Origin of the sequence: Pseudonocardia nematodicida, assembly GCF_040105385.1 — a bacterium.
GTDB lineage: Bacteria > Actinomycetota > Actinomycetes > Mycobacteriales > Pseudonocardiaceae > Pseudonocardia > Pseudonocardia nematodicida.
The window spans coordinates 1-56277 of sequence record NZ_JBEDNQ010000005.1; the positions used below are offsets into that span (position 1 = coordinate 1).

Annotated in this window: 52 protein-coding genes, 1 tRNA gene and 1 pseudogene (1 of these 54 only partly in view); 15 read left to right on the forward strand and 39 right to left on the reverse strand. The window is 73.5% G+C overall.

Going from position 1 to position 56277, the window contains the following annotated elements:
* Positions 1-196 precede the first annotated feature (196 nt).
* Together WIS52_RS12940 and WIS52_RS12945 are read right to left on the reverse strand one after the other, a co-directional pair.
* Positions 197-352 (reverse strand): hypothetical protein, encoded by a 156-nt coding sequence (locus tag WIS52_RS12940; protein WP_349298458.1) that lies wholly within the window; start codon positions 350-352, stop codon positions 197-199.
* A 122-nt stretch (positions 353-474) separates the two neighbouring features.
* Complete coding sequence (locus WIS52_RS12945) at positions 475-1674, reverse strand: ROK family transcriptional regulator (RefSeq protein ID WP_349298459.1); 1200 nt, start codon at positions 1672-1674, stop codon at positions 475-477.
* Positions 1675-1728: 54 nt separating this feature from the next.
* On the opposite strand from WIS52_RS12945, the gene WIS52_RS12950 reads away from it, so the two are divergent.
* Positions 1729-2985, forward strand: a complete 1257-nt coding sequence (locus tag WIS52_RS12950; RefSeq protein WP_349298460.1) for an MFS transporter — start codon at positions 1729-1731, stop codon at positions 2983-2985.
* 165 nt (positions 2986-3150) lie between these two features.
* Here WIS52_RS12950 and WIS52_RS12955 read toward each other — a convergent pair whose 3' ends face one another.
* The 6 genes and pseudogenes from WIS52_RS12955 to WIS52_RS12980 all read right to left on the reverse strand — a co-directional run bounded on the left by WIS52_RS12955 (position 3151) and on the right by WIS52_RS12980 (position 8128).
* Positions 3151-3570: a hypothetical protein gene (locus WIS52_RS12955; RefSeq protein WP_349298461.1), complete on the reverse strand. Its 420-nt coding sequence runs from the start codon at positions 3568-3570 to the stop codon at positions 3151-3153.
* Complete coding sequence (locus WIS52_RS12960) at positions 3563-4135, reverse strand: multicopper oxidase domain-containing protein (RefSeq protein ID WP_349298903.1); 573 nt, start codon at positions 4133-4135, stop codon at positions 3563-3565. Before WIS52_RS12960 ends, WIS52_RS12955 begins: the two co-directional genes overlap by 8 nt.
* Positions 4136-4631: 496 nt before the next feature.
* A pseudogene (locus WIS52_RS12965) lies at positions 4632-5105 on the reverse strand (multicopper oxidase domain-containing protein); the annotation flags it as partial.
* A 220-nt stretch (positions 5106-5325) separates the two neighbouring features.
* A complete protein-coding gene (locus WIS52_RS12970) occupies positions 5326-5997 on the reverse strand; it encodes a response regulator transcription factor (protein ID WP_349298462.1) in 672 nt (223 codons plus the stop codon).
* Positions 5994-7289 (reverse strand): sensor histidine kinase, encoded by a 1296-nt coding sequence (locus tag WIS52_RS12975; protein ID WP_349298463.1) that lies wholly within the window; start codon positions 7287-7289, stop codon positions 5994-5996. Before WIS52_RS12975 ends, WIS52_RS12970 begins: the two co-directional genes overlap by 4 nt.
* Before the next feature lie 35 nt (positions 7290-7324).
* The gene (locus tag WIS52_RS12980) at positions 7325-8128 is read right to left on the reverse strand and encodes a TrmH family RNA methyltransferase (RefSeq protein WP_349298464.1); all 804 of its coding nucleotides are present in this window, start codon (positions 8126-8128) and stop codon (positions 7325-7327) included.
* A 117-nt stretch (positions 8129-8245) separates the two neighbouring features.
* Here WIS52_RS12980 and WIS52_RS12985 point away from each other — a divergent pair, with 117 nt between their 5' ends.
* On the forward strand, positions 8246-9070 hold the full coding sequence (locus tag WIS52_RS12985) for a crotonase/enoyl-CoA hydratase family protein (protein WP_349298465.1): 825 nt from the start codon (positions 8246-8248) through the stop codon (positions 9068-9070).
* 9 nt (positions 9071-9079) lie between these two features.
* Here the strand turns inward: WIS52_RS12985 and WIS52_RS12990 are convergent, their stop codons facing one another.
* The 3 genes from WIS52_RS12990 to WIS52_RS13000 form a co-directional block, all read right to left on the reverse strand.
* Positions 9080-9904, reverse strand: coding sequence for an SAM-dependent methyltransferase (locus tag WIS52_RS12990; RefSeq protein ID WP_349298466.1), 825 nt, complete (start codon positions 9902-9904; stop codon positions 9080-9082).
* A 141-nt stretch (positions 9905-10045) separates the two neighbouring features.
* Positions 10046-10726 carry a hypothetical protein gene (locus WIS52_RS12995; protein ID WP_349298467.1) on the reverse strand — a complete coding sequence of 227 codons (681 nt, stop codon included), beginning with the start codon at positions 10724-10726 and terminating at the stop codon, positions 10046-10048.
* Between the two features lie 240 nt (positions 10727-10966).
* On the reverse strand, positions 10967-11806 hold the full coding sequence (locus WIS52_RS13000; RefSeq protein WP_349298468.1) for a SigB/SigF/SigG family RNA polymerase sigma factor: 840 nt from the start codon (positions 11804-11806) through the stop codon (positions 10967-10969).
* A 155-nt stretch (positions 11807-11961) separates the two neighbouring features.
* On the opposite strand from WIS52_RS13000, the gene WIS52_RS13005 reads away from it, so the two are divergent.
* On the forward strand, positions 11962-12402 hold the full coding sequence (locus tag WIS52_RS13005; protein WP_349298469.1) for an ATP-binding protein: 441 nt from the start codon (positions 11962-11964) through the stop codon (positions 12400-12402).
* A 10-nt stretch (positions 12403-12412) separates the two neighbouring features.
* Here WIS52_RS13005 and WIS52_RS13010 read toward each other — a convergent pair whose 3' ends face one another.
* Positions 12413-13519 (reverse strand): winged helix DNA-binding domain-containing protein, encoded by a 1107-nt coding sequence (locus WIS52_RS13010; RefSeq protein WP_349298470.1) that lies wholly within the window; start codon positions 13517-13519, stop codon positions 12413-12415.
* A gap of 163 nt (positions 13520-13682) precedes the next feature.
* Between WIS52_RS13010 and WIS52_RS13015 the strand changes: the two genes are divergently transcribed.
* A complete protein-coding gene (locus WIS52_RS13015; RefSeq protein WP_349298471.1) occupies positions 13683-14258 on the forward strand; it encodes a DUF6790 family protein in 576 nt (191 codons plus the stop codon).
* A gap of 75 nt (positions 14259-14333) precedes the next feature.
* Positions 14334-17033, forward strand: coding sequence for a helix-turn-helix transcriptional regulator (locus WIS52_RS13020; RefSeq protein WP_349298472.1), 2700 nt, complete (start codon positions 14334-14336; stop codon positions 17031-17033).
* Between the two features lie 5 nt (positions 17034-17038).
* Here WIS52_RS13020 and WIS52_RS13025 read toward each other — a convergent pair whose 3' ends face one another.
* The gene (locus tag WIS52_RS13025) at positions 17039-17740 is read right to left on the reverse strand and encodes a CPBP family intramembrane glutamic endopeptidase (protein ID WP_349298473.1); all 702 of its coding nucleotides are present in this window, start codon (positions 17738-17740) and stop codon (positions 17039-17041) included.
* A 241-nt stretch (positions 17741-17981) separates the two neighbouring features.
* Between WIS52_RS13025 and WIS52_RS13030 the strand changes: the two genes are divergently transcribed.
* The 5 genes from WIS52_RS13030 to WIS52_RS13050 are packed head-to-tail and all read left to right on the forward strand — an operon-like array spanning position 17982 to position 22626.
* Positions 17982-19211, forward strand: a complete 1230-nt coding sequence (locus tag WIS52_RS13030; RefSeq protein WP_349298474.1) for an ABC transporter substrate-binding protein — start codon at positions 17982-17984, stop codon at positions 19209-19211.
* Positions 19208-20098, forward strand: coding sequence for a branched-chain amino acid ABC transporter permease (locus WIS52_RS13035; protein WP_349298475.1), 891 nt, complete (start codon positions 19208-19210; stop codon positions 20096-20098). The genes WIS52_RS13030 and WIS52_RS13035 overlap by 4 nt, the downstream gene beginning before the upstream one ends.
* A 52-nt stretch (positions 20099-20150) precedes the next feature.
* Positions 20151-21161, forward strand: a complete 1011-nt coding sequence (locus WIS52_RS13040) for a branched-chain amino acid ABC transporter permease (protein WP_349298476.1) — start codon at positions 20151-20153, stop codon at positions 21159-21161.
* Positions 21158-21916 (forward strand): ABC transporter ATP-binding protein, encoded by a 759-nt coding sequence (locus tag WIS52_RS13045; protein ID WP_349298477.1) that lies wholly within the window; start codon positions 21158-21160, stop codon positions 21914-21916. Before WIS52_RS13040 ends, WIS52_RS13045 begins: the two co-directional genes overlap by 4 nt.
* Entirely contained in the window at positions 21913-22626 is a 714-nt protein-coding gene (locus WIS52_RS13050; RefSeq protein WP_349298478.1) for an ABC transporter ATP-binding protein, read from the forward strand. The genes WIS52_RS13045 and WIS52_RS13050 overlap by 4 nt, the downstream gene beginning before the upstream one ends.
* A gap of 15 nt (positions 22627-22641) precedes the next feature.
* On the opposite strand, the gene uxaC is transcribed toward WIS52_RS13050, so the two are convergent.
* Entirely contained in the window at positions 22642-24054 is a 1413-nt protein-coding gene (gene uxaC / locus WIS52_RS13055; protein ID WP_349298479.1) for a glucuronate isomerase, read from the reverse strand.
* A gap of 99 nt (positions 24055-24153) precedes the next feature.
* On the opposite strand from uxaC, the gene WIS52_RS13060 reads away from it, so the two are divergent.
* Entirely contained in the window at positions 24154-25425 is a 1272-nt protein-coding gene (locus WIS52_RS13060) for a lactate racemase domain-containing protein (protein ID WP_349298480.1), read from the forward strand.
* On the opposite strand, the gene WIS52_RS13065 is transcribed toward WIS52_RS13060, so the two are convergent.
* A complete protein-coding gene (locus WIS52_RS13065) occupies positions 25407-26402 on the reverse strand; it encodes a LacI family DNA-binding transcriptional regulator (protein ID WP_349298481.1) in 996 nt (331 codons plus the stop codon). The two genes, WIS52_RS13060 and WIS52_RS13065, sit on opposite strands and share 19 nt — an antisense overlap.
* A 271-nt stretch (positions 26403-26673) precedes the next feature.
* On the opposite strand from WIS52_RS13065, the gene larE reads away from it, so the two are divergent.
* Both larE and larB read left to right on the forward strand, forming a co-directional pair.
* Positions 26674-27540, forward strand: a complete 867-nt coding sequence (gene larE / locus WIS52_RS13070) for an ATP-dependent sacrificial sulfur transferase LarE (protein WP_349298482.1) — start codon at positions 26674-26676, stop codon at positions 27538-27540.
* The gene (gene larB, locus WIS52_RS13075) at positions 27537-28205 is read left to right on the forward strand and encodes a nickel pincer cofactor biosynthesis protein LarB (protein WP_349298483.1); all 669 of its coding nucleotides are present in this window, start codon (positions 27537-27539) and stop codon (positions 28203-28205) included. The genes larE and larB overlap by 4 nt, the downstream gene beginning before the upstream one ends.
* A 51-nt stretch (positions 28206-28256) precedes the next feature.
* On the opposite strand, the gene larC is transcribed toward larB, so the two are convergent.
* From larC to WIS52_RS13090, 3 genes are all read right to left on the reverse strand, one after another.
* Positions 28257-29465, reverse strand: a complete 1209-nt coding sequence (larC, locus tag WIS52_RS13080; protein ID WP_349298484.1) for a nickel pincer cofactor biosynthesis protein LarC — start codon at positions 29463-29465, stop codon at positions 28257-28259.
* Between the two features lie 3 nt (positions 29466-29468).
* Positions 29469-30857: a mannitol dehydrogenase family protein gene (locus tag WIS52_RS13085; protein ID WP_349298485.1), complete on the reverse strand. Its 1389-nt coding sequence runs from the start codon at positions 30855-30857 to the stop codon at positions 29469-29471.
* Between the two features lie 292 nt (positions 30858-31149).
* The gene (locus tag WIS52_RS13090) at positions 31150-32148 is read right to left on the reverse strand and encodes a LacI family DNA-binding transcriptional regulator (protein WP_349298486.1); all 999 of its coding nucleotides are present in this window, start codon (positions 32146-32148) and stop codon (positions 31150-31152) included.
* A 137-nt stretch (positions 32149-32285) separates the two neighbouring features.
* Here WIS52_RS13090 and WIS52_RS13095 point away from each other — a divergent pair, with 137 nt between their 5' ends.
* Positions 32286-33896, forward strand: a complete 1611-nt coding sequence (locus tag WIS52_RS13095) for an ATP-binding protein (RefSeq protein WP_349298487.1) — start codon at positions 32286-32288, stop codon at positions 33894-33896.
* A gap of 317 nt (positions 33897-34213) precedes the next feature.
* Here the strand turns inward: WIS52_RS13095 and WIS52_RS13100 are convergent, their stop codons facing one another.
* From WIS52_RS13100 to WIS52_RS13140, 9 genes are all read right to left on the reverse strand, one after another.
* A complete protein-coding gene (locus WIS52_RS13100; RefSeq protein ID WP_349298488.1) occupies positions 34214-34720 on the reverse strand; it encodes a DoxX family protein in 507 nt (168 codons plus the stop codon).
* 1 nt (position 34721) lies between these two features.
* Complete coding sequence (locus tag WIS52_RS13105) at positions 34722-36068, reverse strand: MFS transporter (RefSeq protein WP_349298489.1); 1347 nt, start codon at positions 36066-36068, stop codon at positions 34722-34724.
* 68 nt (positions 36069-36136) lie between these two features.
* A complete protein-coding gene (locus WIS52_RS13110; RefSeq protein ID WP_349298490.1) occupies positions 36137-36475 on the reverse strand; it encodes a nuclear transport factor 2 family protein in 339 nt (112 codons plus the stop codon).
* A gap of 77 nt (positions 36476-36552) precedes the next feature.
* Positions 36553-37383, reverse strand: coding sequence for a mycofactocin-coupled SDR family oxidoreductase (locus tag WIS52_RS13115; RefSeq protein WP_349298491.1), 831 nt, complete (start codon positions 37381-37383; stop codon positions 36553-36555).
* A 62-nt stretch (positions 37384-37445) separates the two neighbouring features.
* A complete protein-coding gene (locus tag WIS52_RS13120; protein ID WP_349298492.1) occupies positions 37446-38072 on the reverse strand; it encodes a VOC family protein in 627 nt (208 codons plus the stop codon).
* Positions 38073-38109: 37 nt separating this feature from the next.
* Positions 38110-39696: an AMP-binding protein gene (locus WIS52_RS13125; protein WP_349298493.1), complete on the reverse strand. Its 1587-nt coding sequence runs from the start codon at positions 39694-39696 to the stop codon at positions 38110-38112.
* The gene (locus WIS52_RS13130; protein WP_349298494.1) at positions 39696-40862 is read right to left on the reverse strand and encodes an acetyl-CoA C-acetyltransferase; all 1167 of its coding nucleotides are present in this window, start codon (positions 40860-40862) and stop codon (positions 39696-39698) included. The genes WIS52_RS13125 and WIS52_RS13130 overlap by 1 nt, the downstream gene beginning before the upstream one ends.
* Positions 40863-40897: 35 nt before the next feature.
* Positions 40898-41758 (reverse strand): fumarylacetoacetate hydrolase family protein, encoded by an 861-nt coding sequence (locus WIS52_RS13135; protein ID WP_349298495.1) that lies wholly within the window; start codon positions 41756-41758, stop codon positions 40898-40900.
* Positions 41759-41835: 77 nt separating this feature from the next.
* Entirely contained in the window at positions 41836-43617 is a 1782-nt protein-coding gene (locus tag WIS52_RS13140) for an FAD-dependent monooxygenase (RefSeq protein ID WP_349298496.1), read from the reverse strand.
* A gap of 196 nt (positions 43618-43813) precedes the next feature.
* On the opposite strand from WIS52_RS13140, the gene WIS52_RS13145 reads away from it, so the two are divergent.
* Positions 43814-44515, forward strand: a complete 702-nt coding sequence (locus WIS52_RS13145; RefSeq protein ID WP_349298497.1) for a GntR family transcriptional regulator — start codon at positions 43814-43816, stop codon at positions 44513-44515.
* On the opposite strand, the gene WIS52_RS13150 is transcribed toward WIS52_RS13145, so the two are convergent.
* The 12 genes from WIS52_RS13150 to WIS52_RS13205 form a co-directional block, all read right to left on the reverse strand.
* Positions 44503-45108, reverse strand: coding sequence for a TetR/AcrR family transcriptional regulator (locus WIS52_RS13150; protein ID WP_349298498.1), 606 nt, complete (start codon positions 45106-45108; stop codon positions 44503-44505). The two genes, WIS52_RS13145 and WIS52_RS13150, sit on opposite strands and share 13 nt — an antisense overlap.
* Before the next feature lie 58 nt (positions 45109-45166).
* Complete coding sequence (locus tag WIS52_RS13155) at positions 45167-46540, reverse strand: phenylacetate--CoA ligase family protein (RefSeq protein ID WP_349298499.1); 1374 nt, start codon at positions 46538-46540, stop codon at positions 45167-45169.
* Positions 46541-46556: 16 nt separating this feature from the next.
* Positions 46557-48497, reverse strand: coding sequence for a thiamine pyrophosphate-binding protein (locus WIS52_RS13160; protein ID WP_349298500.1), 1941 nt, complete (start codon positions 48495-48497; stop codon positions 46557-46559).
* A 143-nt stretch (positions 48498-48640) separates the two neighbouring features.
* Positions 48641-49903 carry an ABC transporter substrate-binding protein gene (locus WIS52_RS13165; RefSeq protein WP_349298501.1) on the reverse strand — a complete coding sequence of 421 codons (1263 nt, stop codon included), beginning with the start codon at positions 49901-49903 and terminating at the stop codon, positions 48641-48643.
* A 64-nt stretch (positions 49904-49967) separates the two neighbouring features.
* Complete coding sequence (locus tag WIS52_RS13170) at positions 49968-51233, reverse strand: ABC transporter substrate-binding protein (RefSeq protein WP_349298502.1); 1266 nt, start codon at positions 51231-51233, stop codon at positions 49968-49970.
* Entirely contained in the window at positions 51233-52351 is a 1119-nt protein-coding gene (locus WIS52_RS13175) for a branched-chain amino acid ABC transporter permease (protein WP_349298503.1), read from the reverse strand. The genes WIS52_RS13170 and WIS52_RS13175 overlap by 1 nt, the downstream gene beginning before the upstream one ends.
* The gene (locus WIS52_RS13180; protein ID WP_349298504.1) at positions 52344-53222 is read right to left on the reverse strand and encodes a branched-chain amino acid ABC transporter permease; all 879 of its coding nucleotides are present in this window, start codon (positions 53220-53222) and stop codon (positions 52344-52346) included. Before WIS52_RS13180 ends, WIS52_RS13175 begins: the two co-directional genes overlap by 8 nt.
* The gene (locus tag WIS52_RS13185) at positions 53219-54094 is read right to left on the reverse strand and encodes an ABC transporter ATP-binding protein (RefSeq protein ID WP_349298505.1); all 876 of its coding nucleotides are present in this window, start codon (positions 54092-54094) and stop codon (positions 53219-53221) included. Before WIS52_RS13185 ends, WIS52_RS13180 begins: the two co-directional genes overlap by 4 nt.
* The gene (locus tag WIS52_RS13190; RefSeq protein WP_349298506.1) at positions 54082-54891 is read right to left on the reverse strand and encodes an ABC transporter ATP-binding protein; all 810 of its coding nucleotides are present in this window, start codon (positions 54889-54891) and stop codon (positions 54082-54084) included. The genes WIS52_RS13185 and WIS52_RS13190 overlap by 13 nt, the downstream gene beginning before the upstream one ends.
* A gap of 282 nt (positions 54892-55173) precedes the next feature.
* The gene (locus tag WIS52_RS31700) at positions 55174-55608 is read right to left on the reverse strand and encodes a Mu transposase domain-containing protein (protein ID WP_379611421.1); all 435 of its coding nucleotides are present in this window, start codon (positions 55606-55608) and stop codon (positions 55174-55176) included.
* 441 nt (positions 55609-56049) lie between these two features.
* Positions 56050-56122: transfer RNA gene (locus tag WIS52_RS13200), tRNA-Ala, on the reverse strand.
* A 71-nt stretch (positions 56123-56193) separates the two neighbouring features.
* Positions 56194-56277 carry the 3' end of a TrmB family transcriptional regulator gene (locus WIS52_RS13205; RefSeq protein WP_349298507.1) on the reverse strand. It continues 798 nt past the right edge of the window, so 84 of the gene's 882 nt are visible here — the last part of the coding sequence; its start codon lies off the right edge, out of view — the gene reads right to left on this strand; its stop codon occupies positions 56194-56196.

Consider the following 56277-nt stretch of genomic DNA (forward strand, 5'->3'; position numbering starts at 1 on the left):
TTGGTCAGCTCGACGACCCGGGCGAGCTCGCCGGACAGGCCGGCGGACGGGGCGGGCGCGGCCGGCCGGGGACCCGTCGTGGACCGGTCGTCGGCGGGGGGCCCCCCCCCCCCCCCCCCCCCCCCCCTCTCGACACCCGGCCGGCCGGTCGCGTCAGAGCCGGCGGATCATCGCCCCGCCGGCGCTACCGGCCTGGTCAGAACCAGACTTTCCGTCCTCCGACCGGACGCCCGATGCGCCCCAGGACCAGCAGCACGAGACCGACGACGATCAGGATGCCGCCGATCGTGTACAGAATGTTGATGCCGGCCAGCCAGCCGATGAGCAGCAGGATCAGTCCGAGAATGATCATGATTGAATCTCCCCTCCACGAATGTGGGAGGAAAGTACCGCCGAGTCGATCGCGGCGCAGCGTGTGGAACGATTCTGAACGCCCGATCGTGACATTCATCGGGATATGACCGTTGCGGCGTGTCAGGTTCGCGTCGCGGCGTCGCGGGCCGCCAGACCGGCCGGCGACGTGGCGTGGTCGAGGGCGATCGCCGCGGCGCCCCGCAGGACGCCGTCGGCGCCGTGCTCGTCGTCCCGCACCGGCGGCGGCACGGCACGGCGGAACGCCATCAGCCCGGCGTCGCAGGCGTGCGCGAAGCCCTCCGGCGCACTCGCACGCAGGGCGGGCCCGAGCCCGGCGAGCACGACGACCTCCGGGTCGTGCGCGTTGACCAGGCCGGCGACCCCGCGTGCCAGCGCGGCCGCGGCGGAGGCGACGGCGCCGGCCGCGGCGGTGTCGCCCCCGGCGGCCCGGTCCAGGACGTCCCGGGCGTGCGTGTACGGGTCGTCGGGCTCCGGCTCGCCGAGCATCCGGGCCAGCGCCCGGCCGTCGACCGAGGTGGTCCAGCACCCGCGGGCCCCGCAGGCGCACTCCGCGTCCGGAGCTCCGAACGGGAGGTGCCCGAACTCACCGGCCGCGCCGCGGGACCCCGCCTGGGCCCGCCCGTGCAGCAGCAGCGCGCCGCCGATGCCGACCTCCACGGTCAGGAACAGCGCGGTACCGGCGCCGGCGGCGGCCCCGTCCCGGGCCTCGGCCACACCGGCCAGCGTCGCGTCGTTGCCGACCAGGACCGGCAGCCCCTGCCCGGACCCGATCCGGCGGACGTCCAGCGGGCTCCAGCCCTGCCCGCCGCCCTGCGCGAGATGCTCGTCGAGCACGGTGGCCGCGACCCCGATCCCGGCCGCGACGACCGGTCCCGGGTGTGCCGCGACCAGCTCGGCGACGACGGCGTCCAGCTCCCGCACGACGGCGTCCGGGTCCCGGCGGGCGTGCCGGCCGGCACGGACGGCGACCGGGACCCCGTCCAACCCGGCCACCCCGGCGCGCCAGCCCTCGAACCGGACGTCGAGGGCGACCACCACCGGCCCCCCGGGCGACGGGACGACGCGGGTGGTCGGCCGGCCCCGGCCCCCGCACGGCGCGCGCTCCTCGGCCACCCAGCCCAGCTCGCGCAGCCGGGCGGTGATCTCGGTGGCCGACCCGCTGGCCAGCCGCAGGGCCCTGGCCAGCTCGACCCGGGTCCGGCCGGGCTCACGACGGACCTCGGCGAGCAGCTCCGCGGTCGCCCGCCACCGGTCGGTCTCGGCCCGTCCGGGGGGCTCGTCGAGTGACGTGCCGGACATCGGCGCCGAGGGATTTGACACCTCCGACCTGCTGCTCATTATCCTCGCCTCACGATGAAAAAGTTCGCTGACCGACTCCCGCACTCTGCCACCCGCTCAGCGACGAGCTCGACCACCCACGAACGGACCACCCGCGGCCCCGGCCCGGCGCTCTTCGCGATGGCGCTCGGCGGGCTCGCCATCGGCACCACCGAGTTCGCCTCGATGGGGCTCCTCCCGGCCTTCGCCGCCGACCTCGGGGCGTCGGTCCCCGAGGCCGGCACGGCCATCAGCGCCTACGCGCTCGGCGTCGTCGTCGGCGCGCCGGCCCTGGCCGTGCTCGGCGCCCGCTGGCCGCGCAAGCGGCTGATCCTCGCCCTGGCCGCGGCCCTCGCACTCGCCAACCTCGCCTCGGCGTTCGCCCCGACCTTCGGCGCGTTCGTCGCGACCCGGTTCCTCGCCGGGCTACCGCACGGCGCCTACTTCGGCACCGCCTCGGTACTCGCGGCCTCACTGGTCCCGCGCGAGCGGCGACCCCGCGCGATCGCGACGGTGATGAGCGGCCTGATGATCGCCAACGTGGTCGGTGTCCCGGGCGCGACCTGGCTCGGCCAGTCCGCGGGATGGCCGGCCGCCTACGTCGCGGTCGCGGCGATCTCGCTGGTCACGATGGCCGCCGTCTGGTGGCTGGTGCCCGACGTCCGGTCCGAGCAGCGGGGCTCGATCGTCGGCGAGCTCTCGGCGCTGCGCCGCGGCCAGGTGTGGATCACGATGGCGGTGATCGCGACCGGGTTCGGCGGGTCGTTCGCCGTCTACAGCTACATCACCCCGGTGCTGACCGAGGTGTCCGGGCTGGCCGAGTCCGCGGTGCCGCTCGCGCTGGCCGTGTTCGGCATCGGCATGACGCTGGGCAACCAGGTCGGCGGCAGGCTCGCCGAGATCGCCCCGGTCCGGACGATCGCGGCCGGCCTCGGCTCGGCGACGGTGGCGATGGCGGTGTTCGCGCTGACGGCGGCGTCGGCGGTCACCGCGCTGGTCGCGCTGTTCGCGCTGGCCTTCACCACCACGGCGACGACGCCGGCGCTCGCCACCCGGCTGATGGACGCCGGACGGGAGGGCCCGACGCTGGGCGCGGCCCTGCACCACGCCGCGTTCAACGTCTCGAACGCGATCGGCGCGGCGCTGGGCGGCGTGGTGCTGGCCGCGGGGTGGGGCTGGACCGCACCGGCCGCGGTCGCGACCGTGCTGCCGCTGATGGGCCTGGCCGCGCTCGCCGTGGCCGTCCGGATGGAGCGCACCGAGCACCGCCGGGACCTGGCCCTCGCCGCCTGAGCGCCGGACCCGGGACCACCCCGCGCGGTGAGCCCCGGCCCGCCGACGCACCCCGTGCCTGGTCTCGCACCCCGGCGCCGGTCTCGCACCGACTACAGCCGGTGCGCCGTCCCCGTCCGGGGTGCGAGGTCCGCGACGACCCGGGATCCGCGCCGGGGGCGAGCGTCACCCGTGGCGGGCGGGGACCGACGCCTCGGCCACGCGGACCCGCCGGGCCGGGAGCAGCGCCCGCACCGTGACCGCGAGCTGGGCGGCGACGATCGTGACCCCGAGCGGGACGTGCACCGTCAGCAGCCCCAGGTGACCGATCGCCACCTGTGCGGTGTCGGCGACCACCAGCACGACGCTGACCACGATCGGCCAGACGGGCATCCGGCCCGGCCAGCTCGCCACGACGGCGAGGACCGCCTGCACCAGCGCGACCATGATCAGCGACCCGCCGAGCCCGCCGTGCCACTCCAGCGCCCCGACGGCGGCGTCGAGCAACCCGCCCGCCAGCCCGAGCTGGGCCAGCACCATCACCCCGTGCAGCACCGCCCACGCCCGGAACGGCGCCGCGGCCAGCACCCGCATCCCGTCAGCCACCGTGCGCTCCGTGGCCACCGTGCGCTCCGTGGCTGCCGTGCGCTCCGGCGGCGAGGGCGCGGGGCACGGACGACGGCGGTGTCCCCGGTGGCACGAGCACGAACTGGCCCATCATCCCCTGGTCCTCGTGGTACAGCAGGTGGCAGTGGTACATGAACGGCGTCGCCGGGTCGGCGTGCCTGCCGAACCGCAGCACGACCCGGACCGTGGTCCGCGGCGGGACGTACACGGTGTCGGACCAGACCCGCTCGGCCACCGGCACCGCCCGGCCGGCCGCCTCGACGACCTGACCGCGGGCGTCGTGCACGTGCAGGTTGTGCGGCCGGGGAGTGCACGTTGACCAGCTCCCAGATCTCGGTCGCCCCGGCCTCGACGACCTCGTCGACCCGGCCCATGTCCATCTCCCGGCCGTTGATCCGGTTGTTGACCAGCTCGAACCGCCGGGTGGCGGTCGCCGCCGCGGGGTCCGGCCCCGGCTCGTGCGGGAGCTCCGCGGGCAGCGGCGGCGCGGGCTCGAGGTCGGCGGCCGGGCGGATCTCGAGCACGTCGAGCGTGTCGTGGGCACCGATGGTGCGCTCGGTACCGGAGACCGCGCCGAGGTCCTGCGGGAGCGAGCGCAGCGTCACCGGTGTGCCGGGGTCGAGGTCGAGCAGCACCTCGGCCCGCTCTCCCGGCGTGAGCTGCACGCCGGGCACCGCCCTGGGCGCGGCGAGCAGCCCGGTGTCCCCCGCGACGAGGACCAGCGGACGCTCGTCGGAACGGGCGAAGCGGTAGCTGCGGGTCGGCGAGGCGTTGACCAGCCGCAGCCGGATCCGCGCCGTGGCCACGTCGAGGTACGGACGGACGGTGCCGTTGACCAGCAGGGTGTCCCCGACCAGGCCGTGCGCGGCACGGCGGGACCCGTCGAACCCGCCGTCGGCGGTGAAGGAACGGTCGGTGACGACGACGGGGACGTCGTCGACGCCGTACCGGTGCGGCAGCCCGGTCGTCGCCGGTCCGCCGGGGTCGTCGACGAGGAACAGGCCGTGCAGCCCGCGGTGCACGTGCCGCTCGGTGGCGCCGTGCGGGTGCGGGTGGTACCAGAGCGTGGCGGCCGGCTGCTCGATCGTCCACTCCGGACTCCAGGTGGCTCCCGGCACGATCGGGGAGTGCGGGCCGCCGTCGTGCACGGCGGGCAGCCGCATCCCGTGCCAGTGCGTGGTGCTGGTCTCCGGCAGCCGGTTGGTGACGTGCACCCGGACCCGCTCGCCGCGGACGGCGCGGATCGTGGGCCCGCCGAACGGGAGGCCGTAACCCCAGGTGGGCGTGTGCGTCCCGGGCAGGAAGGTGCTCGTCCCCGGGGCGGCGGTCAGGGTGAACACCCGCACCCCGGCGTCCGACACCGACGGTGCGAGCGGCGGGATCGCCAGCGACCGGGACGGCGCCGGCGGACGCGGTGCCGACGCCGGGACACCCGCGCACCCGCCGAGCAGCACCCCGCCCGTCGTGGCCGCGGCGGCGGCCAGGAAGCCGCGCCGGGTGAGCGTTCGGATCATGGGTAGCAGCGTCGCCGGGACCCCGGTGCCGGCGCGTCCCCACGATGACGTCACCCGCCGCTACGCGCGCCGACGTATCCCCCCGGGCACCGCATCGGGGTCCGGCCGCCGCACTCCCGGGGTCCGCCGCGCCGCCGTGACGACCACGCACCCCGTCGCACGACGTCGCACCGGCTGAAGTCGGTGCGGGATCCGCGCCGGGGTGCGGGATCCGCCGGGGTCAGGGGTACCGGGCCGGGACCAGGCCGGTCTCGTGGGCCAGCACCACCAGCTGCACCCGGTCCCGGGCGTCCAGTTTGGTCAGCAGCCGCCCGACGTGCGTGCGCGCCGTGGCCGGGCTGATCACCAGCTCGGACGCGATCTCACCGTTGGTGTACCCGCGCCCGACGAGGCCGAGCACCTCCCGCTCGCGCGCCGTCAGCACCGCCAGCCGGGCGTGCGCGGGGCCGGGCGGGACGGGCGGGCGGCGGGCGAACTCGGTGATCAACCGGCGGGTCACCGACGGTGCGAGCAGCGCCTCCCCGGCGTGTACGAGGTCGATCGCGCGCAGCAGCGACGCCGGGTCGGTGTCCTTGAGCAGGAAGCCGCTCGCCCCGGACCGCAGCGCCCGGTAGACGTACTCGTCGAGGTCGAAGGTGGTCAGCACGATCACCCGGGTGCCGGACAGCGCCGGGTCGGCGGTGATCGCCTCGAGCGCGTCGAGGCCGTCGGTACCGGGCATCCGGACGTCCATCAGCACGATGTCCGGCCGGTGTTCCCGGACCTGCCGGACGGCGTCGTCGCCGTCGCCGGCCTCCCCGGCCACCGCGTAGCCGTCCTCGGTCTCCAGCAGCACCCGCAGCCCGGTCCGGATCAGCGGCTGGTCGTCGACCAGCAGCACCCGCACGCTCACACCACACCCCCTCGACGCAGACGCTCACCGGACCCGGCCACGCTCGTGCGATCGCGTGAGCGTCGCGCGGAATCGTGCGCGTCCACGGGGAGATCGGGGGTGGTGGGGGTGGTCGCGTGGGGTGGGAGGGTGGCGGTGACCGTCCAGCCGGTGGTGCCGGGGCCGGCGGTGAGGTGACCGCCGAGGGCCAGGGTGCGTTCGGCGATCCCCCGCAGACCCTGGCCGTCCGGTCGGCCCCGCGTGCCGTCCCGCGGCGCCCCGGGGGAGGCCGGGGCCCGATCGCCGGCGCATGCGCCCGGTCCGTCGTCCGGCTCCCCCACCGGGGAGCGGCGCCGGCCGGGAGAGCCGTCGTCGGCCACCCGGATCCGCAGCAGGCCGCCGTCGCGGGCGAACGACACCGCCACCGCGGCGGCCCCGGGCGCGTGCCGGACGGTGTTGGTCACCGCCTCCCGGACGATCCCGAACGCGGTCCGGCCCACCTCCGGCGACAGCTCCCCGGCCGCGCCGGAGACGGTCACCTCGACGCCCGCGGCGCGCGCGGCCCGGACGACCTCGTCGAGCCGATCGATCCCCCCACCGGGGACCGGGTCGGGGTCCTCCGGAGACCGCAGCAGCGCCAGGGTGCCGCGCAGCTCGCGCAGGGCGTCGGTGCCGGCGTCCCGGATCCGCTCCAGCGCGGCCACCGCCTCCTCCGGCCGGCGCGCGGCGACGTGCGCCCCGACCCCGGCCTGCACCACGATCATCGACAGGCTGTGCGAGACGACGTCGTGCACGTCCCGGGCGATCCGCAGCCGCTCCTGCTCCACGCGGCGCGCCAGCCGTTCCTCGGCGCGCTCGGCGGACACCTCGGCCGACCGGCGCAGCGCCCCGACCGCCACCCCGGAGGCGACGGTGGCGACGATCCACGACCAGTGGTCCAGGTAGGACAGACCGTCCCGTTGCGCCGTGATCAGTGCCTCCGACCCGGTCCAGGCCACGACCACCGCGAGCCCGGCCACCACGGCCCGGCGCCACGAGACCCGGCTCGCCACCGTGTACACGGCCACGGCCACCAGCAGCGCGGCGGGGCCGTCCGGATGACCGAGCCAGTAGTAGAGGGCGGTGGGGACCATCACCGCGGCCAGCACCGGCACCGGATACCGCGACCGCCAGCACAGCAGCACCGCCGCGACACCGATCAGTGCCACACCCCACGGCAGCAGCGGGCGCGCGGCCGGGTCGGCGAGCAGCGCCCCCACGACCGCGGCCGCGGCCACCGCGAGGGCGACGAGGACGTCGCGCGGGTTCGGCATCGCTGCAGGCTACGCAGCGCGGCGGGGCCGGGGCGTCATCCCGCCGACGTACGCGAGCGCTGCCGGGTCGCCTCGTAGAGCGTCACCGCGGCGGCGATCGAGGCGTTCAGCGAGTTGACCGTGCCCCGCATCGGGATGACGACGGTCTCGTCGGCGGCGCCCAGCCACAGGCCGGTGACGCCGGTCGCCTCGGTCCCGATCACCACGGCGGTCGGGCCGGTCAGGTCGGCCCGGCCCAGCTCCGTCGTCCCGTCCGGGGTGGTGACGACGATCCGCACCCCGCGGGCCCGCAACCAGTCGCGCACCTGCGCCGACGACGCCGAGGCCACCGGCACCGCGAACACGGTGCCCTTCGAGGCGCGGACGACGTTCGGGTTGGCGAAGTCGGTGCCCGCCCGGTCCGCGGTCGCGGTGACCACGGCGTCCACCCCGCAGGCCTCGGCGGTGCGCAGCATCGCGCCGACGTTGCCGGGCTTCTCGACGCCCTCGGCGACCAGCACCAGCGCGTCCGGGCGCAGCTCCAGTACCTCGAGCGGCCGCCCCGGCGCGGGCGCGACGGCCAGCCAGCCGTCCGGCGACTCGCGGTAGGCGATCCGGGCGAACACGTCCCGGCTCACCGACGTCACCCGGGCCCCCGGCATCCGGTCCAGCAGCGCGGGGTCGCGCGCCAGGTCGGGCGCCCAGTACACCTCGGTGACCGCGACGCCGGCGTCGAGGGCCAGCGACAGCTCGTCGTGTCCCTCGATCACCGTGACCCCGGCGGCGTCCCGGTGCCGCCGGGTGCGCAGCCGGACCAGTGCCTTGACGCGGGGGTTGGCGGTGCTGGTCAGGTCGGGCATCCGGCGAGGGTAGGACGACGGCTGGTCCGCCCGGTCCGCCGGTGTCGCCATCCGCGGTTACCGCGCGGTAACCTCCGGCGCGGGAGACCGGCGGACGACCCGAGGGAGTGCACGCGGATGAGCCAGGACAGCGCGGTCGAGGACATCGTCGTCGAGGTGACCGGCGGGGTCGCCCGGGTGCGGCTGAACCGCCCGGCGGCGGCGAACGCGCTGCACGAGCCGATGTGGTTCGCGCTGCGCGACACGATGCGCGCCCTGGACGCCGACCCGGCCGTCCGGGTGGTCGTGATCAGCGGCAACGGCCGGCACTTCTGTTCCGGGATCGACGTCTCGATGCTCGCCGGGCTCGAGGCGACCGCCGCCGACCCCTCCCCCGGGCACGGCGCGGACCGGCTGCGCCGCACGATTCTCGACCTGCAGGACTGCCTGACCGCCGTCGAGCGCTGCCGGGTGCCGGTGATCGCCGCGGTGCAGGGGGCGTGCGTCGGCGCGGGCCTGGACCTCGCGGTGGCCTGCGACCTGCGCCACGCCACCGCCGACGCGTCGTTCGTGCTGAAGGAGGTCGACATGGGCCTGGCCGCCGACGTCGGCGTGCTGCAGCGGCTGCCGCGGATCGTCGGCGAGGGCGTCGCCCGGGAGCTGGCCTACACCTGCCGCCCGGTGTCCGGGAACGAGGCGGCGTCGCTGCGGCTGGTCAACGGGGTGCACCCGGACGCGGACGCACTCGAGGCCGCGGTGTCCGGGCTCGCCGCCGATCTCGCGGCGAAGTCACCGCTGGCGTTGCGGGGCACCAAGCACGCGATCACCTACGCCCGCGACCACTCGGTCGCCGACGGCCTGGAGCAGATCGCGACGTGGAACGCCGGTGCGCTGATCTCGGCAGACCTGCGCGAGGCCGTCGCGGCGTTCACCGAGAAGCGACCGGCCGTCCACCGCGACTAGCGCCCCGTCCTACGAGGACGAGGGCCGGATCCGCCCGACGAGCGCGTACATCCCGACCTCACGTCCGGGTTCGGCCGGGTCGTCGGGCCGCCAGCGGGTGACGTCGACCAGACCGGGCTCGATCAGGTCCAGCCGCGCGGTCAGCCGGCGCAGCGTGTCCCGGTCGCGGGAGGTCGCGGGCTGCGCGGACTCCTTCGTGAACCGTTCCAGCATCGCCATCTCCTCGCCGACGGCCGGGTCGTCCTGGTCAGTGCTGCCGTGCGAGATCACCAGCATGCTGCCCGGCCCGACGGCGTCGCAGTAGCGCGCGAGGAGCGCGGCCAGCAGGTCGTCGTCGGGCACGAAGTGCAGCACCGACGCCGCCAGCACCGCGGTCGGCTGCTGCGGGTCGAGCAGGCCGGCGACGCCGGGGGCGGCCAGCACCGCCTCCGGGTCGCACAGGTCGGCGGCGGTGATCGTGGCGCCCTCGACGCCGTCGAGCACCGAACGCGAGATCGACACCGCGACCGGTTCGATGTCGACGTAGGCGACCCGGGCGGCCGGGTCGTGGCGGTGCGCGATGGTGTGGACCGGCTCCGCGGTCGGGATGCCGGAACCGAGGTCGAGGAACTGCCGGCAGCCCAGTTCCAGACACGCTCGGACCGCGCGGTGCACGAACGAGCGGTTGGCGACCGCGGCGTCCCGGGCTCCGGGCAGCGCCTCCAGGATGCGGGCGGCGAAGGCGCGGTCGGCGGCGAAGTTGTGCGCTCCCCCGAGCATGTGGTCGTAGACCCGCGCGGGATTGGGGAGCGTCAGGTCCGGCTCGCAGGCCGGATCGGGAGCGGCGCCGTTCATGGCGTCACCCTCTCGCCCACCCCCTTTGCCGTGCAACCGTTCCACCACGCACACGACGACGGCGCCGCACCCCGTGCCGCCCGCCGCGGCGAACGCGGTGCGGCGGCGGAGGATGCGGCGCCGGGCCGTGGAGCGGTGGGATCAGGTGCGGACGCCGTCGGTGTGGTGCACCTCGACCGGCTGGTCGGCGGTCGCCTTGTGCTCGACGGCGTCGGCGATCCGCGCGGCCTGCTCCTCGGCCTCGCGGCGGCGCGCGGCCTGCTGCTCCGGGCTGGTCTCCGGGGTGCCGACCCCGCTGCCCGGGCGGCCCGCGACGACCTGCTTCTTCGCGAGCTTCGCGGCCTTGCGCTCGGCCTTCTCCGCCCGGTCGCGGGTGGCGACCTTCTCCTGGCGGGCGGCCTTGGCGTCCTTGGCCGCCTTCTTCTCGGCCTTCGCCGCCTTCTTCTGCTGCTTCCGCAGCTTCTCGGCCTCGACCTCGGCCTTCTTCTCCGCCTTGCGGGCGGCGCGGACGGCCTGCTCGGCCTCCTTCTCCTCGGCCTTGCGGGACTTCTTCTTCGAGTCCTTCGAGCCCGTGGAGTTCTTGGCGTTCTTCGAGTTCTTGGCGTTCTTCGAGTTCGTGGCGTCCTTCACGGACGTCGACCCCTTCCCGGCACCCTCGACGCTCTCGACGCCGGCGGCGCGCTCCACCCGCTGGGCGGCCTTCTCGGCGCGGTCGGCAGCGTCCTCGATCCGGGCGGCGGCGGCGTCGAGCACCTGCACGGCGGCTCCCCGGCCGGTCGCGGCCCCTGCCGCGGTCGCGGAGGCCTTCTTCTTGGTGGCCATGTACGGCCCTCCCCTTCTTCGCCCGGACCCGGCGCGCCGGTGCACCGGCCGAGCCCGGGAACGAGATCCCGGCCCCGGCCGGATCGGCGACGGCCCGATGTCCGCGCGGAACATGTCGACGTGGCACCGCCGGACGCCCGGTGAACGGACGGTGACGAGTGCGGAACACGGGAGGGTTCCCCGTCCGCCGATCGCGAAACGCCGCACACGTCACGTGTCCGGAGTGGACTCGCCGAGGGGTCAGCAGGCGTCCGAGGAGACACCGGACGGATCGGCCCGGCCGGCGCCGCCGCCGTCGGCGAGGTCCTCGCGCAGCGCACCGAGGGTGCGGGTCAGCAGCCGGGACACGTGCATCTGGGACAGCCCCACCTGGGTGGCGATCTGGGTCTGGGTCTGGTTGCCGAAGAAGCGCAGCATCAGGATGGTGCGTTCGCGCTCGGGCAGCCGGCGCAGCGCGGGGCGCAGCGACTCCCGCGCCTCGACGGCGTCGAGCCCGGCGTCGATGCCGCCGACGATCTCGCCGAGGGTGCTGTCGCTCTCGCCGACCATCTGGTCCAGCGAGTCGGACCGGTAGGACTCCTGCGCCTGCAGTCCCTCGATGACCTCGTCGCGGGTGATCCCGAGGTGCTCGGCCAGCTCGGAGACCCGCGGCGCGCGACCGAGCCGGGACGACAGCTCCTCCTGGGCCCGGGTCATCCGGGACTGGATGTCCTTCAGCCGTCGCGGCACCCGCATCGACCAGGTCCGGTCACGGAAGTAGCGGCGGACCTCCCCGGTGATCGTCGGGACGGCGTAGGCCAGGAACGGGATGCCGTGTGCGGGGTCGTACCGGTCGAGCGCGTTCAGCAGCCCGATCGCGCCGACCTGCTCCAGGTCGTCGACGGGCTCGCCACGGTGCCGGTAGCGGCCCGCGATGTGCCGCACGACGGGCGCGAACCCGGCCGCGAGCTCGTCGCGCAGCCGCGCCCGCTCCGGATCGTCCGGGTCGGTGGCGGCGAAATCGCGCAACGGCGCGTCGAGGTGCGCGTACTCGTCGCCCGCCCCCGGGTCCTCCCCGGTGTCGCGCGTCACCTCAGGCATGCCGCCACCCGGGCGGACGATGATCGACTCTCATCGCCTCCGACGGTAGGCCCACGTCTGCGCACCCGCATGTCGAACGGCACCGTAGGGGCGGAATCACGCATCGGTGTCACTCGGAATGAGTCGGGAACCGCCCGACGGGGTATCACCTGCGCATGTCCTCGCACCTTCACGTCGAGCTGCCCGCCGAACCGGGCGCAGCCGGGCGGTCCCGCCGGGAGACCGTGCGGTGGCTCGCCGCGCTCTGCGGGGGCGACGTCCCGTGCGCGACGGCCGACGACCTGGTGATCGCGGTCAACGAAGCGGTGTCGAACAGCATCGAGCACGCCTACGCCGCCCACCGGCCCGGCACCGTCACGCTGCACGCGGAGGTCGAGGGAGCCGGCGGCCCGGGGTGCACCAGCGTGCGGGTGCGGATGGTCGTCTCGGACCGCGGGGCCTGGCGCGAACCGCGCGCGGACAACGGGTTCCGTGGGCGCGGCCTCGGCATGATCCGGGCCTGTGCCGAGGACGTCACCGTCGAGCCTGGACCGGACGGCACGACCGTCACGTTCCACCGCACGCTGGGCGGCTGCCCGCTGGCCCGGGCCTCCTGAGCCGGAGACCTCAGCGCGGGGAGGCCGCGACCCGGACCCGCCGGCGCGCCCCGCCGGACAGGAAGGCGGCGAGCTCCCGCCCCTCCTCGGCGACGGCGGTCCGGTCGGCCCGGGTGAACCGGCGCAGCGGGTGGACGACCACGGTGCCGTCCTCGACGGTCCAGGTCGCACCGACCCGGCCGCCGAGCAGGACCGCACGTTCGCCCGCGACGGACAGGCCGCGGTGCGCGTCGTCGACGATCCGGCTGCGGTCGTCGTAGCCGAGGATCGCGTTGTCGAAGGCGGGCAGGAACCGGACCGGCGCCGGGGTGTCGGGGTCCGGCCGCGGTGCGTCGGGCAGGTCCAGCAGTTCGCGGTCGCGGTCGTCGGTGAACGCGACCAGCTCGTCACGGACGGCCGCCACCGCGGCGGGCAGCCCGGCGAGACCGCACCAGGCGCGCAGGTCGGCGGTGGCCGCCGGGCCGAACGCGGCCAGGTAGCGGCGGACGAGCTCGCGCCCGGCGGTATCGTCGCCGTCTGCGGCGACCGGGTCCGCCGGCCGTCCCAGCCACGACGCCAGCGGGACGTGCCGGGCACCGCCGGTCCGGCCCCACAGTCCGCGTGGCGGGATCTGGACCATCGGGACCAGTGCGGCGACGACCGCCTCGCCCAGCGCACGCGGACCGGGGTCGGGCCACCGCGCGGCGAGCGCGCGGCCGACCTCCGGCATCGTGCGGGGCTCGCCGTCGTCGGTCAGGGCCACGCCGGCCTCGGCGAGTGCACCGAGGTCGACGCCGTCGAGCTCCCGCCGGTAGACACCGGTCACCCGCTGCCGGAGCATCGCGCCGTGCCGGCCGCGCCAGGCCAGCGCGTCGCCCGCGGTGAGGAGGTGGACGGTGCGGCGCATCAGGTGCGTGCGCACCACCCGGCGTCCGGTCAGCAGCCCGGACAGCTCCTCCGGGTCGAACCCGCGCAGCCGCGACCACAGCCCGATGAAGGGTTCCTGCGGCTCCTGGGCCTGCAGCCCGCAGAGGTGCGCGACCGCGGCCTCGACCCCGGCGTCGGAGCGGTCGAGCAGGAGCTGACGGGCGAGGGAGGCGCGGCCCAGCGCGCGCTGCCCGAGCCGGGTCGGGGCCATCGGTGTCTCCGGAGGATCGGTGGTCGGTGGTGTCCGGAGATCCTCCCGCGGAACGCGGACGGGAACGGTCCGCGTTCCGCGGGGTACGCGGGTTGGCGGATGTTTAGACCCGACCGCGGTGTGACTGTCTCACAATGGATCGGTCGAATGCCCGGAGGCTCCCGTGATCGCCGCTGTCATCACCTCCGTGCTGGAGAACTTCACCGTCACGCTGTTCGTGGTCGGGCTGGTAGCGGCCGGTATCAGCATCGCCGTGCACCGCCGGGAGCGGACCGCGGCGACGGTCACCGGCGCGCTGCTCGACTGGTTCCTCTTCTTCAGCGTGGGCGTCAGCTTCGCCTACAACGCCGTGCTGCACAGCTTCTTCGGCGACTTCACCGCCTCGGTGATCGGCTGGCCGCAGAGCCCGTTCCAGCTCGAGGTCGCCTTCGCCAGCCTGGGCTTCGCGCTCGTCGGGTTCCTGGCGTTCCCGCGCCGGGCGCACATCGGGGTCAAGCTCGCCGCCGTCCTGGGCGTCACGCCGTTCCTGTGGGGTGCCGCGGGCGGGCACATCTACCAGCTCGTCGTCTTCGGCAACCACGCTCCGGGCAACTCCGGAGCGATCCTCTGGTCCGACCTCCTGCTGCCGGCGTTCGGCCTGATCGCGGTGTGGGCGCACCACTACACCACCACCCGGGTCGACCCGGTGGGCCGCCACGTGCGCACCCCCGCGGACCCGCGGGAGTCCGCGGTCAACTGACCACGCCGTTCCCGTCCGGGTGACGAGATGTCGACCACGACGCCGTGACCGGCGCGGACGCCTACCATCGCCGGGGTGGTCGCCGGTCCGTCGCGGGTGTGGTCGGGGGATCGCGTGCGGGCCGGGCAGGTGGCCGACCTGGTCGACCTCGTCGTCGCCGACGACCCCACCCGTCCGCGCGGGCTGATCCTGACCGGCGCCCCCGGTATCGGGAAGTCGACCACGCTGGAGGCCCTCGGACGCCGGCTGCTAGCCGGCGGGCGGGACACCCGCCGGGTCGGGACCGGCAGCGCCGCGCAGGTGCGGCCGTTCGCCGTCGTCACCGACCTGCTCGGCCTCGAGCCCGTGCATCCACCGCGGCCCGACAGCGGCGACCACATCGTCGCGGCCGCCGAACAGCTGTGCCGGGTGGCCCCGCTGGTGCTCTGCGTCGACGACGCCCACCGCTGCGACCCGGACTCGCTCGACGTGCTGGCGCGGCTGCACGACCTCACCGACGACCTGCCGCTCACGCTCGTCCTCGCACGGCGCGGCGTCGGGGACCGCACGGCGCTGTCCGCGCTGGGCCGGCGCCCGGGGATGTGCGAGATCGAGGTGCTCGGCCTGACCGGGAGCGCGGTCGACGAGCTCGTCCGCACCCGGTGCGGCGCACCACCGTCACCCGGCCTGCGCGCGCTGCTGCTCGGCGCGGACGGCAACCCGCTGCGCATCCGGGCCGTGCTCGACGACCTCGACCGCCGGGGCGCGCTGCAGGTGTGCGACGACGAGGTGCGCGCCGCCGACGGTGCCGTCACCGCCTCGGTGGAGGCCGGGCTGCGCGCCCAGCTCGCCTCCCTGGACGCACCGGCGCGCGACCTGGTCCGGATCCTCGCGGCCTGGGGCGGCCCGGCGGACGTCGCGACCCTGGCCGACGTGCAGGGCACCGGACCGGCCGCACCGATCGAGCCGGCACGGCTCGCCGTCGGCCTGGGCGTGCTGCGCTGGACCGCCGACGACCGCCTCGCGTTCTCCCACGACCTCTACCGCGACGTCGTGCTCGCCGACCTCGAGCCGCCGGTCGCGCGGGCGCTGCACGCGGCCTGCGCCGTGACGTCGCGACGGCAGGGCGCCGGGCCGCTCACCGTCGCCCGGCACACCGCCCGCGCGGCGGGCCCGGACGCGCCGGCCGCGCTGCTCGCCGCGGCGGCCGATCTGGAGCACGCCCCGTTGCACGCGGCGGACCTGCTCGCGGAGGCGGCCGGGCACGTCGACGACGACTCACCGCTGGCCGACGACGTCGCGGTCGAGCGGGCCGGCGCGCTGGCCATCACCGGCCAGGTCGAGGCCGCCGAGCGCGTCGCCCGCGAGCGGCTGGCCCGCTCCCGCACTCCCGGCGTGTGCACGGCGCTGCGCAGCATCGTGCTGTTCTGCCTGCTCAGCGACGCCCAGATCGACGCGGCACTGGACGAGATCGACCTCGGCCTCGCCCGGATCCGGAGCGGTCGGGCGCGGGCGGAGCTCGTCGATCTCCGCCGCTGGGTCCGGCTGCTCGGTGGCCGGGGAGTCGTGGAGGGGCCGCCCGCGCGGCCCGCGGAGACCGGCAGCGGGCTGATCAGCGACGCGATCGAGCTGTTCCTCACCGGCGACCCGGAACGTGGCCGGTGGCGCGCGACCGAGGCGACGCGGGTGCGGTCCCGGGACCGGTCGCGGCCCTGGCTGGACAGCCCGACCGCACCGGTCTGGCCCGCCTACCTCGCGCTGCACGCCGAGGGGCCGGTCCGCGCCCGGGAGCTGTCGCTGCGTACCCGGCGGGAGGCGCAGCAGACCGGCCGGCTCTGGCTGACGCCGTTCCACCAGTCGGTGTCCGCGGGGATCAACTTCCTGGCCGGGGCCTGGGACGACGCGCTGGCCGAGATCGTCTCCGCGCTGGAGGCCGCGGACGCCACCGGCACCGCGTGGACCTCGACGACGACCGCGACCCGGCTGCAGATCGCGGTGCACCGGGGCGAGCTGGACGAGGCGGCGACGATCCTGCGCCGCTGGCGCACCCGCGCCCTGCCCGAGCAGTTCGGGCTGCCGCACGTCACCCAGGCCGAGGTCGCGCTGCTCGAGGCCCGGGGCGAGCCGGAGCGGGCCGCCGAACTCGCCCGCCGGGCCTGGTGCGACGCCCTCGACAGCGGCCGCGTGATGTGGGCGCTGCTCGCCGGGCCGGACACGCTGCGGGTCGCGCGCGCCGCCGGGGACGCCGAGCTCGCCGCACGCGTCGTGCGCGACACCGCGGCCGTCCCGCTCGGCCGGGCCCGCGCCTCGGCACCGGCCGCCCGGCTGACCGCGGCGATGGCCGCCGGCGACCCCGACGAGGCCGCCGCGGCGGCCCGGGACTTCCACGGGTTCGGCCACGTGCCCGGCGCGACGGCGGGGTGGGAGGAGGCCGCCTGCCTGGCCGCCGCCCGCGGGGACGCCGCCACCGCCCGCGCACACGCCGAGCAGTGCGGCGCGCTCGCCGGCTCCGTCGGCGCGGTCACGGTCGAGCGGCGCCTCGCCGCCCGGCTCCGCGCGGCGGGCCTGCGCCAGGGCGTGCGCGGGAGCCGTCGGCGGCCCGCCTCGGGGTGGGAGAGCCTGACCCCGACCGAGCTGCGGATCGCCGAGCTCGTCGGGCAGGGGCTGACCAGCCCGCAGGTGGCCGCCCGGCTCTACATCTCGCCGCGCACGGTGCAGACCCACATCTCGCACATCCTGCGCAAGCTCGGGCTGCGGTCCCGGGTGGAGCTCGCCGCCCAGCTGTCACTGCGCTGACGCGCTCAGAGGGCCGCGGCCACCAGCAGGGCCATCGCCTGGGCCAGGGCGTTGTTCACCACGTGCACCGCCACACCGGGCCACACGGACCCGCTGCGCCGACGCATCTCCGCGGTCACCAGACCGACGATCAACGCGGTCACGAACACCGCGTTGATCCCGTGCATGAGCGCGAACACCACCGCGCTGCCGACCACGGCGACGACCGCGCCGTAGCGCATCAGCGCGGTGGTCACGACGCCCCGGAACGTCAGCTCCTCGCCGATCGGGGTGAGCACGGCGAGCAGCAGCAGCGACACCACCACCGACCAGACCCCGGCGCTGCCCGCGTCGGTGTAGGGCTGCTGGATGTTCTCCGGCTGCCACCCGGCCGCATAGATCACGACGCCCCACACCCGGCTCAGCAGGAAGGTCAGCACCCCGCCGGCGACGCCGAGCAGCATCCAGCGCACCGAGGTCCGCACCAGCCCGAACGGGGCGAGCGAGCGCACCCGTAGCCGCACCGCGGCCAGGAAACCGGCGATCCCCGCGACCCCGGACAGCGCGCTCAGCAGCAACCCGTGGACGACCGGGTCCAGGCCGAGCGGCCGCAGCAGGAACCCGACCCCGTACGCCACGACCGCCAGCACGGCCAGCGCGACGACGATCTCCGGCCAGCCCGGGGTCGTGACACCGGCTGCCCGGACGTTCCGCTGTGTGCCCGTCATCGCGCCGTCCTCCGTCATCGCGCCGACTCCGCCCTCCCGGCCGCTGCGGCCGGGAGGATCAGCTCACACCGTGCCGTTGCGGCACGGTCAAGCCCGGTCACCCGAAAGTGGTCGGAGCGAGCAGCGGAGGTCGGCCCCGGGTGGTTGACACCCTTTCGCGTCATTCGACAGGATCAGCGCCCTCCGACAATCCGTCGTAGTACGTCGGCCCCACCACATCGTTCGACGAGGAGCGATCCCGATGGCGGAGTACAAGGCCCACCACCTGTCCCGGCGCACCCTGCTCGGCCTGTTCGGTGCGGCCGCGGCCGCACCCGCGCTCGCGGCCTGCGGGAGCAGCGTCGGCGGCGGATCGTCCGGTACGGACGGCGGCGACGCCGACGGCCCGGTCAGCGTCGGGCTCGTGATCCCGCAGTCCGGCGTCTACGCCGCACTGGGCGTCGACATGCAGCGCGGCTGGGACCTCTGGCTCGCCCAGCACGACAACCGGATCGGCGGGCGCGAGGTCACCACGGTCGTCGCCGACGAGGGCGAGACCCCGCAGACCGGCGTCCCGGCGGTGCAGCGGGTCCTGCAGTCCGACCAGGTCGACGTCGTCGTCGGGCTGGTCAACTCGGCGACCGCACTGGGTGCCGCGCCGCTGATGAGCGAGGCGCGGAAGATCCTGGTCGTCGCCAACGCCGGCGCGGCGGACATCACGGGCGCATCGCGCACGCCCTACGTCTGGCGGACGTCGTTCCAGAACGCGCAGGTCGCCGCCGCGGCGGGCCCGTACCTGGCCGAGCAGGACATCCCGGGCGGGGTCTTCCTGATCGCGCCGGACTACGCGGCCGGGACCGAGGTGCGGGCCGGGTTCCGGGCCGCCTACGAGGCCGCCGGGGGCACGATCGCCGGCGAGGCGACGCCCCCGTTCGGCACCACGCAGGACTACCAGCCGTTCCTGTCCCAGATCCAGCAGTCCGGGGCGGGCGCGGTGTTCTGCTTCTTCGCCGGCGCCGAGGCGGTGCGGTTCGTGCAGCAGTACGCTCAGTTCGGGCTCAAGGACTCGGTCCCGCTCTACGGCTCGGGGTTCCTGACCGAGGGCGGGGTGCTGGCCGCCCAGGCCGAGGCCGCCGTCGGTGTCCGCACCTCGCTGTTCTACACCGACCAGCTCGACAACCCGGCCAACAGCGCGTTCGTCGACGCCTACCGCAGCGCCTACGACGACGCCCTCCCGACCTGCTACTCGGTGTCCACCTTCGACGCCGCGGCGGTGCTGGACCGGGCGGTCGCCGCGGCCGGCGCGCTGGACGGCGACGCGCTGGGCGAGGCGCTCGGCGGCATCGGCCCGATCCAGGACAGCCCGCGCGGGGAGTGGACCTTCGACGGCCAGAGCCCCCGGCAGACGATGTACCTGCGGACCGTCGAGGGCACCCCGCCCGAGCTCGGCAACGCCGTCACCGCCGACCTGGGCCCGCAGGCGCAGGTATGACCGGGTGGGTGGCCGCCAACCTGGTCAGCGTCCTCAACGGGCTGGCGATCGGCGCGCTGCTGTTCATCCTGGCGGTCGGGCTGTCCCTGGTCTTCGGGATGATGGACGTGCTCAACCTCGCGCACGGCGCGCTGTTCCTGGTCGGCGCCTACCTCGCCGCGGCGCTGGCCGCCGGCGGGGCGTCCTGGGGCACCTTCCTCGGCGCGCTGGGGCTCGCCGCGGTGATCGGGCTGGTGGCCGGCGGGGCGCTGTCGGCGATGACCGAGCCGCTGCGCCGGCGCTCGCACCTGGACCAGGCGCTGCTCACCCTCGGCGTCGCGCTGATCGTCGCCGAGGTGCTGCAGATCGTGTTCGGCAACGACCCGCTGGCCGTGCCCGCGCCGCCGGGCCTCGACGGTTCGACGTCGGTGCTCGGCGCCGCCTACCCCACCTACCGGCTGGTCCTGATCGGACTGGGCGCGGTCGTCGCGGTCGGGGTGTACCTGCTCGTCGAGCGCACGACGGTCGGGGCGCTGATCCGGGCGACCGTCGCCGACCGGGAGATGGTCGCGGCGGTCGGGGTCGACAACCGCCGGGTGAAGATCGCCGTCTTCGCTGCGGGGTCCCTGCTCGCCACGGTCGCCGGGGTGCTCGGCGGCCCGGTCTACGGGGCGAGCGTGGGGCTGGACTCGACGGTGCTGATCCTTGCGCTGGTGGTCGTCGTGATCGGCGGGCTCGGGTCGGTGAAGGGCGCACTGGTCGGCGCGCTGCTGATCGGGCAGGTCGAGTCGCTGGGCCGCGCGCTGCTGCCCGACCTGGCCTCGTTCGTGCTGTTCGGCGCGCTCGCGCTGGTCCTGGTCCTGCGGCCGCAGGGGCTGTTCGGGCACCGGTCGGGAGCGGCGGTATGACCGGGCGCGTGCCGGCGAGCGGCCTGATCCGGATGAGCGTCGGGGTGTCCCGATGACCGAGGTGTCCCGGCGCGTGCCGGCAGCTCCCCCGGCGGGGGCGGACGGGTCTCCCCCACCACGTCGCCTCCCGCGGCCCGGCCCGGCGATCGCCGTCGTCGTCGTGCTGGTGCTCGCCGCCGCGCCGCTGTTCCTCGCCCCCTACGCCACCACCACGCTGACCCGGATGCTGGTGTTCGGCCTGCTCGCCGTGAGCCTGGACCTGCTGGTCGGGATCACCGGGCTGCCCTCGCTCGGGCACGCGGCGTACTTCGGGGCGGGCGCCTACGCCGCCGGCTGGGTCTCGCTGCACGTCACCGCGGCGATCCCGGTGCCGCTGCTGGTCGGCGCCGCGGTCGGCGGGATCGCGGCCGCGCTCACCGGCTGGGTCGCGGTGCGCTCGGCCGGGGTGTACTTCCTCATGCTGACCCTGGCCATCGGCGAGGTCCTCGCCCAGCTCGCGCACAGCTGGCAGTCGGTCACCGGCGGCGCCGACGGCCTGGCGGGCATCCCCGCCCCCGCGCTCGGCGGCGAGCCGCTGGCGAACACCGGGTTCCTCTACTGGTACGTGCTGGCCGTCGGCCTGGTGATGTTCGCGGCGGTCTGGTTGCTGGCCCGGTCGCCGTTCGGCACGGCGCTGCGCGGCATCCGGGACAACGAGCCGCGGATGCGCGCGGTCGGCTACCCGACGACGCTCTACAAGTACGCGGCCTTCGTCGCCGCCGGCACCGTGGCCGGTGCCGCGGGGTCGCTGCTGGCCGCGCAGCAGCGGCTGGTCACCCCGGCCGACGTCGGTTTCACCACCGCCGCGCTCGTCCTGCTCGCCGTGGTGATCGGCGGCGCCGGATCGCTGTGGGGACCGGTGCTCGGCGCGGCGATCGTGGTGCTGGTCCGGGACGCGCTCGGCCCGGGCCTCGGCGGGCACGGCGAGCTGTTGCTCGGGATCGTGTTCGTGCTGGTCGTCTACCTGCTCCCGCGCGGTGCCGCGGGGATCGGGTCCCTCCGTGTCCGAAGGAGACGGTCATGAGCGCACTCTCCTGCCACGGTCTCGGCCGGTCCTTCGGGGCGTTGAAAGCCGTGTCCGGTGTGGACTTGAGCGTCGCCCCCGGCGCCCGGCACGCGCTGATCGGACCCAACGGGGCCGGCAAGTCCACGCTGTTCCGGCTGCTGACCGGCACGATGCGGCCGGACACCGGCACCGTGCACCTCGACGGGGACGACGTGACCGGGCTGTCGGAGGTGCGCCGCTGCCGGCGGGGCATGAGCCAGACGCTGCAGCACTCCAGCCTGTTCGGCTCCTTCACCGTGGCCGGCACCGTCGCGCTCGCGGTCCGCCGGCACACCGGCCGGGCCGTGCGGCCCTGGCCGCACCGGGAGCCCGACGTCACCGCGCGCACCGACGAGCTGCTGACCCGGCTCGGTCTGGCCGACCGCGCCGGGGAGCCGGTGCCCGCGCTCTCGCACGGCGAGCGCAAGCAGCTCGAGGTGGCGCTCGCGCTGGCGTGCTCCCCGGCGGTACTGCTGCTCGACGAGCCCGCGGCCGGGATGTCCCCTGCCGAGAGCGCCCGGCTGCTCACCCTGCTCACCGGCCTGCCGCCGGAGGTGACGGTGCTGTTCGTCGAGCACGACCTGGATCTCGTGTTCGACCTCGCCGACCGGGTCACCGTGCTGCACCTGGGCCGGGTCCTGCTGACCGGCACCCCGGACGAGGTCCGGGCGAGCGACGCCGTCCGCGAGGCCTACCTGGGCACCGCCCGACGCGAGGAGCTGTTCACCGGATGACCGCACTGGCGGTGCAGGACCTCGTCGCGGGCTACGACCGCAGCACCGTGCTCGACGGTGTCGACCTCTCGGTCGGCCCCGGCGGCGCGCTGGCCCTGCTCGGGCGTAACGGCGTCGGGAAGTCCACTCTGGTCATGACGCTGATGGGGCTGGTCGCACCCACCTCGGGACGAGTGCTGCTCGACGGCCGCGACGTCGCCGGCCTGCGCCCGGACCTGCTCGCCCGCGCCGGGGTCGCACTCGTCCCGCAGGGCCGGCGGATCTGGGCGCCGCTGACCGTCGCCGAGACCCTCGCACTGGCCGAGCGCGGCCGGGGTCGCGACCGGCACCGGCGCTGGACCGTCGACGCCGTGCTCGACCTGCTCCCCCGGCTGCGCGAGCGGCTCGGCCAGCAGGCCGGGCAGCTCTCCGGTGGCGAGCAGCAGATGCTGGCGATCGCCCGCGCGCTGCTGACCGGCCCGTCCGTGCTGCTGCTCGACGAGCCCTCCGACGGCCTCGCCCCGGCGCTGGTCGACACGATCGCCGAGCTGCTGACGACGCTGCGCGCGGAGGGTGTGGCGCTGCTGCTCGTCGAGCAGGACCTGCACCTCGCCTTCACCGTGTGCGACGAGATCGCGGTGATGGCGAAGGGCCGGATCGTGCATCACGTGTCCACACCGGACTTCCGCGCCGACCGGGTGACCGCGCACCGACTGCTCGGCGTGGCGTGAACGGCGACGCACCGATCAGAGCTTGAACACCCGCCGCGGGTTCTCGACCACCAGCGCGTGCAGCGTCTCGGCGGCCTCGTCCTCGGCGATCCGGTGGCGCACGACGAGCTCGGCGAGGTAGCCCGCGTCCAGCCGCCGGGACATGTCGTGCCGGGCCGGGATCGAGCAGTAGGCGCGGGTGTCGTCGATGAACCCGGAGCTGCGGGTGAACCCGGCGGTCTCGGTGACCGCCGAGCGCCAGCGTCCGATCGCCTCGGGCGCGTCCAGGAACCACCACGGCGCCCCGACGAACACCGACGGGTAGAAGCCGGCGAGCGGCGCGAGCTGGCGGGAGAACACCGTCTCGTCGGTGGTGAACGGGACCAGGTGGAACTCGGGCGTCGTCCCGAACCGGTCGAGCAGCGGGCGCAGCGCCTCGGTGAGCTCGATGCCGGTCGGGATGTCGGCCCCGCGGTCCGCGCCGTAGCGCTGGAAGGTCGGGCCGTGATGGTTGCGGCAGATGCCCGGGTGCAGCGTCATGACCAGCCCGTCCTCGACGGACATCCGGGCCATCATGAACAGCATGTGCCGGCGGAACGCGGTGGCCTCCTCGACCGTCGCCTCACCGCGCAGCGCCCGGTCGTAGATCCAGGCCGCCGCGGCCTCGTCCAGGGGATCGGTCCGGACGTCGGCGTGGCTGTGGTCGGCCGAGGTCGCACCGTGGTCGACGAAGTACTGCCGGCGGCGGCGCAGGGCCTCGAGGTAGCCGTCGTAGTGCCCGGTGTCGGTGTCGGCCGCGGCACCGAGCGCGGCGACCGCCTTCGTCCAGCCGAGGCCGGCCGGTTCGAGGTAGCGGTCCGGGCGGAAGGTGGGGATCACCCGGCCGTCGAAGGTCGGGTCGTCGCGCAGCGCCCGGTGGTGGCGCAGGTCGTCGACCGGGTCGTCGGTGGTGGCCAGCACCTCGATGCCGAACCGGCGGAACAGTGCCCGGGGCCGGAACTCCGGGGTGGCCAGCGCGCCGGCGATCCGGTCGAAGATCGCGTCGGCGGTGTCCGGGCCGGGCCGCTCGGTGACCCCGAAGATCTCGGTGAGCTCGGCCTCGAACCAGTACTGCACCGGCGTGCCGCGGTAGACCGGCCAGCGCTCGCAGAACGTCCGCCAGACCTTGCGGGAGGTGCCCTCGTCGAGCCCGTCGGGCGAGTCGACGCCGAGGTCGGCGAGCGACACGCCCGCCGAGTGCAGCAGCCGCGTGACGTAGTGGTCCGGGCTGATCAGCAGCGTGGTCGGGTCCGGGAACGGGATGTCCTCGGCGAGCAGCCGCGGGTCCACGTGACCGTGCGGGGAGATGATCGGCAGGTCCCGGACCGTGCCGTACAGCTCGCGGGCGACCGCGCGGGTGGCGGGGTCGGGCGGGAACAGGCGGTCGGAGTGCAGCTGCATCGCCGGCATGGCCGGGACGATCCGGCCGGACGGTGGGCGGCGGCAAGCTGTTGCCACCGCTTGCCGCGGAGCTTGCGCGCGCCCGCGCGATCGCCGACGGTGGCGCCCATGTCGAGCGCCACCGCCGTCCCGACGATCATCGGCTCCCCCGAGGAGGTCCTCGACCCCGGCGAGGTGCGCGCGTTCGTCGCCGACCACCTGGACCGGCTGCCGGTCGAGGGCCGCTCGGTGTGCGTGGTCGTCCCGGACGGCACGCGCAGCTGCCCGCTGCCCCTGCTGCTCGCCGAGGTGCACCGCGCACTCGCCGGGCGCGCGCGCAGCATCACCGTCCTCATCGCGCTCGGCACGCACCAGCCGATGAGCGGCGACCGGCTCGCCGCCCACCTCGGCTACGCCGACGGCGAGCTGGAGCGGACGTATCCGGGCGTCACCGTGCTCAACCACGAGTGGTGGGACCCCGCCACCCTGGTCTCGGTCGGCGTGATCCCCGGGGAGCGGGTCGCCGAGCTCTCCGAGGGCCGGCTGTCCGAGCCGGTGGACGTGCGGATCAACCGGCACGTCGTCGAGGCGGACCTGGCGCTCGTCGTCGGGCCGGTGTTCCCGCACGAGGTCGTCGGCTTCTCCGGCGGCGACAAGTACTTCTTCCCCGGCGTCGCCGGCCCGGAGATCATCGACCTGTCGCACTGGCTGGGCGCGCTGATCTCCAGCGTGGAGATCATCGGCACCCGGGGGATCACGCCGGTCCGCGCGGTCATCGAAGAGGCCGCGAGCATGATCCCGACCGAGCGCCGGGCGCTGTGCCTGGTCGTGCGCTCGGGCGCGGCCGACCTGCACGCGGTCTCCTTCGGCGACCCGCACACGGCGTGGGCCGCGGCCGCGGAGGTGTCGGCCGGGTCGCACGTGACCTATCTGGACCGTCCGGTGTCCCGGGTGGTCTCGGTGATGCCGGCGAAGTACTCCGACATCTGGACGGCGGCGAAGGGCTTCTACAAGCTCGAGCCGGTCGTCGCCGACGGCGGCGAGGTCGTGATCGTCGCCCCGCACATCAGCACGGTGTCCGAGTCCCACCCGGAGATCGAGGAGATCGGCTACCACTGCCGGGACTACTTCACCGCGCAGTGGGAGCGGTTCCGGCACCTGCCGTGGGGGGTGATCGCGCACTCGACGCACCTGCGCGGCGCCGGCACCTACGACGCCGAGCACGGCGAGCGGTGCCGGGTGCGGGTCACCCTGGCGACCGGGATCGGGCGGGAGAGGACCGAGTCGGTGAACCTGGGCTGGGCCGACCCCGCCGGGATCGACCTCGAGGCGGCCCGCGCGGACCCGGACACCCTGGTCGTCGACCCGGCCGGGGAGATCCTCTACCGGCTGCGGTCCTGAGCTCCCGCGGTCGACTCCCGGACGATCAGCCGCACCGGCAGGCGGACCGACCGGGTCGCCGTCCGCCCCGGAGCCGCCACCCGCTGCAGCAGGTTGCGCATCGCCGAGGCCCCCATCGTCGACAGTGGAGCCCCGACCGAGGTCAGCTGCGGGCTGACCAGCCGGGCGAGCTCGACGTTGTCGAACCCGGCGACCGCGACGTCACCGGGGACCGACACCCCGCGCCGCCCGAGAGCGTGCAGCACACCGACCGTGAGCAGGTCGTTGTAGGCGACGACGGCACTCGCGCTACTGTCCGCCACCGCACCGGCCAGCTCCGCCCCGCCCTCGATGGTCGGCACCGTCGAGGCGAACCGCACCAGCTCCACGCCGAGCTCCCGGCAGGTCAGTTCGATCCCGGCGCGCCGCTCCGCCTCGGCCGGTGAGGTCGCCGGCCCGGAGACGTAGCCGATCCGGCGGTGGCCCAGCCCGTGCAGGTGTTCGACGACCAGCCGGGCGCCACGCTCGTTGTCGAGCACGATGGACGGGACGTCGGGCAGCGCCCGGTTCAGCACGATCGTCGGACGGCGCCGGCCGACCGCGCCGACCTCGTCGTCGGTCAGCCGCGAGCTGGCGAGCAGCACGCCGTCCACCACCGGCAGCACGCGGCGCAGCACGGCCGCCTCGCGGTCCGCGGACTCCCGGGTGTCGCAGAGCAGCATCGTGTAGCCGGCCGCGGCCGCCTCCTCCTCGGCACCCCGGACGATCTCCGAGGAGTGCGGGTTGGTGATGTCCGACATGACCAGCGCGACCACCGACGGCGGCGCGGACGGCGCCGTCTCCCGCGACCGGGCGTAGCCGAGCTCCGCGGCGACCCGGCGGATCAGGTCGGCGGTGTGCGCGCTGACCCGTCCCGGACGCGACAGCGCCCGGGACACCGTCGACGGCGAGACCCCGGCGGCGCGGGCCACGTCGTAGATCGTCGGACGGGCGGTCACGCCGATGGAGCGTAGTCGCGCCGGCCCTCCGCGAGTCCCTGCGAGGGGCGCCCGAGAGCGGTTCGATCATCGGCCGGGAACGCTGCCGTACCCGTCGCGGGTGGAACGAGCGTGCCCCGGCGGCGGGCAACTACCGGCAACCGGTTGCCGCCGATCGCGCAGCGATGGTGTGAAGAGGCGGCACGACCGAGGTCCCGCGCGAGGGTGGGCGGGAGTGCACCGGGCGCCGGGGATGGACACTGGAGCCGAACCGATCGAGGAGGAGAGCGCGATGGTGGACGTCCGGGCCGAGGATGCCTGGCGCACGGCACTCGACAACGCCGACGGGGCCGCCGTCGACCGGGTGCTCGACGAGCTCGAACCGGTCGGCCGGCTCGGAGTGGCGCTGTCCGGCGGTGTCGACTCCTCGACCCTGCTCGGGCTCGCGGCCGCCGCGCTCGGGCCGGGTCGGGTGCTCGCGATCGTCGGAGTGTCGGCCAGCCTGGCCGCCGACGAGCGGGCGATGGCGCACCGGGTCGCGGGGGCCCTCGGGGTCGAGGTCGTCGAGGTCGTGACCGGCGAGCTGGAACGCCCCGACTACACCGCCAACGGCCCGGACCGCTGCTACGCCTGCCGGGACACCCTGTTCACCGCGATCGGCACCGAGGTGCTCGAGCGGTTCGGGCTCGACGCCCTGGCCTACGGCGAGAACCTCGACGACCGCGCCCGCCGGGACCGCCCCGGCGCCCGCGCCGCCACCGAGCACGGCGTGCTGCGCCCGCTCGCGACGGCCGGGCTGGACAAGTCCGCGGTGCGCCGGATCGCCCGGGCGATGGGCCTGCCGAACGCCGACAAGCCCGCCGCGCCGTGCCTGGCCTCCCGGATCCCGCACTTCGACCCGGTCACGGTGGAGAAGATGGAACAGATCGAGCGGGCCGAGCGCGCGCTGCGCGACCTCGGGTTCGACGACGTCCGGGTGCGCCACCACGGCGACGTCGCCCGGGTCGAACTGCCGGAGGACATGATCGCCGACGCGTTCGGTACCCACCGCGCGGGCGTGCTCGACGCCGTGCGGGGCGCGGGGTTCCGGTTCGTCGCCGTCGACCTCGCGGGTCTGCAGTCCGGGGCGTTCACCCTGCCCCTGGTGTCGGTGCGATGACCGCCGGGGAGGTGGGCGACTTCGCCCGGCTGGACCTGGGACGCGCACAGCGGCGCGGGCACGGCGAGGCGGTGTTCTGCGAGGGCAAGACGGCCGAGCAGGTGCGCGCCATCGCCGCCGAGCTCGTCGCGCGCGGGGCCCGCACGCTGTTCACCCGGGCCTCCCCCGAGCACGCCGCCGCGGTGCACTCGGTCGCCGCCGACGCCGTGTACGAGCCCGAGGCGCGGTTGCTGGCCTGGCCACCTGCCCCGCCGTCACCCACGGGCGGTGCCGTCGTGGTGCTCGCGGCCGGGACCTCGGACCTGCCGGTCGCGCGGGAGGCGTCGCTGACCGCCACCCACCTCGGGCGGCGCACCGAGCTGATCGCCGACGTCGGGGTCGCCGGGCTGCACCGGGTGCTCGGGCAGCTGGAGGTGCTCCGGGCCGCGCGGGCGATCGTCGTCGCGGCCGGGATGGACGGGGCGCTGCCGACCGTCGTCGCGGGGCTGGTGTCGGCGCCGGTCGTGGCGGTGCCGACGTCGGTCGGGTACGGGGCGTCGTTCGGTGGGGTGGCGGCGCTGCTGACGATGCTGAACGCGTGCGCCCCCGGGGTCGCCGTGGTGAACATCGACAACGGCTACGGCGCCGGGCACCTGGCCGCGCAGATCGCCGCGCCGCACGGGTGACCGGTCACCGCGGCGGCGCACCGGGTCGCGCGGTCCCTCGCCGCACGGTGCTCAGCGCTCGGACCGCACCGGGACCGGTTCGCCCGGGCGGAGGCCGGCGGACTCGGCGGCCGCGACCGCGGCCTCCAGCACCCGGCGCGCCGGGAGGCCGCGCTCGGCGGCCAGCGCCGCGACGTCGTCGAACTCCGGGGCGACGTGCACGATCCGCTCCCCCTCGGTGCCGAGCTTGATCCGGATCTGCGCGCCATCGATCGGGACCGGGACCCACGTCCGCCCCAGCGCGTGCCGGTGTACCGGCGTCTCGCGGACCCCCAGCGTGGACGTCGCCCGCAGGACGAAGGCGCGCAGCGGACCGGCCAGCTCCGGCGCGGCCAGGACGTGCAACGTGTGCGCCGGACGGCCCTTCTTCATCAGGATCGGGGTGAGCCAGGCGTCCGCCGCGCCCCGGTCGAGCAGCGCCGCCAGCACACCCGGCCACAACCGCGGATCCATGTCGTCCACATTGGTCTCGAGAACGGTCATATCCGTCCCCGCCGGGGCGTCCACCGGCTCGCCCACGACCACCCGGACCACGTTCGGCCGCCCCGAGGTGTCCCGGGAGCCGGCGCCGTAGCCGGTCGCCGCGACGGTCATCGGCGGCATCGTCGTGCAGCTAGCGGCGAGCCCGCGCAGCAGCGCCATCCCGGTGGGGGTGGCGAGCTCGCCGTCCCCGGAGCCGGAGACCTGCCAGCCCCGGCTCAGCTCCAGCACCGCGGGCACCGGCACCGGGATCTCGCCGTGCGCGCTGCGGACCCGGCCCGAGCCGAGCGCGACGGGTCCGGCGGTGATCGTGCTCAGGCCGAGGTCGGCGACCGCGGCGCAGGTGCCGACGACGTCGGCGATCGAGTCCCACGCCCCCACCTCGTGGAAGTGCACCTCGCCGGCCGGGACGCCGTGCACCCGCGCCTCCGCGTCGGCGAGCAGCCCGAACACCCGCAGCGCGGAGTCCCGGACGACGGGGGCCAGATCAGCGTCCACGATGGACTCGCGGATACCCGACCAGGACCGGTGCGAGTGGTCCTCGGCGGTGCTGCGCACGGTCGCCCGGGTGGCCCGCAGGCCGGCGCGCTGCACCGTGCCGACGTCGATCGCGACCTCATCGGGCAGCAGCGCCACAACCTGCCGGCGTACCGCGGCGGGGTCGGCTCCGGCGTCGAGCAGGGCGCCGAGCAGCATGTCGCCGGCCACTCCGGCGCTCGCGTCGATCCACGCCCCGCGCACCGCTCACCCCGTCCGTTCCGTCAGCTCCCCGGCCTCCCGCGCGACGGCGGTGACGACCGCCCCGTCGTCCGCCAGCTCGGGGTCGAGGACCCGCAGCACCCGCGCCGCGGCGTCGGTCATCGAACCACGCGCGGCGTCGGTGAGGGTGCCGGCCATCGGGTCGCTCGGAGTGCCGCCGCGCAGCGACAGCGTCCAGGCGGCGAGGATCCGCACCGCGGCCGCCGGGAGCCGGCCGGCCGCACGCTCGGCGCGCAGCACCGGCAGCACCCGGACCGGCAGCTTCTGCGAGCCGTCGGCGGCGATCTGGGCCAGCCGGTGCCGGATGGCGGGGTTGGCGAACCGGTTCACCAGCTCGTCGCGGTAGCGGGCGAGGTCGGCGCCGGGCAGCGGCACGTGCCGGCCGGCGAGGTCCCACCAGGCGTCGACCCAGGAGCGCACGACGGGGTCGGCGATCGCCTCGGCGACGACCTCGTGCCCGCGCAGCGGGCCGGCGTAGGCCAGCAGCGAGTGCGCGCCGTTGAGCATCAGCAGCTTGCGCCGCTCGTGCGCGGTCACGTCGGTGACCAGCTGCGCGCCGGCGTCCTCCCAGCGCGGCCGGCCGGCCCGGAAGTCGTCCTCGATCACCCACTCGCTGAACGGCTCGGTCACCACCGGGGACGCGTCGGCGGCACCGGTGATCGCCTGCACCTCGGCCAGGTCGGAGTCGTCGGTCCGCGGGGTGATCCGGTCGACCATCCCGGACGGGAACGAGACGGTGTCGGCGATCCAGGCGGCCAGGCCGGGGGCGACGGCCGCGGCGGCGTCCTGCACGACGCGCGCGGTCGCCGGGCCGTTGCCGTCGATGTTGTCGCAGGACAGCACGGTGCACGGACCGCCGCCGACGGCACGGCGGGCGGCCAGGCCGGCGACGAGCCGGGCGGGGACGGTCGTCACCGGAGCGCGCAACGCGCCCCGCAGGGCCTCCAGGTCGCGCGCGACGTCCGGGTCGTCGGTGTCGAGCCCGCCGCCGGTGCCGCGCCGGTAGCCGGCCTCGGTGACGGTCAGCGTCAGCACCCGGGTCTCCGGCCGGACCATCAGGTCGAGGAAGCTCACGTGGTCCGAGCCGGGCAGGCAGGCCGAGACGCTGGCGACGACCTCCGGGGCGGGACCGTCCGGGTGCCGGGTGAGCAGCGTGTAGAGACCCTGCTGGGCCTGCAGCGACGCGGCCAGCCCGGCGCTGCGCCCGCTGAAGGCGGCGATGCCCCACTCGTCGCGGTCCGGGGCGTGCTCGGTGTACCAGGCCTGGTGCGCGCGGAAGAAGTTCCCGAGTCCGATATGGACGATGCCGGTCGGGGCCGCGGCTCGCGCGCCGCCCGGTCCGCGAACCAGCCGCCTCGTCGTCTGCACGGTCACGCCGACTCCCCCTCGTGGACGATCTCGACGGCGCACCCACGCACCGTCCCGGACCGGATGTGCCGTTCCGGGGACCACCGTCATCCACAGCCACCGGGTCGGCAACGGGTTGCCGCGTCTTGCACCGGTCGTCGCGCCCGTCGCCGCCCGTCCGGGGCACGTCCACCGGGAGCAGCGTGCCGCCCCGGACACCGGCGTCGGAATACCGCACGACCGGGGACCCCGCTCCGGCGACCCGGCCGGCCCGCCGGCGGTCCCCGACGATCGTCGGCGTCGGCGGCGTCCGACCCGTTCACCGAGCCATACGGGCTCGCCGAGGGCCGGTCGACTCCCGGACCACCAGCTCGGCCGGCATCGGCACCGACGGCCCCGGCAGTGTCCCGGCCAGCAGCGACACGACGCTCTCCAGCGCCCGGCCGCCCATCTCCCGCAGCGGGCTGGCGATGGTGGTCAGGCCCGGCACGACCAGCCGGGCCAGCACGGTGTCGTCGAACCCGACGACACTGACGTCGCCGGGCACCGACAGCGACCCCGCCGCGAACCCGCGCATCGCGCCGACCGCGACCTGGTCGTTGAAGGTCACGACGGCCGTCGGCGGGCGCCCGGCCCGGCTCTCCACGGCGCGGGTGCCGCCCTCGACGGTGGGCACCGTCGGCCCGGTCCGGCGCAGGTGGACCCCGGCCGCGCGGGACGCCTCGAGCAGCGCCCGCCACCGCGCCCCGTCCGCCCAGGAGGCGGTCGGCCCGGCCAGGTACTCCGCCGCGTCGTGCCCGAGATCGCGCAGGTGGGTGACCGCCCGGGAGGCCGCGTCGGTGTAGTCGACCGACACGCTGACGACGTCGCGCACCACCCGGTTCAGCACGACCGTCGGCCGCTGTTTCGCGATCACCCGGATCGCCGAGTCCGGCATCCGGGAACTGGCGAGCACGACCGCGTCCACCGTGGATAGTGCGCGCTCGACCGAGGCCCGCTCCCGCTGCCCCGACTCCTGGGAGTCCGCGACCGCGATCGCCAGCCCCGCGCCGAACGCCACGTCCTCGGCACCGTGGATCAGCTCGAAGGCGAACGGGTTGGTGATGTCGGACGTGACGAGCAGGACGATCCCGGTCGTCGCCGACCCACCCGGGGCGCCGACGGCGAAGCTGCGGTAGCCGAGCTCCTCCGCGGCGCGGCGCACCCGCTCGGCCGTGGCCGTGCTGACCTGGCCGGGGCGGGCCAGGGCCCGCGACACCGTGGACGGAGCGACGCCGGCGGCGGCGGCGACGTCGTAGATCGTGGGCTTGGTGGTCATGATTCACCCCTCGTCGCGCCGTGGGAGAGATCAGCGAACGTGGACCCGGGCCCGGACCTCTATGCCGAAGTATGAAGCCCTTCTACTCTCGTCCGACGGCCCAGAACAAACTCTTCATACCATGGCATACTGGTGCCGTGATCCGCCTCCGCGACGAGTACACGGCCGGCGACTTCGCCGCCCTGATCGAGCGAGAGTCCGACGAGGTCGAGTTGAAGACCGGCACCAGCGCACCGCGACTCCAGGAGCCCATGGTCGCCTTCAGCAACACCGACGGCGGAGTCATCCTCATCGGGGTCTCGGACGACCGGACGGTCCAGGGGCGGCGGCTCGACCAGGGCACGGATGACAAGATCCACGAAGCCGCGATGTCCGTCCACCATCCCGGGCGATACTCCGTCAGGGAGATCAGGGTCGATGGCAAACCAGTCGTCGCCGTCCTCGTTCGCCGACGCGAAGAGGGGTTCGCACAGACGAGCGACGGAAGACTTCTCGTACGCCGAGGAGGGCGCAACGTCCCACTGATAGGTGACGCGGCATTTACCTTCATGGGGAGTCGCGCCCTGAAGAGATTCGAACGTGCAGACTCGGAAATACCCATCACGACTGCACGGCCGGACAGCCTGGAAGAACTCTGCAGGGTGTACACCTGGACATCGGAATCCGACCACCTGGCCGACAGGCTCCGGGAACGAGGGCTCGCAGTCGGCGAGAACCTGACCATTGCCGGAGCACTGATCACTACCAACCCTGCGGATACCCTGCACCTGAGCAAGGCCGTCGTCGAAGTTCGCCGTTACTCGGACGACGGCCCCGACTACGATCGTCGCGAGACCTTCGGCGGCCCCCTCCCGGACCAGGTCCGGGACGCGACCGAATTCGTCGTCAGCGAACTGGGCAGCGATCTGATCGTCGCAGGGGTTCACCGGTACGAGATCCCGAAGCTCCCGCTCGTGGTGCTGCGCGAGTCGATCGCCAACGCTGTCGCACACCGCAGCTATGAAGTCGACCGGATGGTCACGCTCGTCGAGCTGCGTGGCGATCGAGTCCAGGTGACATCCCCCGGCCGACTACCCGAACCCGTGACGATCGCCACAATTCGCGAGGCCCAGGCAGCCCGGAACCCGTGCATCATCGACGCCTTGCGGCGGTTTCGTCTGGCCGAGGACGCCGGCCGCGGGGTCGACGTGATCGAGGACGAGATGGAGCAAGCCCTGCTCGATCCTCCTGTCTTCACCGAAGAGGGCAACACCGTGTCTGTGGTCCTGCCGCTCAACGGACCGATCACCTCACGTGAGCGGGGCTGGCTGGCCGACCTCACTGCGGAGGGCTCGATCGAGAACCAGGACAGAATCCTTCTCGTCCATGCTGCGCGTGGGTACGAGCTCAATAACACCGTCGCCCGCAGTCTCCTCAAGACCGACGACAGCGGCTTCGCGCGGCGAGCACTGCACCGACTTCGCGATGCCGATCTACTGGAACAACACGGAGCGCGCGGGGGCGCGACGTACACCCTCAAAGGCGATATCGCACCTCCGGCGTCGTACCGGCTGAACCTCCGGCAACTGGGCAACCTGGTCGTCGACACCGCCCGGACGGAAGACCTTTCGAACGAGCGGGTCAGAGAGCTCACCGGCCTGGGGCGCCAGCAGGCCCTACAGCTTCTGCAGGGGCTCGTGCGTGAGGGTCGACTCACTCAGATCGGCCAACGTCGAGGCACCCGCTACTACGCCGATGGTGCGGACTGAGAGTCGGATACGGTCGCGCCGATCGCCCGCTACGCCGCGATGGAGACCGAGGTCCCGGCTCTGTGAAGAATGGGTGGAGCCGAGGGGATTCGAACCCTGCCCCCTTGACCGCCAGGATCGTTCGAACCGCGACACGACCCGGACCTGCGTGTCTGCGCAGGTCGACTGGTGCAGAACGCAGTGCAACGCAGCCCGATTCGGCCCACCACCGTCGACGTGCTCCAGGATCGCTCCGCACGATCAGATAAAGACTCTGCTCGTCCGGCCGGTGCAGCACAACAAGACCTCCCGCGGAGTCGGATCCGTCGGCTCGGCGATCAGGGGGTCATTGCGACACGTCGCCTGCGGTGGGCTCGGACCGCGACAGGGACCCCGGTGACCAGGCCCAGTCCTACCGCCGCCGCACCCGAGCCGACCCCGGAGAACCACGACCACCCGAGAACGGCGTCGAGGGACAGTGCACCGGGGCCGGTGAAGCCGAGCGTCGCGGCCGTCGCGCCGTAGAGGACGGGGACCTCTGAACCCCCTTGGGTCGCCCACAGCCCCATGGGCGCCAACGCCAGTGCAGCGACGAGCATCGTCCCCACGACGATCGCGACGGCGAGCGGCGTGCCGAGTCCGAGCACGAGCAGCACGGCACCGACCAGCTCGGCGGTGCCGGCCAACGCAGCCATCGGCACGCCGGGCCGGTGCCCCCACGAGTCGAACACCGCGCCGGTTCGGGCCAGACCGCCACCGCCGAACGCCCCGGCCAGTTTCTGCAGGGCGTGCCCCGCCAGCAGTGCACCGATCACGAGGCGCAGCAGGAGCAGGCCGACGTCCATGTCAGGCTCCCTTCCGTATCGGGGTGGGCACGCGCGGCGGTGCCGTCCCGGCGGAGCCGACCTGTCGCGGGATCAGCACCGTCAGCACGGCTGCGAGCACGCCGGCGCCGGCCAGGGCGAGGAAGCTGAGTCCTGGTGCGGCCCCCGCACCGATGAGCAGGCCGAGGATCAATGGCGCGGCGACCGAGCCCAGCCGGCCCACACCGAGGGTCCATCCCATGGCCGGCGCGGCCAGCGCGATGGGATAGGTCTTCGATACCAGCGCGAGGACGAACGCCTGGCTACCGACGGTCCCGATCCCGGTCAGGCCGATCAGCAGGTACATCGGCGCCAGGGGCGGATTCAGGCTCATCCCCAGGATGCAGAGGGCTCCGAGCATGAAGGTCCCGATCAGCACGCCTCTCGATCCGACCCGGTCGGCGATCAGCGCGACCAGCACCGTGCCGACGGCGGCGCCGAGGTTGAAGACGAGCAGGAAGGTGAGGGCGCCACCCAGCGAGAAGCCCGTCTGGCGCATGATCTGCGGAAGCCAGGTGTTGACGCCGTAGATCATGAACAGGCACAGGAAGCTGGTGACGAGGAAGCATGCCGTCGCCGCCGCCCGGCCCTCGGTGAACAGCGACAGTGCCGTCGCCGGTCGCCCCGCCGGCTCGGCGGCGGGATCGGCGGCGGTGGGCTGCGGGGGCAGACCGAATCGCCGGGCGACCGCGTCGGCCTCGACGTGGTCCCCGCGGCGGCGCAACACGCCGACGGACTCGGGAACGACGCGCAGCGCCAGCGGCACGACGATCAGCCCGGGAACCAGCGCGAGGGCGAACATAGGTCGCCAGCCGAACGTGGGAATGACCGAGATCCCGATCAGAGCGGCCGCGACGCCGCCGACCGGGAAGCCGCTGAACATGACCGCGTAGACGAGGTTGCGGTAGCGGGCGGGGAGGAACTCGGCCGTGATGGCGCTCGCCACCGGAAGCACTCCGCCGAGACCGAGACCGGCGAGGAAACGGAGCACGGCGAAGGTCAGCGGGTCCGCGACCAGTGCGCAGGCGGCGGTGAGGAGCGAGAACCAGACCACGCAGAGGATGAGCAGGCGCCGGCGCCCGACACGGTCGGCCAGGGATCCCCCCACGAGCGAGCCGAAGAACATGCCGATCAGCGGTACGGACCCGAGCAGTCCCGCGAGCCCGGGAGTCAGGCCCCAGGACTGTTCCTGCAGCAGTGACGGGAGAACGGCGCCGTACACCACGACGTCGTACCCGTCGGCGACGACGGCCGCCCAACAGGCCAACAGGACGAGCAGCCCCGCAGCTCTGTGCTGTGTGGCCGGAGCATGGGCATCGTGTGGGGACATCGTCGTCTCCTCGGACTGTGTGCGGTCAGCAGGTGGTCGAGTCGGTCCGGTGCGCACCGAGCCGGACTTCAGCTGGACGCCGCGACGACGGGGCCGGGATCCATGAAGATCAAGTACTCGTGCGCCTGTCCCTCGCGTATCCGGGTGCGGGTGACCACGGGCAGCGTCAGGCTGGTGCCGTCGTGCAGGGTGTAGGTGACATCGGCGTGGACCGCCGTCACCTCCCCCTCGAACCACATCTCGAGGACGGTGTGCCGCAGCCCGGTCACCCCGCCGAGGAACCCACCGACCCATTCCTGGATGTCGTGCCTGCCACGCACGATCTCGTTGTTCCCCAGCCGGAACACGCAGTCGTCGGCGAACAGGGAGAAGAAGCGTGCGATGTCGGTGTCAGCCGCCTCGAGCATGCTCGCCGTGACCTCGGCGGACGATGTGCCGGTAACAGACATTCTCGGCCCTTTCACGGGAGAGGAGGAACGGGGGGTCAGGCGGTCGTCTTCTGCAGTACGCCGAGGTCGACGGGGAGCGTCACGCCGGTGACGTGGCGGCCCTCCTCCGAGGCGAGCCACAACACGGCGTTGGAGATGTCGCGCGCCTCGACCCACGGGAACGGCAGCAAGTGCTGTCCCTTGTAGAGGGCACCGAACTCCTCCGAGTCGCGGACGCCGACGCCCGCCCAGGTCACCTCGTTCTGGATCATCGGCGTGTCCACGGTGGTCGGCGCCACGCAGTTCACCCGGATCCCGTGCGGCCCCAGCTCGTTCGCCAGCGAGAGCATGAGCCCGATCACGGCGTGCTTCGTGGAGCAGTAGTGCGCCATGTTCGGCCACGACCGCACGCCGCCCGCCGAGCTGGTGATGACGATCGACCCGCCGGCGCCCTGGTCGACGAGGTAGGGGACGGAGACCTTCAGGGTGTTGTAGACACCGTGCAGGTTGACGTCGACCATCTCGTGCCACTCGGCGTCGGTCATCTCGACGAACGAGGCGTTGTGGAAGATGCCGGCACTCGCCGCGACGATGTCGAGGCGTCCCAGCTCCGCCACTCCCTGCTGCACCGCCGCCCCGAGTCCGGCCTGGTCGCGGACGTCGACCTTGCGCGTGACGATCCGCCGCCCCGTGCCGATGACCGCGGCCGCCGTCTCGGCGAGTTCCTCCGCGGTCCCCATCGGATAGGGCGCGGACGCGATGGACTCGCAGATGTCGACGGCGATGATGTCGGCGCCTTCTTCGGCGAGACGGATGGCGTGGGACCGGCCCTGCCCGTGCGCCGCTCCGGTGATGAGGGCGACCTTGCCCTCGAGTCGTCCTGACATGACCACTCCTTCTTCTGTCACTGCGCTGTGTAGAAGCTGGACTCGTCGCTCACTCCGGCTGGTCAGTAGACCTCGGGCAGCAGGACGTCCTCGGGAACCTTCTCGGGGCGGTAGTCACCGGCCCGCGCGTTCGCGTGGATCTCGTCTTTCGACAGCCCCTTCTCGCGGGCCGCGACCACCTGGTCCGGGTCGAAGAACTCACCGATGGGGTTCTCGGCGAACTCGCGCGAGGCCCACATCCACTCGGTGGACCTCCCCCAGTCGCCGAACGCGTCGACCTGGATCTCCACGCCGTTGCCCTCGGGGTCTGCGTAGTAGAGCGACATCGTCATGCCGTGGTCCAGGCTCATGAACGGGACGATGCCCTCCTCGCGGAGGCGCACGTAGTTGTCCACCCACTGGTCGAAGTCCGCGTACTCGAACGCGGTGTGGTGCAGGCCGGCGCTGGTCGGCTTGTCCACCGGCTTCTTGATCGCCGGGTGGGCGATCAGCGCGATGCGGTGGTTCGCCTCGTCGTTGGTCATCCAGGCGGCGCCGTCGCTGTAGTGCACCGGCGTCAGGCCGGCGACCTTCTCGTACCAGGCCACCATCTCGTGCAGCTTGAGGGTGAGGAAGGTCGAGTGGTGCAGCTTCGGCGCGATGATCGGGCGCGGGCGCCGCGCCGCGGGCCCGGAGCCGGGTTCGGACATCATTGTCTCCCTTGCGTTGTGGTGATGGGTCGGGTGGTCAGTGGGTGGGCGCCTCGTGGACCTCACGGGCCCGGCGCGGGACTCCCGCGTCCCAGTCCCCCGCCAGCAGCCCCTCGTGGCGCAGCCGGTACTTCTCGACGCGCTGGGTCTGGGTCTTCGGCAGCTCCTCGACCCGGCGCACGTAGCGCGGAACCTGGAAGTGGGCGAGGCGTTCGCCGCAGAAGGCCACGAGCCGGGCCGGGTCGAAGCCGGGGTCGTCGGTCACCAGCACGACGAGGATGTCGTCGTCGCCGAGCTCGGAGGACACGCCGACCATCGCGCACTCCGACACCCCGGGGTACTGCGCGACGACGGTCTCGACCTCCCAGGACGACACCATCTCGCCGCGGCGGCGCACCGCGTCCTTGAGCCGGTCGACGAAGAACAGGTAGCCGTCGGCGTCGAGGTAGCCGAGGTCGCCGGTGTGGAACCAGTGGTTGCGGAAGGCCTCGGCGGTGGCGTCGGGCCGGCCGACGTACTCCGTCGTCATCGTCCACGGGATCCTCGCGCGGGTGAGGATCTGCCCGATCTCGCCCGCTCCGAGCGGGCGGTCGTGCTCGTCGACGACGGCGATCTCGCTGGTCGGGCTCGCCTGCCCCGACGACCCCCGGCGTGCGGCGGGCACCGGGGTCTCCCGCGAGTCGACGATGGCGGGCAGCGCGTTCTCCGTCATCCCGTACGTGTAGACGACGCGCACGCCGAACCGCTTCTCCCAGGACTCCCAGATCTCCGGCGCGAGCGGCACCCCGAACCCCACCCGGGCGCCGTGCTGCCGCTCGGACTCGCGCTCCGGCTGGTTCCACAGCGACGCCGCCATCGAGCCGATGAAGTTGAACGCGGTGGCGCCGACCTCGGTCAGCCGGTCCCAGAACTGCGAGGCGCTGAACCGGTCGTCGAGGGCCACCGTGCCGCCCGCGGCGAGCGCGGAGAGCACCGTGTAGTTCTGCGCGTTGATGTGGAACAGCGGCAGGCAGGTGTAGATCACCGTCGACTCGTCGTAGCCGCAGGCGTCGGCGTGCAGGAAGCTCGCCGCGACGTACTGGCCGTGCGGCAGCAGGCAGCCCTTGGGCGGGCCCGTCGTGCCGGAGGTGTAGAGGATCGCGGCGGGCGAGTGCGGCCCGAGCCCGGTGGCCACGACCGGGGGCGTGGTGGAACGCGGGACAGCGGTCAAGACGTGCCGGGGGCGGTGCTCGAGCTGTGTGACGTCGAGGTGGATCACGAACCCGGGGTCGAGAACCAGGACCGACGGTCGGCAGTCCTCGAGCTGGTAGCGCAGGCCGGCACTCTTGTGCGCGGTGTTGATCGGCACCAGGACGGCTCCCGTCCGCACCACCGCGAACCACAGCGCCAGCCAGTCGGGCGAGTTCGTCATCATGACCGCGACCCGGTCGCCCTCGCGCACCCCGAGCCCGGTCAGCGCTCCGGCCACCCGCGCGACGTCGGCGTCGAACTCCGCGTACGTGGTCGTCTCGCCGCGCCACCGGATGAACGCCTTGTCCGCGTGCCGGCGGCACCCGAGTTCCAGGAGCCGGTCGATGCTGGGCACCGACTCCAGCCGGTCGACGATCTCGGCGGTGGTGATCATCAGGCGTCCCTCCGGTCCAGCCGCTCGATGACCGTGGCGTTGGCCTGGCCGCCGCCCTCGCACATCACCTGCAGCCCGAACCGTCCACCGCGGCGTTCCAGCTCGTGGAGCATGCTCGTCATCAGCCGCGCGCCGGTCGCGCCCAGCGGGTGGCCCAGCGCGATCGCGCCGCCGTTCGGGTTGACCCGGCCCGGGTCGGCCCCCACCTCGTCCAGCCAGGCCAGGACCACGCTGGCGAAGGCCTCGTTCATCTCGATGACGTCGAGGTCGTCGATGCTCAGGCCGGTCCGTTCCAGCACCCGTACCGTGGCCGGGATGGGGGCCGTCAGCATCTCGACGGGGTCGGCGCCCAGCACCGTGAGGTGATGCACACGGGCCCGCGGGGTGAGCCCGTGGTCGCGGACGGCCTGCTCGGAGGCCACGAGCAGGGCGGCGGCGCCGTCGGCGATCTGGCTCGACGTCGCGGCCGTCAGCCGTCCGCCGTCGGTGAGTGTGGGCAGCTGCGCCATCCTCTCCGCACTGGTGTCGCGCCGCGGGCACTCGTCGGCCGCGATCCCGGGGTGCGGCACGATCTCGCGGTCGAAGACGCTGGCGTCCTGGGCCGCGACGGCCCGTCGGTGGCTCTCCAGCGCGAAGGCCTCCATCCGCTCACGCTTGACGTCCCAGCGCTGCGCGATGAGCTCGCCGGCCCGGAACTGGGAGATCTCCTCGTCACCGAAGCGGGCCCGCCAGCCCGGTGAGCTGCTCCAGGGGTCGGCCGTCCCGAAGGGCTCGGCGGCGCCGTGCGCGGCGAGCAGCGGGTACCAGCTCATCTGCTGCACCCCGCCGGCCACGACGAGGTCCGCGGTCCCGCTCAGCACGGCCTGGGCGGCGAAGTGGACGGCCTGCTGGGACGAGCCGCACTGCCGGTCGAGGGTCACCCCGGGCACCGTGGCGGGCAGTCCGGCGACCAGCGCGGCGGTCCGGGCGATGTCGCCGGACTGGGCCCCGATCTGGTCCAGACAGCCGAGGATCACGTCGTCGACGGCCGCGGGGTCCACCCCGCTGCGGCCGACCAGCTCGCGGATCACGTGCGCCGCGAGGTCCGCGGGATGGACCTGGGCGAGCCCGCCCCGCCGTCGTCCGACGGGGGTCCTGCACGCATCGACGATGTAGGCCTCGGGCATGGTCGTCCTTCCTTCCGCTGCGTCGGGGTGGTGGGTCAGGGCGCGGGGGCGTACGGGGTGCCGGGGACGCACCGTTGGCGCAGCTCCCCGATGCCCTCGGCCCAGGTGAGGACCTCGTCGCCGGCGGTCAGGAACCGCTGGGGGTTCCGCGCGACGCCGACACCGCTCGGGGTGCCGGTGAAGATCAGGTCACCGGGCTGCAGCGGCAGGACCGCCGACAGCCGCTCGATCAGGACCGGGATCGGGAAGATGAGGTCGCTGGTGCGGGTCTTCTGGACCTGCTCCCCGTTCACCGCGCAGCCGATCTCCAGGTCGTCCGGGTCGGCGAACTCGTCGGGGGTGACGACGGCGGGGCCGATCGGCGAGAAACCGGGGAACGACTTGCCGAGGGAGAACTGCGGCGCGGGCGGGACCAGCTGGCGGGTCCGCTCGGAGTAGTCCTGCCCGAGGGTCAGCCCGGCGACGTGGTCCCACGCGTCGGCCGCGGCCACGTGCCGGGTCTCGCGGCCGATGACGACGACCAGCTCGGCCTCCCAGTCCACAGTGGCCGTCGGCAGCGCGAGATCGCCGTTCGGCCCGGTGATCGACGTGCGGAACTTGGTGAACACCGGTGGCTCCACCGGGAGGTCGAGCCCGCCCTCGGCGGCGTGCGCGCGGTAGTTGAGGCCGATGGCGAACACCTGGCCGGGCTCGGTCACCGGCGCGCCCAGCGAGGCCGGGGCGAACGGTCGACCGGCTGGCAGCGCGGCCGAGGCCGCCCACTCGACGAACGCCTGCCAGTCGCTGTACACGGCCGACGGGTCGGGACCGAACCTGCCCCGGCCGGCCTCGTGGACGTCGACGGCCCCGGTCGGGGTGAGCAGGACGGTCCGTCCGGCGAGCGTGGCGATGCGCATGGTGGTGACGTCCTCACGGGATCGACGGGTCTGCTGCCGGGTACGGATCAGCCGGGTGTGGATCAGGCCGGTGTGGATCAGCTCAGCGCGGTGCTCAGCACCCGGGCGAGGGCGCCGGACAGCACGGCGAGCGGGTCGGCGACGGCGTCGAGCGAGCGGAACGCGACGTAGCGATCCGGTCGCACCAGCACGACGCCGGTCGAGGAGATGCCCCGGTTCTTCAGCCAGGCGCATCGCACGTCGACGAAGTCCGAGTCGAGCACGCCGACGGTGCCGGCGAGCAGCGGCAGATCGCTCTCGGCGGCGAGCTTGGTGGCGGCCTCGACCCAGGCGTGCCCGTCCTCGCCCGCGAGCACGAGGAACTTCCCGCCGTGCACGAGGGTTCCCAGCGGGATGCGCTCGCCCGCACGCTCGACGAAGGCGTGCGGCATCGGGTGTCCGGGCGCGGTGCCGGGCTCGTAGAGACGGACCGGGTCGAGCGGCACGTGCTCCGCGCTGCCGTCGGGCACGACGGCGGAGGAGTCGTAGCGGTAGCCGAACTCCACGTTGTGGTGGCGGAACTCCATGGTCTGCGCGCCGATCGCCCGGTTCAGGGCGTGCCGCTTGGCCGTCGAGCCCGGCAGGTCGTGCAGCAGCGGGGCGAGCTCGGCCCAGTTCTCCTCGGGCGTCTTCTCCGCCGAGAGCGCGAGGACCTCGTTGATCGCGAAGTGGTTCATCGCGCTGGCGATCGCGCTGTCGATGTTCTGCTGGTCCACGGGCCTCCGCTCGACCTCGTACGTGTCGAGCAGCGCGTCGCCGGCGCGGCCGGCGAGGACCGCGGCCAGCTTCCAACCCAGGTTGTACACGTCGTGCACCGCCGAGTTCATGCCCAGACCGCCGGTCGGCGGGTGCCGGTGCGCGGCGTCGCCCGCGAGGAACACCCGGCTCACCCGGAACCGGTCGGCGATGACGCCCTCCATGACCCACTGGCTGATCCGGTGCACGGTCGGCACCGCGTCCGGCGGGAGACCCAGCGTGGCCCGCATGCGGGCCAGCACCTTCTCCTCCTGCATCGCCTCGGGGTCGTCGGTGGCGTACTGCATGTGGAAGGCCCATTCCTCCGACGCCGGCCCCCAGTGGTCGGGACCCATCGGGGCCAGTACGCCGCTCCACGCGGCCCCGAAATCGGGGTTGAACAGCCACCGGATCAGCACGTCGTCGTCGGTGGCCCACCGGGACAGGTCGGCGGACATGTGGACCGAGACCATCTTCATGATGTCCCGGGGCCCCTCCATCTCCACACCGAGCAGCCTGCCGACGGTGCGGCCACCGTCAGCGGCGATGACGTAGTCGGCCCGCACGCGGTAGGTCGAGCCGGTGCCGCAGTCGAGCACGGTCACCGAGACCCCGTCGTCGTCCTGAACCAGGTCGACGACCTCGTGGTGGAACCGGACGCCGCCCGGGGTGAGCGTCTCCGCATGCTTCTTCAGCACCGGCTCGAGCCGGAGCTGGGGCAGGTTGCAGGTACGGCACGGGCTCGCCGCGATGAAGTCGGGGTCGGTGTAACCGGCACCCCAGATCTCGAGCTCGGCCAGCTTGCGCCCGTAGTCCTCGTGCTCTCCGGCCAGCCCGGCGTACCAGGCCGTCGCCCGCATGTTGGCCGCCGGCGTGCTGCGGGCCTGGACCTCCGGGGCCACCCCCACCTCGGTGAAGATCTCCATCGAGCGCTGGTTGATGACGTGCGCCTTGGGCAGCGTCGAGGTCGTGGGGAGTGAGCTGACCAGCAGCGAGTCGACACCGAGCGTGGCCAGCGTCATCGAGGCGGTCAGGCCGGCGACGCCGCCACCGATGACGAGGACGGGGACCCGGATGTCGGTCATGGAGCCTCCATGCTCGTGACGGACGAGGAACGGACTCACGAACCCGCTCGCGCGGGGGCCGTTCGAGGCCTGGCGCCGCGGTCACCCGCGGAGCCGGCGCGGGTCCACCTTGCCGGGCCATAATCGACAGGTCAAGAGAAAATCGATATTAATGACCGCCGACCCACATATCGGCGTGCGGCGCTAGACTGCCGGCATGGTCGGTCCTCCCGTCAAGCCCACCCGCGTCCAGGAGGTCTACGACCGGATCCGCGCCAGCCTTCTGAACGGGGAGCTGGAGCCCGGCAGCAAGCTCAAGATCGGCGACTTCACCGCGCGGTACGGCGTCAGCCTCTCCGTCGTCCGCGAGGCGGTCACCCGCCTGGCCGGCGAGGGCCTGGTCGAGGCGACACCGCAGCGAGGCTTCGCGGTCGCGACGCTGACCGTCGACGCACTGCAGGACCTGACGCGGGCCCGCGTACTGATCGAGACCCTGGCCCTCTCGGAGTCGATCAAGTTCGGTGACCTCGCCTGGGAGTCCGCCGTGCTCGCCACACACCACACTCTGGCCGGCACCCGCATGACGACGGCGGACGGACACGTCGCCCCGGACTTCACCGTCGCGCACCGCACCTTCCACAACGCCCTGCTCGCGGGCTGTGGCTCCGCACGGCTCGAGGGGATCGCGACCGGTCTGCGCGACTGCGCCGAGCTCTACCGGCACTGGTCCCAGGAGTTCGCCCACGAGGCCGACCGCGACATCGCCGCCGAGCACCGGGCCATCGCCGAGCTCACCGTCGCACGGGACGAGGCGGGCGCCACCCGGGCGCTGCGCGAACACATCGAACGCACGACCGCCGCCCTGGTCCGCTACGTCGAGCGGACCGGCCCGGCCCCGACGTCGGCCTACTCGGCCTGACGCAACCCGCGCAGGACGAGCTCTACCTGTTCGTGGCGCAGGGCCTCCGGGGTCACCTCGCCGCGCAGCGCCCAGCCCTTGAACGACGGCATGTGCCCCAGGAACACGATGTCCGTGGCCACCACGGTGGCGTCGACCGGGCGGAACACGCCCTTGGCGCGGCCGGCGCGGACGAGGTCGGCGAACACGTCCGCGATCGCCCGCTCACGGGACATGAAGAACCGCTGCGCGTCCTCGGGCAGCCTCCGGTACTCCCGGTAGACCATCGCGATCTGCGCCTGCCGGTTCTCGCACTCGCGCAGGTAGACCTCGATCGCGGCGCGCAGCTTCTCGTCGTGCGGCCCGTCGCCCGCGGCGATCTCGCCGAGCTGCTCGCGCACCCCGTCGTAGATGCTCCGGCACACCATGACCAGCAGGTCGGTCTTGGTCGTGATGTAGCGGTACATGCCACCGACGCTCAGCCCGGCCGCCTCGGCCAGGTCGCTGACCGACAGGTTGTCGAAACCGTGCTTCGTGATCTCGACCGAGGCCGTCCTGGTGATCAGTTCGAGGCGCTCCGCCGAGCGTCGGTTCGGCCCCCGCCTGGTCGCCATCGTGTCGGGCCCCTCGCTCATCGTCCCCGCTGCGCCGGCAACGGTAGCAACGCCGCGATCACCCCCGGTGGTCGATCACCCGCCGGGCCTTGAAGACCTGCGGCTCGAAGGTCCCCTCCGGCACGAACCGTACGCCGGTGCGGACCATCAGCCGGTCCTTCAGCCGCGCCTCCAGGTCCACCCGCGCGGCATCGGCCACGCTGCCGTCGGTCTCCAGCTCGACCCGCAGCTCGTCCAGGTCGCCGCGGCGCTCGACGACGATCCGGTACTCGCCGCCGCCCGCGGCGTGGTCGCGCAGGACGGCCTCGACCGCGCTGGGGTACACGTTCGCGCCGCGGACGAGCAGCATGTCGTCGAGCCGCCCGTACACCCCGCGTGGCAGCCGCGGGTAGGTGCGCCCGCAGGCGCACGGCGCGTCGTCCAGGACCGCCTCGTCGCCCAGCCAGAACCGGATCATGGGTTGGGACTCCCGCCACAGGTGGGTGGCGACGACGGCGCCGCTGGTCCCCACCGGCACCGCGACGTTCGGGTCGTCCCGGTCGACGACCTCGGTGTAGTTCTCGTCCTGGACGAGGTGGACCCCGCCGTCGGGAGCGTGCCGGCACCCCACGTTGGCGTAGAACGGATGCATCTCCGACGAGGCGCCCGCGCCCAGGTCGATCACGAACGGGCCGCCGAGGTTCCGCGAGATCGCATCCCGCACCTCCGGGGTGCTGCCACCCGGCTCCCCCGCCACGATCACCGTGCGCAGGGCGGCGGCGTGCATGTCCAGCCCGAGCTCGGCCGCACGCCGACCCAGGTGCAGGGCGTAGGACGGGGTCGCGACGAGGGCGTCGACCCGCAGCCCGAGCATCTGCTCGAGCTGCTGGTCGGTGGGCATCAGGCTCCCGACGGGGAACGCGCCCGCGCCGAGGACCTCGCACGCCTGCAGCAGCCCCCAACCCCCGAGGAACAGTCCGAACGGGAACGAGATCTGCACGATGTCGCGCGGACGCACCCCGGCCGACCAGAGCGCGATCCGGCAGACCTCCTCGCTCCGGAGCCAGTCCCGGCCGGAGATCCCGTAGAGGGTGGGTGCTCCGGAGGTCCCGGACGAGCCGTGCACCCGGGCGATCTCGGCGCGGTCGACGCCCGCGTAGGAGCCGAACGGCGGATGCTCCCGCTGGTCGGCGACCAGCATCTTCTTGGTGACGACCGGGACCTTCGCGGTGAAGTCCGCGAGCGAGCGCACCTGGTCGGGGTGGAAGTCGTGGCGCTCGTAGTGGGCGCGGTAGAACGGGATCCCGTCGTAGGCGCGCCGGAGCTGTGCCTGCACCCGCCCGAGGACGAGCTCCGCCCGCTGGGCGGGCGGCATGGTCTCCCGGGCCAGATCCCAGAACTCGCCGGTGCGGCCGGCTCCCGCGGTGCCGGCCGCATCGATCTGCATCGTCATCGTGTCCCCCGTCCGCTCAGTAGCGGTAGCCGGACGTCCGGGCGAGCGCCTCGAGCTCGCTCTCGGGGTGGCCGCACAGCTCGGCGATGAACGACATCGGCATCCGGGTCCCGTTGTCGAGCGCCGACTTGTGCAGCCGCAGCGCCTCCACCCGGGACAACGCCCGGAAGTGCGCGACCAGCCCCTCGGACAGGTCCTCGATGCCGCGCGAGTAGAACTCGCCGATCTTGAGCCGCAGCCAGGGCAGCGAGGCCTCGATGCTCTCCGAGTCCGCCACGACGTCGATCACGGCGACCTTCCCGGAGTCCAGCGCCCGGCGCAGCGCGGGCCGCAGGTCGGCCGCGTCCTCGACGTGCTCGACGTGCGCGCCGAGCGGGGCGAAGACCTCGTCGTAGCGCAGCCCCGGGGTCATGTCCCAGGACCCGATGTGGGGCTGGATGTCCTCGCGCATCAGCGAGTTGCCACCCCAGGAGCTGTTGTTGAGCACAACGAGCACGGCCGGGATGCCGTAGCGGGTCAGGGTCTCGATGTCCATGCCGGCCAGGCCGATGCCGCCGTCGCCGATCAGGCTGATCACCTGGGTGTCGGGACGCGCGACGCCGGCGCCGAACGCCATCCCGACCCCCTGCCCGAGCGCGACGCGCGGGCCGGCGTCGAGGATCTGCGCGGACCGGACGGCCTGCACGGCGTCGGTGAGGTAGAGCGATCCCTGGTAGGAGTCGTAGATGATCGTGGCGTCCGGGTCCGCCTCGTCGGCGATCGCCTGCGCGAGCTCCCAGGTGTGGATCGGGGTGCGGTCCCGTACCACCTCGAGATGGGCCGCCCGGTTCTCGGCGAACGCGGCCCGCGCGGCGCCCAGCTCGGCGATCCACTCCGGACGCGAGACCGGGTCGGCGGTCCCCCGCCGTTCGCGGACCGCGTCCAGCAGCTGGCCCAGCACCAGACGGCTGGAACCGACCAGGTCGACCTCGGAGTCCAGCCCCCACCACAGGTCCTCGGCGGTCTCCTGGACCTGGATGTAGCGGGTCGCGCCGGGAGCGGGCCAGTCCGGCGGCTCGAACCACGACTCCAGCTCACCGGCTCGCAGCCCCACCAGCAGCACCACGTCCGCGGCACGCAGCATCCGACCGCGGTACCCCGCCGCCAGTGCGAGCGGGTGCCTCTCGCTGATCGCGCCGCGGGCGGTGCGCCGGGCGCCCGCCGGGGCGTCGAGGTACTCGGCGAGCTCCACCAGCTGTGCCGACCCGTCCGACCAGTGCACGCCGTCCCCGGCCAGGATCACCGGCCGCTCGGCGTCCGCCAGGATCGTCGCCGCGTCCGTGACCCGGGTCGGGTCGGCCTGGGTCCGCGGGACGACCGGGGTCTCGCCGGTGCCCGGCACGTACTTGCGCTGCACCGCATCGCCCTGGGCCCACTGGTTGTTCAGCGGGAACTCCAGCACCACCGGCCCGGCCGGATAGGTGACCGAGTCGGTGATCGCCTTGTGCACCCAGTAGGAGTTGAGCTCCCAGTCGGTCATCCGGTGGGTCCACTTGGCGACGGTCGTGAAGCACTCCGCCGCGTACCCCTCCTGCAAGATCCCCAGGTGGTCGCCGGCGGTGCCGTGCTGGCCGACCAGCAGCAGGATCGGGCTGCGGGTGCCGATGCCCTGGGACAGCGACGAGAGCGCGTTGGCCATGCCCGCCGACGCCGACACGAAGAACACGCCCGGCTTGCGGGTGATCCGCCCGTAGGCCTCGGCGGCGAAGCCGGCGGCCTGCTCGTGGCGGAAGTGCCACATCCGCGCGCCGAGGCGGACCGCCTCCTCGATCACGGGGTTGATGTAGCCGTGGATCCCGAAGAGGTCCGTCACCCCGTTCTCGATCAGGGCCTGAGCGGCTTCCCGGGCTCCCGTGCGGTGCTCGTGTCGGCCGAAGGCGGGCGCGAGGCCCGCCGGTCCGCGGTCGAGGGCAGTCATGGGTCCTCCATTTCGCGTCTCGCTCGGCATCCACCGATGCCGGCGTCGAGAAGAACGATCGTTCGCAATGCGACTTCATCAAGCTAGCAGTTCAGAGGATCAGCTACCAGCAAATGCGACTGATCATTCGCACTTGTTGTGGATCAGGACTGGTGCGGTGTGCGGTAGGTCGTCGCGTCCGGCGCCGTGAACAGCTGCGCCACCTCCTGCAGGCCTCCCGGGACGCCCGGGTCGACGCGGGCGATGTAGACGCCGCGGGTCGGCGGGGCCCCGGGAGAGCTGTAGTCAAGGGTCGTGACCAGGTCGTCCGTGCTCACCGAGCTGAGCGAGCGCAGCGCGCTCAGTACGCCCTCCCGTCGCAGGTCACCATCGGCGCAGGCCTTCCGCAGCACCTCTCCCCAGACCATCCCCCCGGCGTAGCCGTAGTGGATGCCGAACGCGGGCTCGACCCCACCCGGGTCACCGAGGAACGTCTCGGCCACCTCGCGCGCCTTCGGCGTCGCGGAGGCGAACGGCGCGACGGAGGCGGCGATGTAGAGCCGGTCGAGCGCCCCCGCCGCGGGGGCGGAGAGGATCGACGGATCGAAGCTCGGGTTGTTGCCGAGTACCGGCACGTCCAGCCCCAGTGCCGTGTTCGCGGCCAGGGCCGAGACCGTCTGTCCCGGCGAGGTGCTCAGCACGATCGCCGTCACCCCGTCGCTGCGCAGTCCGGTGACGACGTTCGTCAGGTCCGTGTCGGTGGAGGTGATCTTCACCTCGCGGACCTGCTGGCCGCGCAGCTCGGCGTAGTACCGCGAGCCGCGCAGCCCGTTGCCGCCGTACTCGCCGTCGATGTAGATGTGGCCGATGGTGTCGCCGTCTGCGATCAAGCCCTGCTGCTGGAAGTAGGACAGGCCGTTGACGACCTCCAGGTCGAAGGTCGTTCCCACCACCATGAGGTGCGGATTGTCGAGGATCTCCGAGGACCACGAGCCGGCTGCGGCGATCATGCCGTCGTCGACGACGTTGCCCGACAGGGCCGCGGTGATCGGCGACCCGAGCAGCTGGACCATGCCGAGCACCGTCGGCTCCAGCTGCGGGTAGAGCGTCTTCGCCGTGTCGGCCTGGTAGCCGTGGTCGACGCTCTCGAACGCGATCCGCCGCCCGCAGATCCCGCCCGCCTCGTTGACGTCGTCGGCCCACAGCTGGTTGCCGGCCGTCACGGCCGTGCCGAAGTTCTTGAACGGACCCGTCCGGTCGGTCATGACACCGAGCGAGATGGTGGTGTCGGTGACGCCGGTGCCGGTCCGCAGGGAGTCGCTCCCCGGGCCCCCGGCAGCGGTGTCCGCAGTGGATCCACACGCGGAGAGCAGCAGCACCGTGAGCGCGGCGATCCCCGTCGTCGTCGCCCGTCGCCGTCGGATCATCATCGATCTCCTTGTCGGACACGGAGCCGTCCCGCCCGCGCGCGGCGCGGCGGCGACTCGCGGATCAGGGCTGTTGGTGGGGCGCCCGGTAGTCGGCCGCCTCGGGCGCGGTGAACAGCGGGGCGGCCTCGGTCAGCCCGCCCTCGGCGTCCGGGTCCACCGTGGCGATGGAGACCCCGCGGGCCGGCGGGGCACCCGGGACGCTGTAGTCGAGCGGCGCGACCAGGTCCTCGGTCGTGACCGACGTCAGCGACTGCAGCGCGGTCTGCACCCCCGCCCGGGTCAGGTCGCCGTTCTCGCAGGCCTGCTCCAGCACCGCCTGCCACACCAGTCCCTCGACGTACCCGGCCTGGACCCCGAGATTGCGCGGCTTGTCGGGGTAGGTCGCCCGGTAGTCGTCGGCGATCTCCCGGGCCTTCGGTGTGCTCGACGAGAACGGCGGGCTCGACGCGACCACGTACAGCTTGTCCAGCGTCCCGGCCGCCGGGCCGTCCAGCAGCGCGGCGTCGAAGATCGGGTTGTTGCCGAGCACCGGGACGTCCAGCCCGAGCGCGGCGTTGGTCGCCGTGGCCGATGCGGTCTGCCCCGGCGTCGTCGTCAGGACGATCGCCGTCACGCCGGCGCCCTTGAACCCGGTGACGATGTTGGCCAGGTCGTTGTCCGTGGAGGTGATCCTGGCCTCCCGCACGGTCATGCCGTGCCGGGAGGCGTAGTACTGCGAGCCACGCAGGCCGTTCCCGCCGAACTCGCCGTCGATGTAGATGTGGCCGATCGTGTCGCCGTTGGCGATCAGTCCCTGCTGCTGCAGGTAGGCCAGGCCGTTGATGATCTCCAGGTCGTAGGTCGTCCCGATCATCATGATGTTCGGGTTGTCGAGGATCTCCGACGACCACGACGCCGGTGCGGTCAGCACGTTGTCGTCGATCAGGTTCTGCTTGAGCGCGGCGAGCACCGGTGACCCGACGAGCTGGGTGATGCCGAGGACCTTCGGTTCGAGCTGCGGGTAGAGCGCCTTCGCGGTGTCCGCCTGGTAGCCGTGATCCACGATCTCGAGCGCCATCTCGCGGCCGCAGATCCCGCCCGCAGTGTTGACGTCGGCGACCCACAGCTCGTTACCGCCGGTCAGGGCCTCGGAGAAGTTCTTGAACACCCCGGTTCGGTCGGTCATGACGCCGAGGGTGATCGTCGTGTCCGTGACGCCCTTGTCGGTACGGACGCCACCGGACTCGCGGCTCGCCGCACCGTCGTCCGCGGTGCTGCCACACGCGGCCAGCAACAGGCCGGCGGCGAGGCCGCCTGCGAGCACGGCCAGATGCCTGCGCACGATCATCATCGATCTCCGTTCCGTGAGGTGAGCCTGCGGCCGACGGCGGCGAGCCCGCCGGGTTCGAACAGCACGACCAGCACGATCGCCGCGCCGTAGACGAAGGCGCTGATCAGCACGGGGGACAACGTCCCGATGGACCAGCCGAACTCGGTGGCGCCCAGGGTGAGCAGCTGTGGCAGGCCGTTGACCAGCACCGCCCCGGCGACGGCGCCGGGGATCGAGCCGAGCCCACCGATCAGCACCATCGCCAGGAACGCGATCGCGACGGTGATCGAGTAGGTGCCGGTGAACTCGTTCTCGTCCGGCTTGACCAGGTCGAGCCACAGCGCCGTCATCACGCCGGCGAGCCCGGCGAAGGCCGAGGACACCGTGAAGGCCTGGGCCTTGGCCCGCGCCACGTCGACGCCCATGGCGGTGGCCGCGGCCTCGTTGTCCCGCACCGCGCGCCACGCACGACCGACCCGGCTGCGCACGGCGCCACGGGCCAGCAGGTACGCGCCGGCGGCCAGGACCAGGAACAGGTACCAGAGCCGCTGCTGTTTCTGGATCGCGACGCCGAGGATCGTCGGCGCCGGGTCGGAGTTGGCGAAGCGGAACCCGAACAGCTCGAACGTCGGCGGGGTCCGCCCCGTCGACGTCCCGCCGGAGAGCATGTCCAGCGACTGGCCCAGGTAGAGGCCCAGGAACACCAGCGAGAGCGAGGCGACGCCGAGGTAGATCCCGCGCAACCGCCCCGAGACCGGCGAGAACGCCAGCCCACCGAGCGCGCAGATCGCCACCGCGCCGACCACCGCGAGCAGCGGCGGCAACCCCAGCCCGACGAGATCGCCCGATTCCCCCGGCTCTCCCGCCAGGACCGCGTAGCTCACCGCCCCGACCAGCAGGAAGAACGGGTGGGCGAGCGACAGCTGCCCCGCCTGCCCGACGAGCAGGGTCAACCCGACCGCCCCGACCACGCCGATCAGCACGTACTGCCCCGCCTTGAGATAGGCGACACCGGCGAACACCGGGAACAGCACCAGCACCACGATCAGCACGACGACCGCGGCGATCGTCGGCCAGGAGCGACGGGGCCCGCGCGCCGGAGGCGCGACGCGTTCGGCTTCGAGGACCTCAGACACGACTGAGCTCCCTCGTCCCGAACAACCCGCTGGGCCGGAACACCAGGACCGCCAGCATGACCAGGAACACCGCGCTCTTGGAGAACTCGAACGAGATGTACTGCGCGGACAGCGCCTCGGTGAGCCCCACGACCAACCCGCCGACGACCGCTCCCCCGGTCGAGTCGAGCCCGCCGAGGATCGCGGCCGGGAAGGCGATCAACGCGATCGCGTGCGTCCCGTGACCCAGCCCCGCGCCGGTGAAGTCCTGCGTCGCCATGAACAGCACCGCGACCCCGGCGAGCGCGCCCGCGAGCAGCCACGCGGTCGCGGTGACCCGCGAGCTGCGGATCCCCATGAGCGCCGCGGCCTCGGGGTTCTCCGCCTGCGCCCGCATCGCGACACCCCAGTTCGAGAACCGGAAGGCCAGGAAGAACGCGGTGATCAGCACGGTGCCGACGAGCAGCGCGACCAGCTGGGTGCGGAACACCGTCAGGCCCGCGAGCTGGATCGGGGCCGCGTCGTAGGGGTCGCCGATGAACGGGATGTCGTTGCCCAACCGCCGGACGATCTCCTCGGTGAGGACCACGTCCACCCCGATGGTGAGCAGCGCCAGGCTCTTGTCGTCCGCGCCGTGAGCGTTGCGCACCAGCAGCCGTTCGATCAGCAGGGCGGCGACCGCCGCGGCGGCGATACCGAGTGCCGCGGCCCCGGCCCAGCCGAGCGCGTCCCGCGAGGCGTAGACGAGGTAACCGCCGACCAGCACGAGCGAGCCGTGCGCGAAGTTCACGACCCCGGTCGCCTTGAAGATGATCACGAAGCCGAGCGCGAGCAGCGCGTAGACCGCGCCCTTGCCCAGCCCGTTCAGCACCAGCTGCAGGAACGTGTTCATTCGGCCACCCCCAGGTAGGCCCGCACGACCTCGGGGTCGGCCTGCACCTGCTCGGGTGGCCCGTCCGCGATCAACCGGCCGAAGTCCAGGACGCTCACCCGGTCCGCGATCCCCATCACCAACCCCATGTCGTGTTCGACCAGCAGGACCGAGATCCCCAGCGCGTCCGCGAGATCGCGGATCGTCACGCCCATCTCGGCGGTCTCGGTGGCGTTCAGACCCGCGGCCGGCTCGTCGAGCAGCAGCACCGTGGGCTCGACCGCGAGGGCGCGGGCGATGTCGACCCGCTTCGCCACCCCGTAGGGCAGGGCCGCGACCGGGTCGTCGAGCCGGTCCTCGACCCCGAGGAACGCGCAGATCTCCTCCGCCCGGGCCACGTGCCGCCGCTCGGAGCCCCGCCCCAGCCGCAGTCCGCCCGCCAGGAACCCGCCCCGGGTCAGCGGGTGTCGGCCGAGCAGCACGTTGTCCCGGACCGTGCTGTGCGGGGAGAGCGCGATGTTCTGGAAGGACCGTCCGACGCCGAGCGCGGCGAGTGTGTGCGGTGCCGCGCCGGTGAGCACCCGCTCCCCCAGCCGGACGCGGCCCGACGTCGGCCGGTACAGCCCGCTGATCACGTTGAAGCAGCTGGACTTGCCCGCGCCGTTCGGGCCGATCAGGGCGTGCACCGCACCCGGTGCGACGGTGAACGACACCTCCGACAGGGCCGTGACCCCGCCGAACCGGAGCGTGACCGCCTCGACCGACAGCGGCGCGACGTCCTCGCGCACCGTCCCTTTCCGGTCGGCCCCCTCGGCCTGCTCTCCGTGCTCCGCCTGCTCTGCCGGATCTGCTTGCTCCGACGACGGCATCCGCGGTGAGCTCATCCCGCCCACCTCGACAGGCTCCGGCGCGACCGGTGGACCCGCGCCTCGGCGACCTCGGCCTCCGCCTGCTCCTCGGACTCGGCGTGCCCGCCCAGATAGAGACGCTGGACGTCGTCGCTGGCGGCGAGCTCGGCTGCCGGGCCCGCGAGCGCGATCCGCCCGACCTCGAGCACCACTGCGGACTCGGCGACCTCCAGCGCCATCGACGCGTTCTGCTCGACCAGGACCACCGCGGTGCCCTGGGCATGGATCTCGCCGACGATCCGGGCGATCCGGCCCACCATCTGCGGGGCCAGGCCGAGCGACGGCTCGTCGAGCAGCAGCAGGTCGGGACCGGACATCAGCGCGCGACCGATGGCGAGCATCTGCTGCTCGCCGCCGGACAGCAGCCCGGCGCGTTGGCCCGCGCGTTCGGTCAGCACGGGGAACAGCTCCGCGACCCGGGCGCGAGCAGCGGTGCGTACCGCGGCCGAGCGTGCGCCCAGCCCACCCGCGCGCAGGTTCTCCTCCACGGTCATCCGGGCGAAGACCTGACGCCCCTCGGGCACCGCCACCGCCCCGCGCCGCACGATCTCGGCCGGGTCCTGCCGGTCGATCCGCTCGTCCCGCAGCCGGATCTCGCCCGCCGAGACCGCCCCGCCGTGCAGGCGCACGGTGCCCGACACCGCGCGCAGCAACGTCGACTTCCCGGCACCGTTGCCGCCCAGCACCGCGAGCACACCATCGGTCTCGACCGCCAGGTCGATCCCTTCGAGTGCGCGCACCGAGCGCCCGTACCGGACCTCGAGTCCGCGCACGCTCAGCACGGTCGACCGCCGTGCGCACCGGTGGAACCGCGAGCTGACCGTTGAGCCTGGTACGACGTCATCGTCGTCCTCTCGTGAGAACCCCTGCCGAGACGATCCGGCGCACTGCGGTAGGTGACGCAGCGCAGCGGCGACCGGACGAGGCAAGCGCGGACGTGGTGGAGCGTTCGGCGGATCAGCGGGATCGGCCGACGAACGGCGCTCGAGGCCGCACGACCTGTGGGCCGTCGACCTCGCGGACGAACAACGATTCGCTCAGAGCGTCCTGTGCTGACGGGAAAGCTAGCAGTGCACAGGAGCCTTCACAAGAGAGAAAGCGACCGATGGTTCGCATCTCGCGGACCAGCCGTCCGGGACCCGGCCGCTAGCTGTTCTGCGCGGTGAGGTTGAAGATGCGGTCGTAGTCGGCCAGGTCGCGGTGCTCGACGCTGGCGTCGAGCCCGGTCGGGTCTGGGCACGACGCGCGCTGCGCAGCCGGCCCGCCGCAGCGGCGTGAACCGGGTCGGTGACGCTCTGATGCCGCGCCCAGCACCTGCGGTGACGGGCGACCTCGACGCCATCGCAGGTGACCACAACCTGCCCGAGGTCCGCGACCAGATCGACACGACGCCCGATCACCGCGGGATGCACGGAATTGTCGTCGGCGTCGCCGTCAAGTAGCGGTCGGGGATGACGGCTACGTGTCGTGGAAAGTCGTGGAGCAGGTCGCGGATCCATGGGGGAAGGTCCCCCTCACCGGGGCAGGGAGAGCCTCGTTCCGCACGTCGCGGAGTACAGGACGCGGGTCGAAGAAGGGCCCACCGCCGTGACTGCCCGTCGCGAAGGCACCACTACGTACCGAGGGCCTACCTGCGAGCATGGAGTCCCGACGGCACCCGCGTCCGCGTGGTCGACACCATGAACGGCCAGGACCAACTCCAGACCGGCTACCCAACCAGCCCTCTCACACCCGGCCCTGCCGGCCCGGGCCGTGGCGTCGATGCATGTGTCCTGAGATCCGGAGCAGCGTGCTCCAGACTGGCTCCAGTTCAGGATCTCAGTGGACTCGAACAAGAGTATTCAAGATGATCATATTAGGATCAAGAAATTCTCCGTCGTCGCAGGTTAGCAACGCAGAAGGCCGGAACCAGCAGCCTGGTTCCGGCCTCACGATCAGAGTGGAGCTGAGGGGATTCGAACCCCTGACCCCTTGACTGCCAGTCAAGTGCGCTACCAGCTGCGCCACAGCCCCTTGCGACATGGAGGACACTACACGCCGCATTCCCCGGCCCACGCAGGGGGGTGCACCCCGTGGCCGGCCGCTCAGCCGGTCCGGCGTTCGGGCTCGTCATCGTCGTCGGGGTCGCCCGGACCGGGCGCACCGAGGGCGGCGGCCCGCAGCTCGCG

Bases quoted from the DNA above. Each gene is read 5' to 3' on its own strand.
- WIS52_RS12990 (WP_349298466.1), bottom strand. From the start codon at position 9,904: ATGAACGGCGCCGCTCCCGATCCGGCCTGCGAGCCGGACCTGACGCTC.
- WIS52_RS13030 (WP_349298474.1), top strand. From the start codon at position 17,982: ATGGCGGAGTACAAGGCCCACCACCTGTCCCGGCGCACCCTGCTCGGC.
- WIS52_RS13050 (WP_349298478.1), top strand. From the start codon at position 21,913: ATGACCGCACTGGCGGTGCAGGACCTCGTCGCGGGCTACGACCGCAGC.
- WIS52_RS13005 (WP_349298469.1), top strand. From the start codon at position 11,962: ATGTCCTCGCACCTTCACGTCGAGCTGCCCGCCGAACCGGGCGCAGCC.
- WIS52_RS13165 (WP_349298501.1), bottom strand. From the start codon at position 49,903: ATGATCCGACGGCGACGGGCGACGACGACGGGGATCGCCGCGCTCACG.
- uxaC (WP_349298479.1), bottom strand. From the start codon at position 24,054: ATGCCGGCGATGCAGCTGCACTCCGACCGCCTGTTCCCGCCCGACCCC.
- WIS52_RS13135 (WP_349298495.1), bottom strand. From the start codon at position 41,758: ATGCGCATCGCCACGCTCGCCGGACGGACCGTCCTGCTCACCCCGACC.
- WIS52_RS13145 (WP_349298497.1), top strand. From the start codon at position 43,814: ATGGTCGGTCCTCCCGTCAAGCCCACCCGCGTCCAGGAGGTCTACGAC.
- WIS52_RS13090 (WP_349298486.1), bottom strand. From the start codon at position 32,148: ATGACCACCAAGCCCACGATCTACGACGTCGCCGCCGCCGCCGGCGTC.
- WIS52_RS12940 (WP_349298458.1), bottom strand. From the start codon at position 352: ATGATCATTCTCGGACTGATCCTGCTGCTCATCGGCTGGCTGGCCGGC.
- larE (WP_349298482.1), top strand. From the start codon at position 26,674: ATGGTGGACGTCCGGGCCGAGGATGCCTGGCGCACGGCACTCGACAAC.
- WIS52_RS13035 (WP_349298475.1), top strand. From the start codon at position 19,208: ATGACCGGGTGGGTGGCCGCCAACCTGGTCAGCGTCCTCAACGGGCTG.
- WIS52_RS13040 (WP_349298476.1), top strand. From the start codon at position 20,151: ATGACCGAGGTGTCCCGGCGCGTGCCGGCAGCTCCCCCGGCGGGGGCG.
- WIS52_RS12950 (WP_349298460.1), top strand. From the start codon at position 1,729: ATGAAAAAGTTCGCTGACCGACTCCCGCACTCTGCCACCCGCTCAGCG.
- WIS52_RS13150 (WP_349298498.1), bottom strand. From the start codon at position 45,108: ATGGCGACCAGGCGGGGGCCGAACCGACGCTCGGCGGAGCGCCTCGAA.
- WIS52_RS13120 (WP_349298492.1), bottom strand. From the start codon at position 38,072: ATGTCCGAACCCGGCTCCGGGCCCGCGGCGCGGCGCCCGCGCCCGATC.
- WIS52_RS13100 (WP_349298488.1), bottom strand. From the start codon at position 34,720: ATGGACGTCGGCCTGCTCCTGCTGCGCCTCGTGATCGGTGCACTGCTG.
- WIS52_RS13170 (WP_349298502.1), bottom strand. From the start codon at position 51,233: ATGATCGTGCGCAGGCATCTGGCCGTGCTCGCAGGCGGCCTCGCCGCC.
- WIS52_RS13010 (WP_349298470.1), bottom strand. From the start codon at position 13,519: ATGGCCCCGACCCGGCTCGGGCAGCGCGCGCTGGGCCGCGCCTCCCTC.
- WIS52_RS12980 (WP_349298464.1), bottom strand. From the start codon at position 8,128: ATGCCCGACCTGACCAGCACCGCCAACCCCCGCGTCAAGGCACTGGTC.
- WIS52_RS13060 (WP_349298480.1), top strand. From the start codon at position 24,154: ATGTCGAGCGCCACCGCCGTCCCGACGATCATCGGCTCCCCCGAGGAG.
- WIS52_RS13155 (WP_349298499.1), bottom strand. From the start codon at position 46,540: ATGACGATGCAGATCGATGCGGCCGGCACCGCGGGAGCCGGCCGCACC.
- WIS52_RS13125 (WP_349298493.1), bottom strand. From the start codon at position 39,696: ATGATCACCACCGCCGAGATCGTCGACCGGCTGGAGTCGGTGCCCAGC.
- WIS52_RS13105 (WP_349298489.1), bottom strand. From the start codon at position 36,068: ATGTCCCCACACGATGCCCATGCTCCGGCCACACAGCACAGAGCTGCG.
- WIS52_RS12975 (WP_349298463.1), bottom strand. From the start codon at position 7,289: ATGCCGAACCCGCGCGACGTCCTCGTCGCCCTCGCGGTGGCCGCGGCC.
- WIS52_RS13045 (WP_349298477.1), top strand. From the start codon at position 21,158: ATGAGCGCACTCTCCTGCCACGGTCTCGGCCGGTCCTTCGGGGCGTTG.
- WIS52_RS13000 (WP_349298468.1), bottom strand. From the start codon at position 11,806: ATGCCTGAGGTGACGCGCGACACCGGGGAGGACCCGGGGGCGGGCGAC.
- WIS52_RS13140 (WP_349298496.1), bottom strand. From the start codon at position 43,617: ATGACCGACATCCGGGTCCCCGTCCTCGTCATCGGTGGCGGCGTCGCC.
- WIS52_RS12995 (WP_349298467.1), bottom strand. From the start codon at position 10,726: ATGGCCACCAAGAAGAAGGCCTCCGCGACCGCGGCAGGGGCCGCGACC.
- WIS52_RS13110 (WP_349298490.1), bottom strand. From the start codon at position 36,475: ATGCTCGAGGCGGCTGACACCGACATCGCACGCTTCTTCTCCCTGTTC.
- larB (WP_349298483.1), top strand. From the start codon at position 27,537: ATGACCGCCGGGGAGGTGGGCGACTTCGCCCGGCTGGACCTGGGACGC.
- WIS52_RS31700 (WP_379611421.1), bottom strand. From the start codon at position 55,608: ATGGATCCGCGACCTGCTCCACGACTTTCCACGACACGTAGCCGTCAT.
- WIS52_RS13115 (WP_349298491.1), bottom strand. From the start codon at position 37,383: ATGTCAGGACGACTCGAGGGCAAGGTCGCCCTCATCACCGGAGCGGCG.
- WIS52_RS13025 (WP_349298473.1), bottom strand. From the start codon at position 17,740: ATGACGGGCACACAGCGGAACGTCCGGGCAGCCGGTGTCACGACCCCG.
- WIS52_RS13180 (WP_349298504.1), bottom strand. From the start codon at position 53,222: ATGAACACGTTCCTGCAGCTGGTGCTGAACGGGCTGGGCAAGGGCGCG.
- WIS52_RS13160 (WP_349298500.1), bottom strand. From the start codon at position 48,497: ATGACTGCCCTCGACCGCGGACCGGCGGGCCTCGCGCCCGCCTTCGGC.
- WIS52_RS13130 (WP_349298494.1), bottom strand. From the start codon at position 40,862: ATGCCCGAGGCCTACATCGTCGATGCGTGCAGGACCCCCGTCGGACGA.
- WIS52_RS12985 (WP_349298465.1), top strand. From the start codon at position 8,246: ATGAGCCAGGACAGCGCGGTCGAGGACATCGTCGTCGAGGTGACCGGC.
- WIS52_RS12945 (WP_349298459.1), bottom strand. From the start codon at position 1,674: ATGTCCGGCACGTCACTCGACGAGCCCCCCGGACGGGCCGAGACCGAC.